The 55,421-nt window shown below is 68.0% G+C and carries 58 protein-coding genes and 1 pseudogene (2 of these 59 only partly in view); 29 read left to right on the top strand and 30 right to left on the bottom strand.

Features of this window, described 5'->3' with window-relative positions; all coding sequences use genetic code 11:
- On the top strand, nt 1–373 hold the 3' portion of the coding sequence (locus SBI67_RS06345) for an LON peptidase substrate-binding domain-containing protein (RefSeq protein ID WP_318979738.1). It extends 260 nt beyond the left edge of the window; the window shows 373 of its 633 coding nt (coding positions 261–633); the start codon falls outside the window, past its left edge; its stop codon occupies nt 371–373.
- A 485-nt stretch (nt 374–858) separates the two neighbouring features.
- Nucleotides 859–1,311 (top strand): nuclear transport factor 2 family protein, encoded by a 453-nt coding sequence (locus tag SBI67_RS06340; RefSeq protein WP_318979737.1) that lies wholly within the window; start codon nt 859–861, stop codon nt 1,309–1,311.
- 37 nt (nt 1,312–1,348) lie between these two features.
- Here the strand turns inward: SBI67_RS06340 and mnhG are convergent, their stop codons facing one another.
- From mnhG to SBI67_RS06305, 7 genes are all read right to left on the bottom strand, one after another.
- Nucleotides 1,349–1,666, bottom strand: coding sequence for a monovalent cation/H(+) antiporter subunit G (mnhG, locus tag SBI67_RS06335; RefSeq protein WP_413232415.1), 318 nt, complete (start codon nt 1,664–1,666; stop codon nt 1,349–1,351).
- Nucleotides 1,666–1,932, bottom strand: a complete 267-nt coding sequence (locus SBI67_RS06330) for a monovalent cation/H+ antiporter complex subunit F (protein ID WP_266045198.1) — start codon at nt 1,930–1,932, stop codon at nt 1,666–1,668. Before SBI67_RS06330 ends, mnhG begins: the two co-directional genes overlap by 1 nt.
- Nucleotides 1,926–2,453 carry a Na+/H+ antiporter subunit E gene (locus tag SBI67_RS06325; protein ID WP_318979736.1) on the bottom strand — a complete coding sequence of 176 codons (528 nt, stop codon included), beginning with the start codon at nt 2,451–2,453 and terminating at the stop codon, nt 1,926–1,928. Before SBI67_RS06325 ends, SBI67_RS06330 begins: the two co-directional genes overlap by 7 nt.
- A gap of 13 nt (nt 2,454–2,466) precedes the next feature.
- A complete protein-coding gene (locus tag SBI67_RS06320) occupies nt 2,467–4,053 on the bottom strand; it encodes a Na+/H+ antiporter subunit D (protein WP_318979735.1) in 1,587 nt (528 codons plus the stop codon).
- Nucleotides 4,050–4,508 carry a Na(+)/H(+) antiporter subunit C gene (locus SBI67_RS06315; protein ID WP_318979734.1) on the bottom strand — a complete coding sequence of 153 codons (459 nt, stop codon included), beginning with the start codon at nt 4,506–4,508 and terminating at the stop codon, nt 4,050–4,052. The genes SBI67_RS06320 and SBI67_RS06315 overlap by 4 nt, the downstream gene beginning before the upstream one ends.
- Nucleotides 4,505–7,372 carry a Na+/H+ antiporter subunit A gene (locus tag SBI67_RS06310; protein WP_318979733.1) on the bottom strand — a complete coding sequence of 956 codons (2,868 nt, stop codon included), beginning with the start codon at nt 7,370–7,372 and terminating at the stop codon, nt 4,505–4,507. Before SBI67_RS06310 ends, SBI67_RS06315 begins: the two co-directional genes overlap by 4 nt.
- A 186-nt stretch (nt 7,373–7,558) precedes the next feature.
- Entirely contained in the window at nt 7,559–7,972 is a 414-nt protein-coding gene (locus SBI67_RS06305; RefSeq protein WP_318979732.1) for a DUF1707 domain-containing protein, read from the bottom strand.
- 89 nt (nt 7,973–8,061) lie between these two features.
- Between SBI67_RS06305 and SBI67_RS06300 the strand changes: the two genes are divergently transcribed.
- From SBI67_RS06300 to SBI67_RS06290, 3 genes are all read left to right on the top strand, one after another.
- Nucleotides 8,062–8,508: an SRPBCC family protein gene (locus SBI67_RS06300; RefSeq protein WP_318980461.1), complete on the top strand. Its 447-nt coding sequence runs from the start codon at nt 8,062–8,064 to the stop codon at nt 8,506–8,508.
- A gap of 130 nt (nt 8,509–8,638) precedes the next feature.
- Entirely contained in the window at nt 8,639–9,199 is a 561-nt protein-coding gene (locus tag SBI67_RS06295) for a hypothetical protein (protein ID WP_318979731.1), read from the top strand.
- Nucleotides 9,200–9,218: 19 nt separating this feature from the next.
- The gene (locus SBI67_RS06290) at nt 9,219–10,205 is read left to right on the top strand and encodes an NAD(P)H-quinone oxidoreductase (protein ID WP_318979730.1); all 987 of its coding nucleotides are present in this window, start codon (nt 9,219–9,221) and stop codon (nt 10,203–10,205) included.
- A 3-nt stretch (nt 10,206–10,208) separates the two neighbouring features.
- On the opposite strand, the gene SBI67_RS06285 is transcribed toward SBI67_RS06290, so the two are convergent.
- The 5 genes from SBI67_RS06285 to SBI67_RS06265 are packed head-to-tail and all read right to left on the bottom strand — an operon-like array spanning nt 10,209 to nt 16,087.
- The gene (locus tag SBI67_RS06285) at nt 10,209–12,350 is read right to left on the bottom strand and encodes an AAA family ATPase (protein WP_318979729.1); all 2,142 of its coding nucleotides are present in this window, start codon (nt 12,348–12,350) and stop codon (nt 10,209–10,211) included.
- Between the two features lie 10 nt (nt 12,351–12,360).
- The gene (gene pssA / locus SBI67_RS06280; RefSeq protein WP_024451781.1) at nt 12,361–13,230 is read right to left on the bottom strand and encodes a CDP-diacylglycerol--serine O-phosphatidyltransferase; all 870 of its coding nucleotides are present in this window, start codon (nt 13,228–13,230) and stop codon (nt 12,361–12,363) included.
- A complete protein-coding gene (locus tag SBI67_RS06275) occupies nt 13,227–13,934 on the bottom strand; it encodes a phosphatidylserine decarboxylase (protein WP_318979728.1) in 708 nt (235 codons plus the stop codon). Before SBI67_RS06275 ends, pssA begins: the two co-directional genes overlap by 4 nt.
- A gap of 24 nt (nt 13,935–13,958) precedes the next feature.
- A complete protein-coding gene (gene moeA / locus SBI67_RS06270; RefSeq protein WP_318979727.1) occupies nt 13,959–15,161 on the bottom strand; it encodes a molybdopterin molybdotransferase MoeA in 1,203 nt (400 codons plus the stop codon).
- Entirely contained in the window at nt 15,161–16,087 is a 927-nt protein-coding gene (locus SBI67_RS06265; protein ID WP_318979726.1) for an SDR family NAD(P)-dependent oxidoreductase, read from the bottom strand. The genes moeA and SBI67_RS06265 overlap by 1 nt, the downstream gene beginning before the upstream one ends.
- Before the next feature lie 62 nt (nt 16,088–16,149).
- Here SBI67_RS06265 and SBI67_RS06260 point away from each other — a divergent pair, with 62 nt between their 5' ends.
- Complete coding sequence (locus SBI67_RS06260) at nt 16,150–16,965, top strand: HAD-IIA family hydrolase (protein ID WP_318979725.1); 816 nt, start codon at nt 16,150–16,152, stop codon at nt 16,963–16,965.
- Here the strand turns inward: SBI67_RS06260 and SBI67_RS06255 are convergent.
- Nucleotides 16,962–18,716 carry a DEAD/DEAH box helicase gene (locus SBI67_RS06255; RefSeq protein WP_413232414.1) on the bottom strand — a complete coding sequence of 585 codons (1,755 nt, stop codon included), beginning with the start codon at nt 18,714–18,716 and terminating at the stop codon, nt 16,962–16,964. The genes SBI67_RS06260 and SBI67_RS06255 overlap by 4 nt on opposite strands.
- A 153-nt stretch (nt 18,717–18,869) precedes the next feature.
- On the opposite strand from SBI67_RS06255, the gene SBI67_RS06250 reads away from it, so the two are divergent.
- A complete protein-coding gene (locus SBI67_RS06250) occupies nt 18,870–19,613 on the top strand; it encodes a polysaccharide deacetylase family protein (RefSeq protein WP_318979724.1) in 744 nt (247 codons plus the stop codon).
- Here the strand turns inward: SBI67_RS06250 and SBI67_RS06245 are convergent.
- Complete coding sequence (locus tag SBI67_RS06245) at nt 19,560–20,501, bottom strand: SDR family NAD(P)-dependent oxidoreductase (protein WP_318979723.1); 942 nt, start codon at nt 20,499–20,501, stop codon at nt 19,560–19,562. The two genes, SBI67_RS06250 and SBI67_RS06245, sit on opposite strands and share 54 nt — an antisense overlap.
- A gap of 100 nt (nt 20,502–20,601) precedes the next feature.
- On the opposite strand from SBI67_RS06245, the gene SBI67_RS06240 reads away from it, so the two are divergent.
- From SBI67_RS06240 to SBI67_RS06230, 3 genes are all read left to right on the top strand, one after another.
- On the top strand, nt 20,602–21,141 hold the full coding sequence (locus tag SBI67_RS06240) for a TetR/AcrR family transcriptional regulator (RefSeq protein ID WP_318979722.1): 540 nt from the start codon (nt 20,602–20,604) through the stop codon (nt 21,139–21,141).
- Nucleotides 21,142–21,331: 190 nt separating this feature from the next.
- Nucleotides 21,332–22,957, top strand: coding sequence for a chaperonin GroEL (gene groL / locus SBI67_RS06235; protein WP_024451790.1), 1,626 nt, complete (start codon nt 21,332–21,334; stop codon nt 22,955–22,957).
- 145 nt (nt 22,958–23,102) lie between these two features.
- Nucleotides 23,103–23,936, top strand: coding sequence for an endonuclease domain-containing protein (locus SBI67_RS06230; protein WP_318979721.1), 834 nt, complete (start codon nt 23,103–23,105; stop codon nt 23,934–23,936).
- A gap of 62 nt (nt 23,937–23,998) precedes the next feature.
- Here the strand turns inward: SBI67_RS06230 and SBI67_RS06225 are convergent, their stop codons facing one another.
- Genes SBI67_RS06225 through SBI67_RS06210 form a run of 4 tightly spaced genes read right to left on the bottom strand, consistent with a single transcriptional unit; the run spans nt 23,999 to nt 28,609 of the window.
- On the bottom strand, nt 23,999–25,318 hold the full coding sequence (locus SBI67_RS06225; protein ID WP_318979720.1) for an MFS transporter: 1,320 nt from the start codon (nt 25,316–25,318) through the stop codon (nt 23,999–24,001).
- A 41-nt stretch (nt 25,319–25,359) separates the two neighbouring features.
- Complete coding sequence (locus SBI67_RS06220) at nt 25,360–25,980, bottom strand: TetR/AcrR family transcriptional regulator (protein WP_318979719.1); 621 nt, start codon at nt 25,978–25,980, stop codon at nt 25,360–25,362.
- Nucleotides 25,977–26,828: an oxidoreductase gene (locus SBI67_RS06215; RefSeq protein WP_318979718.1), complete on the bottom strand. Its 852-nt coding sequence runs from the start codon at nt 26,826–26,828 to the stop codon at nt 25,977–25,979. Before SBI67_RS06215 ends, SBI67_RS06220 begins: the two co-directional genes overlap by 4 nt.
- A gap of 56 nt (nt 26,829–26,884) precedes the next feature.
- A complete protein-coding gene (locus SBI67_RS06210; protein WP_318979717.1) occupies nt 26,885–28,609 on the bottom strand; it encodes an N-acyl-D-amino-acid deacylase family protein in 1,725 nt (574 codons plus the stop codon).
- Nucleotides 28,610–28,631: 22 nt separating this feature from the next.
- Between SBI67_RS06210 and SBI67_RS06205 the strand changes: the two genes are divergently transcribed.
- From SBI67_RS06205 to SBI67_RS06180, 6 genes are read left to right on the top strand one after another with little or no spacing between them, the layout of a single operon-like run.
- Nucleotides 28,632–29,009 carry a VOC family protein gene (locus SBI67_RS06205; protein WP_318979716.1) on the top strand — a complete coding sequence of 126 codons (378 nt, stop codon included), beginning with the start codon at nt 28,632–28,634 and terminating at the stop codon, nt 29,007–29,009.
- Nucleotides 29,010–29,061: 52 nt separating this feature from the next.
- The gene (locus SBI67_RS06200; RefSeq protein WP_318979715.1) at nt 29,062–30,027 is read left to right on the top strand and encodes an SDR family NAD(P)-dependent oxidoreductase; all 966 of its coding nucleotides are present in this window, start codon (nt 29,062–29,064) and stop codon (nt 30,025–30,027) included.
- A gap of 34 nt (nt 30,028–30,061) precedes the next feature.
- Nucleotides 30,062–30,583 carry a mycothiol transferase gene (locus SBI67_RS06195; RefSeq protein WP_318979714.1) on the top strand — a complete coding sequence of 174 codons (522 nt, stop codon included), beginning with the start codon at nt 30,062–30,064 and terminating at the stop codon, nt 30,581–30,583.
- A 53-nt stretch (nt 30,584–30,636) separates the two neighbouring features.
- Nucleotides 30,637–32,148 carry an aldehyde dehydrogenase family protein gene (locus SBI67_RS06190; protein ID WP_318979713.1) on the top strand — a complete coding sequence of 504 codons (1,512 nt, stop codon included), beginning with the start codon at nt 30,637–30,639 and terminating at the stop codon, nt 32,146–32,148.
- Between the two features lie 60 nt (nt 32,149–32,208).
- Nucleotides 32,209–33,069, top strand: coding sequence for a polyphosphate kinase 2 (ppk2, locus tag SBI67_RS06185; protein WP_318979712.1), 861 nt, complete (start codon nt 32,209–32,211; stop codon nt 33,067–33,069).
- A gap of 28 nt (nt 33,070–33,097) precedes the next feature.
- A complete protein-coding gene (locus SBI67_RS06180; protein WP_318979711.1) occupies nt 33,098–33,949 on the top strand; it encodes a hypothetical protein in 852 nt (283 codons plus the stop codon).
- Here SBI67_RS06180 and SBI67_RS06175 read toward each other — a convergent pair.
- Both SBI67_RS06175 and SBI67_RS06170 read right to left on the bottom strand, forming a co-directional pair.
- The gene (locus SBI67_RS06175) at nt 33,929–34,189 is read right to left on the bottom strand and encodes a hypothetical protein (RefSeq protein ID WP_318979710.1); all 261 of its coding nucleotides are present in this window, start codon (nt 34,187–34,189) and stop codon (nt 33,929–33,931) included. The two genes, SBI67_RS06180 and SBI67_RS06175, sit on opposite strands and share 21 nt — an antisense overlap.
- Before the next feature lie 5 nt (nt 34,190–34,194).
- Complete coding sequence (locus SBI67_RS06170) at nt 34,195–36,180, bottom strand: prolyl oligopeptidase family serine peptidase (RefSeq protein WP_318979709.1); 1,986 nt, start codon at nt 36,178–36,180, stop codon at nt 34,195–34,197.
- A 33-nt stretch (nt 36,181–36,213) separates the two neighbouring features.
- On the opposite strand from SBI67_RS06170, the gene SBI67_RS06165 reads away from it, so the two are divergent.
- The gene (locus tag SBI67_RS06165; protein WP_318979708.1) at nt 36,214–36,705 is read left to right on the top strand and encodes a DUF779 domain-containing protein; all 492 of its coding nucleotides are present in this window, start codon (nt 36,214–36,216) and stop codon (nt 36,703–36,705) included.
- Here the strand turns inward: SBI67_RS06165 and SBI67_RS06160 are convergent.
- Nucleotides 36,689–37,552, bottom strand: a complete 864-nt coding sequence (locus SBI67_RS06160; RefSeq protein WP_318979707.1) for a cyclopropane mycolic acid synthase family methyltransferase — start codon at nt 37,550–37,552, stop codon at nt 36,689–36,691. The two genes, SBI67_RS06165 and SBI67_RS06160, sit on opposite strands and share 17 nt — an antisense overlap.
- A 200-nt stretch (nt 37,553–37,752) precedes the next feature.
- On the opposite strand from SBI67_RS06160, the gene lpdA reads away from it, so the two are divergent.
- Together lpdA and SBI67_RS06150 are read left to right on the top strand one after the other, a co-directional pair.
- On the top strand, nt 37,753–39,147 hold the full coding sequence (gene lpdA, locus SBI67_RS06155; protein ID WP_318979706.1) for a dihydrolipoyl dehydrogenase: 1,395 nt from the start codon (nt 37,753–37,755) through the stop codon (nt 39,145–39,147).
- A gap of 6 nt (nt 39,148–39,153) precedes the next feature.
- Nucleotides 39,154–39,423, top strand: coding sequence for a hypothetical protein (locus SBI67_RS06150; RefSeq protein WP_318979705.1), 270 nt, complete (start codon nt 39,154–39,156; stop codon nt 39,421–39,423).
- A 3-nt stretch (nt 39,424–39,426) separates the two neighbouring features.
- On the opposite strand, the gene SBI67_RS06145 is transcribed toward SBI67_RS06150, so the two are convergent.
- Both SBI67_RS06145 and ramB read right to left on the bottom strand, forming a co-directional pair.
- Entirely contained in the window at nt 39,427–39,978 is a 552-nt protein-coding gene (locus SBI67_RS06145; protein WP_318979704.1) for a carboxymuconolactone decarboxylase family protein, read from the bottom strand.
- Nucleotides 39,975–41,417: an acetate metabolism transcriptional regulator RamB gene (ramB, locus tag SBI67_RS06140; RefSeq protein ID WP_318980459.1), complete on the bottom strand. Its 1,443-nt coding sequence runs from the start codon at nt 41,415–41,417 to the stop codon at nt 39,975–39,977. The genes SBI67_RS06145 and ramB overlap by 4 nt, the downstream gene beginning before the upstream one ends.
- 56 nt (nt 41,418–41,473) lie before the next feature.
- On the opposite strand from ramB, the gene SBI67_RS06135 reads away from it, so the two are divergent.
- The 4 genes from SBI67_RS06135 to SBI67_RS06120 all read left to right on the top strand — a co-directional run bounded on the left by SBI67_RS06135 (nt 41,474) and on the right by SBI67_RS06120 (nt 45,777).
- Nucleotides 41,474–42,280 (top strand): acyl-ACP thioesterase domain-containing protein, encoded by an 807-nt coding sequence (locus SBI67_RS06135; RefSeq protein ID WP_413232413.1) that lies wholly within the window; start codon nt 41,474–41,476, stop codon nt 42,278–42,280.
- Nucleotides 42,281–42,552: 272 nt separating this feature from the next.
- Nucleotides 42,553–43,839, top strand: a complete 1,287-nt coding sequence (aceA, locus tag SBI67_RS06130; protein ID WP_266045161.1) for an isocitrate lyase — start codon at nt 42,553–42,555, stop codon at nt 43,837–43,839.
- Between the two features lie 94 nt (nt 43,840–43,933).
- On the top strand, nt 43,934–44,788 hold the full coding sequence (locus tag SBI67_RS06125; RefSeq protein ID WP_413232412.1) for a 3-hydroxybutyryl-CoA dehydrogenase: 855 nt from the start codon (nt 43,934–43,936) through the stop codon (nt 44,786–44,788).
- Between the two features lie 116 nt (nt 44,789–44,904).
- Nucleotides 44,905–45,777 (top strand): cyclopropane mycolic acid synthase family methyltransferase, encoded by an 873-nt coding sequence (locus SBI67_RS06120; protein WP_318979702.1) that lies wholly within the window; start codon nt 44,905–44,907, stop codon nt 45,775–45,777.
- 19 nt (nt 45,778–45,796) lie between these two features.
- On the opposite strand, the pseudogene SBI67_RS06115 reads toward SBI67_RS06120, so the two are convergent.
- The 3 genes and pseudogenes from SBI67_RS06115 to SBI67_RS06105 all read right to left on the bottom strand — a co-directional run bounded on the left by SBI67_RS06115 (nt 45,797) and on the right by SBI67_RS06105 (nt 48,356).
- Nucleotides 45,797–46,689 (bottom strand): annotated as a pseudogene (locus SBI67_RS06115) (endonuclease domain-containing protein).
- Nucleotides 46,690–46,801: 112 nt separating this feature from the next.
- A complete protein-coding gene (locus tag SBI67_RS06110; RefSeq protein WP_318979701.1) occupies nt 46,802–47,671 on the bottom strand; it encodes a polyphosphate kinase 2 family protein in 870 nt (289 codons plus the stop codon).
- A 16-nt stretch (nt 47,672–47,687) separates the two neighbouring features.
- Nucleotides 47,688–48,356 carry a TetR/AcrR family transcriptional regulator gene (locus SBI67_RS06105; protein WP_413232411.1) on the bottom strand — a complete coding sequence of 223 codons (669 nt, stop codon included), beginning with the start codon at nt 48,354–48,356 and terminating at the stop codon, nt 47,688–47,690.
- A gap of 161 nt (nt 48,357–48,517) precedes the next feature.
- Here SBI67_RS06105 and SBI67_RS06100 point away from each other — a divergent pair, with 161 nt between their 5' ends.
- The 5 genes from SBI67_RS06100 (at nt 48,518) to SBI67_RS06080 (ending at nt 51,754) form a co-directional block, all read left to right on the top strand.
- A complete protein-coding gene (locus tag SBI67_RS06100) occupies nt 48,518–49,804 on the top strand; it encodes a DUF445 domain-containing protein (RefSeq protein ID WP_318980457.1) in 1,287 nt (428 codons plus the stop codon).
- Between the two features lie 85 nt (nt 49,805–49,889).
- Entirely contained in the window at nt 49,890–50,381 is a 492-nt protein-coding gene (locus SBI67_RS06095; RefSeq protein ID WP_318979699.1) for a helix-turn-helix domain-containing protein, read from the top strand.
- Between the two features lie 11 nt (nt 50,382–50,392).
- Nucleotides 50,393–51,022, top strand: coding sequence for a heparin-binding hemagglutinin (locus tag SBI67_RS06090; RefSeq protein WP_318979698.1), 630 nt, complete (start codon nt 50,393–50,395; stop codon nt 51,020–51,022).
- Nucleotides 51,023–51,060: 38 nt separating this feature from the next.
- Nucleotides 51,061–51,345, top strand: a complete 285-nt coding sequence (locus SBI67_RS06085; RefSeq protein WP_318979697.1) for a DUF2516 family protein — start codon at nt 51,061–51,063, stop codon at nt 51,343–51,345.
- Between the two features lie 13 nt (nt 51,346–51,358).
- Nucleotides 51,359–51,754 (top strand): DUF2599 domain-containing protein, encoded by a 396-nt coding sequence (locus tag SBI67_RS06080; RefSeq protein ID WP_413232410.1) that lies wholly within the window; start codon nt 51,359–51,361, stop codon nt 51,752–51,754.
- Here the strand turns inward: SBI67_RS06080 and SBI67_RS06075 are convergent.
- The 4 genes from SBI67_RS06075 to SBI67_RS06060 form a co-directional block, all read right to left on the bottom strand.
- Nucleotides 51,751–52,605 (bottom strand): LmeA family phospholipid-binding protein, encoded by an 855-nt coding sequence (locus SBI67_RS06075; RefSeq protein ID WP_318979696.1) that lies wholly within the window; start codon nt 52,603–52,605, stop codon nt 51,751–51,753. The genes SBI67_RS06080 and SBI67_RS06075 overlap by 4 nt on opposite strands.
- Nucleotides 52,602–53,408, bottom strand: coding sequence for a carbon-nitrogen hydrolase family protein (locus tag SBI67_RS06070; protein ID WP_318979695.1), 807 nt, complete (start codon nt 53,406–53,408; stop codon nt 52,602–52,604). The genes SBI67_RS06075 and SBI67_RS06070 overlap by 4 nt, the downstream gene beginning before the upstream one ends.
- Nucleotides 53,409–53,418: 10 nt before the next feature.
- The gene (locus tag SBI67_RS06065) at nt 53,419–54,147 is read right to left on the bottom strand and encodes a class I SAM-dependent methyltransferase (RefSeq protein WP_318980455.1); all 729 of its coding nucleotides are present in this window, start codon (nt 54,145–54,147) and stop codon (nt 53,419–53,421) included.
- A 119-nt stretch (nt 54,148–54,266) separates the two neighbouring features.
- Nucleotides 54,267–54,797, bottom strand: coding sequence for a DUF2505 domain-containing protein (locus SBI67_RS06060; protein ID WP_318979694.1), 531 nt, complete (start codon nt 54,795–54,797; stop codon nt 54,267–54,269).
- Nucleotides 54,798–54,822: 25 nt separating this feature from the next.
- On the opposite strand from SBI67_RS06060, the gene SBI67_RS06055 reads away from it, so the two are divergent.
- Nucleotides 54,823–55,421, top strand: partial view of a UDP-N-acetylmuramate dehydrogenase gene (locus SBI67_RS06055; RefSeq protein ID WP_318979693.1) — the 5' portion only. It continues 457 nt past the right edge of the window; 599 of the gene's 1,056 nt are visible here — the first part of the coding sequence; its start codon is at nt 54,823–54,825; its stop codon lies beyond the right edge, outside the window.

Raw genomic sequence — 55,421 nt, 5'->3', positions numbered from 1 at the left:
ACGGCTGCGGGTGACAGAGTGGCTCAGCGATGAGCCATATCCCAGAGCCGACGTGGCGCCCTGGCCCGACGAGCCGGGCACCCCGGTCACTGGTTCGGCGATTGTCGACGTGGAAGACGCTGTGCTGGAAGTGTTTTCGCGGGTGGCCGAGGTCAAACAGCAGGAGTTGCCCTCGCGTGAGGAGCTGCTCGGCTCGGTCGAGCCGGGGCAGGACGCCGGTGAGCGGCTGTACGCGCTGGCAGCCCGGCTCCCGATCGGCCAGGCCGACCGGTACGCGGTACTGGCCGCGCCGTCGGCGTCGGCCCGGTTGGCCGTGCTGGCCGAGGCCGTCGAGACGCTGCGTGCGATGGTGGAGTTCCAGCTCGGGCAATGACTAATGCCTGGAGGCGGCACCCCAGCGGTGCATTGCCTCGGCAAGGTCGGACGTTCCCCGTCCCTGCTCGAAATCGCATGGCAGCATCCAGGCGGTCCCGGCAACGGTGTGGGGTACCAGCAGCGTCTGATGTGGTCGCGCAGCCTGCACCAGAGACCCTTTGCATAGTCGGCGCGGAATGGCGCATGCCGCCTTGTAGATACGTCCGGAGGTGTGCGGCCCCGTCCGGTACTCCTCATGGTCGGCGCAGAAGACCGGGTGGGCGGTGGCGACCCCCGCCCCCTGGAGGTCCAAACCCACTGTGAGGACGAGGGCGTGAAGTAGACGCCAGCGCCAGCGCATATTTAGGTGATACATCACTATTAGTTATACGGCTGATTCCTGCGATGTGTCCGCATCATGGTCGGTGCCAGGAATTCGATGCGGTAAACTACGTGATGTATCACCGAAATGTCGCGGCACTGCTGCGGGAGGGACACCAACAAATGACCGTCGATTATGTGGCAGCCGTTCGTCATGCGTATGACGTTGCCGAGCGGAAGGACCTGGATGGGTGGATCGCCTGCTTCACCCCTGACGGTGCGTTCACCGACAATTCGGTGGGCGTGACCTACCGCGGACATGATCTGGCCGAACCGGTCCGCAACTACGGCACCGCCTTCTCCGACATGCACCGCGAACTCGGCCGCATCTATACCGACGGCAACACGGTGATCGTCCAGCTCGCCCTGCAAGGGACGCACGACGGCCCGCTGCAACTGCCCTTCGGCCAGCTACCGGCGACCGGCCGACGTATGGACGCACCCTGCGCCGATGTCTTCGAACTCGACGACGCAGGCAAGATCATCCGCTTCGATTGCTACCCGGAAGGGTCGGTCATCTTCGCCCAACTCGGTGTGCTGACGAATCTCGAAGCCGCTCTGCAGAAGACATCCTGAGCGGCGGGCTGCCCACCCTCAACGTCGGAGCCGCCGGCTACTCCGCCAAATCATCTTTGGCCAGGGAGTCCTGCAGGTTCTGCTCCCGGTAGGCCAGCTGACCCACCCGGTTGGCCACCACCGGGGCGGTGATCAGGGTGAACAGCCCGGCCAGGATGACCATGCCGACATCGGCGTTGCCGCGCAACCGGATTGCCGCACCGCACAACACCAACAGCAGGCCGAGCACCTGCGGCTTGGAGGCGGCGTGCATGCGCGACAGGGTATCCGGGAAGCGCACCACGCCGATCGCCGCGGTCAGCGCCAGCGCCGAACCGCCCAGCACCAGGACGGCCGCGAGCACGTCCAGAATCATCAGCCGTCCTCCTTGTCACGCACGCGGAAGCGGGCCACACTCACCGAACCGACGAAACTGATCAGCGCCAGCGCGGTCAGGCTGTAGGTGACGGTGGTGTCCAGGCTGAACGCCGCCCAGGTGCCGATGGCGCACATCGACACGGCCACAAAGGTATCCAGTGCCACCAGCCGGTCCAGCGTGCTCGGGCCGGCCAGCAGGCGGTACATCGTCACTGCCGCGGCCGTGGACAACATCACCGCCGCGATCACCCACACGGTCAGCATGCGCGGGCCCCCTGCCAATCGGCGTCCCGTTCGAACGCGGCCACCATCAACCGCTCCACCGTGGCGGTCTGACGATAGAACTTGTCCACGGCGCGCTGCGTGCCGACATCGATCACGTGCACGTAGATGAGCCGCCGGGCCTGGTCGATCTCCAGCACGATCGTGCCCGGGATGAGGTTGATGATGTTGACCGCCAGCGCCAGCACCAGATCGGATTTGATGTTCAGATGCGCGCGCAGCACGGCGGTCGGCGGAATCCGCCCCGGCTTGATCGCCAGCCAGGCCACCTGCGTCGAGGACACCACCAGTGACCACGTGACATAGGCGACCAGCACCACGAAGGACAGTGGCCGCAGCCGGCCGTCCACGGGCACCGGCGGCAACGGCAGCAGCACCGTGATGATCAGCGCGACCACCAGACCGCCGACGATATTGGCCGCCGAGATGCTGCCCCACAACAGGATCCACACCAATGCCAGCCAGCACAGGGTCCAGATCCGCAGTGCCACCCGTCTCGTCATGTCAGCACCGTCCTCATCTCAGCACCGCGGAGATGTATTGCCCACGGTCGAGCACCTGCGCCGCTGCTCGCTCGCTGTAGGCGAAGATGGGCCCGGCCGCGACGGTGAGCACCAGGCCGACAGCAATCAGCGCCCCGGTGGGGATCAACATCCCGGCCGGCATCCGACCGACATCGTCGCGGTCGACGAACTCGATATCGTCGGAATCGTCGAGCAGCGCGCTGGGCGCCGCGGCCGACAGATTGCCCTCGGGCGCATCCGCGCGGGTCCGCCAGAACGCCTTGGTCCACACCCGCGCCACCGCGTACAGGGTGAGCAGGCTGGTCACCACGCTGCCGGTCACCAGCACCCAGGCCAGCGCCGAGCCCGCCTGACCACCGGCCTCCAGCAAGGCCACCTTGCCGATGAACCCCGAAAACGGCGGGATACCACCCAGATTCAATGCCGGGATGACGAACACGAACGCCAGCAGCGGGCTGGCCGCGGCCAGCCCGCCGAGGCGCTGCAGGGTCGACGCCCCGGCCTGGCGTTCGATGAGGCCGACGACGAGGAACAGTGTGGTCTGCACGACGATGTGATGCGCCACGTAGTAGATGGCGCCCGACATACCCAGCTGGTTGGACAGCGCGATACCGAAGACCATGTAGCCGATGTGGCTGACCAGGGTGAAGGACAGCAGCCGTTTGATGTCGTTCTGGGCCAGCGCACCGAGGATGCCGACCACCATGGTCAGTAGCGCGGCGACCAGCAGGACATTGTCCAGGTTGCCGCCGGGGAACAGCAGTGAATGCGCCCGGATGATCGCGTACACACCGACCTTGGTGAGCAAGCCGGCGAACACCGCGGTGACCGGGGCCGGCGCGGTGGGGTAGGACTCCGGCAGCCACGACGACAACGGGAAGACCGCGGCCTTGATGCCGAACGCCACCAGCAGCACCGCGAACAGTGCGGTGCGGGTGCCGGCGGGCACATCGTCCAGGCGCACCGCCAACTCGGCCATGTTCAGGGTGCCCGCCGCGGCGTACACCATCGCCAAGCCGATGAGGAACACCAGCGAGGACACCATCGACACCATCACGTAGGCGATGCCCGCGCGCACCCGGTCGGCGCTGGCACCGATGGTCAGCAGCACGAAACTCGCCGACAGCAGCACCTCGAATCCGACGAACAGGTTGAACAGGTCGCCGGCCAGGAACGCCGTGCACACCCCCGCCGACAGGATCAGATAGGTGGGCAGGAAGATCGAGACCGGCTGACGGTCGTTGCCGTCGCGGATACCCTGCCCGATGGCGTAGAACACCACCGCCAGCAACACGATTGCCGACACCACCAGCATCAGCGCCGACAATCGGTCGGCGACCAGGGTGATGCCCAGCGGTCCCATCCCCGGCTCGCTCTGCCCCCAGCCACCGACCTGGACGGCGGCCGTACCGTCGCGGTCGACGAGGTACAGCAGCGTCCCGCAGACGGCCACCACCGCAGTCAGCGCTCCCAACGCCACCAGTTGCTGCAGCCGCGGGGTGCGCCCGGCGAACAGGGTGACCGCCGCGGCGATGGTCGGGATCAACACCGGCAGCGGGGTGAGGATCTGGGCGATCATCGCGAACCCTCCGCACCGGGCAACGCGTCCAGTTCGTCGGGTGCGTCGGTATCGCGGGAGGGCACCACGTCGGGCGCGTCGTCGGTATCCAGTTCCGCGCCCTCGGCCACCCGCGCCGTCTCCGGATCGGTCTCCACCTCTTCGGCCGTGTTCAGCTGATACGACCGGTAGGCCAACGCCAGCACGAACGCCGCGATGCCCATGCTGATCACGATGGCCGTCAGGATCATGCCCTGCGCCAACGGATCGGCAGTGGTGGTCTGCCCGTCGCTGGTGCGTCCCCGGATCGGTGGGTTGCCGGCGCTGCCGCCGACGGTGAGGATGAGCAGATTGACCGCGTTGCCGATCAGCAACAGCCCCAACAACATCCGGGTCAGGTTGCGTTCCAGCAGCAAGTACACCCCGGCACTGGTGAGGCCGCCGATCATGATCAACGGAAGTAGATGAGCTGTCATGAGCGGGCCATCTCCACATCGACGCGGGCACCCAGACTGCGCAGGATGTCGAGAACCAGGCCCACCACGATGAGATAGACCCCGAGATCGAAGAACAGCGCCGTCACCAACTTGACCGGACCCAGCACCGGGATGTCGAAATGGATCACCGCCGACGACAACACCGGCGCGCCGAGGAACAGCGACGTGATCGCGGTGCCCGCCGACAACGCCAGACCGGTACCGAGCACCTTGCCGGCGTCCAACGGCAGCGTCTCGCCCAATTCGTAACGGCCACCGGCCAGATAACGCAAGACCAGCGCCAGCCCGGCGGTCAACCCGCCCGCAAAACCGCCACCGGGAGTGTTGTGCCCGGCGAAGAAGAAGTACGCCGAGAGCACCATGATGAGCGGGAAGATCAGCCGGGTGGCCACCTCGAGTACCAGCGAGCGGTGCCGCGGGTCGCGCAGATCGCTGCCCCGCAGCCAGGTGATATCCCCGACGGCCGGGCTGTAGGCGCTGACCGGTCCGATATCGGGTTGTCCCGCGGCACTTGTGCCCGCCTGCGGTACCCGGGGCGCCGCGCCGAAACGCCGATGCCGGAACACCATCGACGCAACACCGGTCGCGGCCACCAGCAGCACCGAGATCTCGCCCATGGTGTCCCACGCGCGGATGTCGACGAGCAGCACGTTGACCGTGTTCGCCCCGTGCCCGCGGTAGTACGCCGCATCGGGGAGCAGCGCCGCGATCGGGGTGGTGTTGCGCGCGGCCATCGCGAACACCGCCAACCCGGTGACCGACGCGCCGACGGCGAGCGCCAACGCCGCGCGCGGCAGCCGGTTGCGGTTGATGTTGGTGCGGTCAGCCTCGGCAGGCAGGGTGCGCAGCACCAGCACGAAGATGACCAGCACCAGCGTCTCGACCAGGAACTGGGTCAGCGCCAAGTCAGGTGCGCCGTGGAACGCGAAGATGACGCCGCAGCCGTACCCGGTGACCCCGACCAGCAGGACCGCGGCCAGCCGGTTGCGCATGACGGTCGCGCCGACGGCCGCGGCCAGCATCAGCAGGCCCACGATCACCTGCAGCGGGGAATCCCACAACCGCAGTTGCGGGTGGTCGCGGGCGCCGGACAGCAGCGCGCCCACCGGCAACACCACCAGCGTGCTGAGGATGACGGCCTGGGTCGCGGGAATGGACCCGCGCTGGGTTTGGCCGGTCAGCCGCACGGCGGCGATGTCGAGACCCCGGATCACCGCGTCGTAGAAGCGGTCGGCATTGCCCAGCGGCTGGTAGCCGCCGCGGGACCGTGGCAGCCGGCCCCGACCGAAGAACAGGGCCGTGCCCGCGGCCAGCACCAGCACCGACAGCACCAGCGGCAACCCCAGCCCGTGCCACAGCGCCAGGTGGTAATCCGATTCGCCGGGGACGGTGTCGGCGTAGTCGTCGAGCTTGTCGTCCATCGACGCGGGGAACAGTCCGAACAGCAGGCCGGCCGCGGCGAGGATGGCAGGCGCGGCCAGGAAGGACCGCGTGGGCCGGTGCATCTCGGCGACCCGCACACTCGGCTCCGGTGCCCCTTTGTCCGCGAACGCACCCCACAGGAAGCGCAGGCTGTAGACGGTGGTGAACACCGATCCGAGCACGATTCCGGCCAACACGTAGGGCGCGGCCGCGCCGAGTGACGCGCTGTGCAGGACCGTCTCCAGGTCGGCTTCCTTGGCGACGAAGCCGAAGAACGGTGGCAGTGCGGCCATGCTGGCGGTGGCGCCGACGGCGATCACCAGCAGCGGTTTGTGCTGTCGGCCCAGGCCGGCCAGCTTGCGGATGTCACGGGTGCCGGTCGCGTGGTCGATGATGCCGACGACCATGAACAGCGCCGCCTTGAACATGGCGTGTGCGCACAGCATGGCCAGCCCGGCCAGCATCATGTCCGGCCCACCGGACCCGACCATCACGGTGATCAGGCCGAGCTGGCTGACGGTGCCGAACGCCAGGATCAGCTTGAGGTCGTATTCGCGGACCGCGCGCCAGCCCGCCATCAGCATGGTCAGCAAGCCCAGCCCCACCACCATCGGGCGCCACAGCGGGTTGTCCGCGAAGCCCGGTGTCAGCCGGGCCACCAGGTAGACGCCGGCCTTCACCATCGCCGCGGCGTGCAGGTACGCGCTGACCGGGGTGGGGGCGGCCATCGCGCCGGGCAGCCAGAAGTGCAGCGGCACGATGGCGGATTTGGACAGCGCGCCGACAAGGATCAGCGCGATGCCCACCGAGGCCGCGGTGCCGGTGGGCGGGGCGGCGACGAGTTCGGAGAGCAGGTAGGTGCCGGCGAGCTGGCCCAGCACGATGATGCCCACCAGCATGGCCAGGCCGCCGAGCGTCGTCACCAGCAGTGCCTGGGTGGCGGCGCGTCGGCTGGTGGCGCGCTCGGCGTAATGGCCGACCAACAGGAACGACAGCACTGTGGTGGTTTCCCAGAAGATGTAGAGCACCAGCATGTTGTCGCTGACCACCAGCCCGAACATGGCACCGGAGAAGGCGACGAGTTCCGCGGCGAAACTGGGCAGTCGTTTCTCGGTATGGCCGTCGTGATGGTGGAAGTAGCCCGCGCAGTAGAACAACACCAGCGCGCCGATGGCCAGCACCAGCACGCTCATGATCGCGGCCAGCGAATCGAAACGCAGCGTGAAGTCCATCGACAGCTCGGGCACCCACGGGATGTGCACGGTGGGGGTGTGGTCGTCGCCCGGCCAGTTGCGCACCACCCACACCAGCGAACCCAGCGGAACGAGCGCCAGCGGGTAGAACGCCGTCCGGCCCCACCTGGCCACCATAAGCGGCGCCAGCGCGGCGGCGACCGCGTGGACGAGCAGGACGGCGAGCATGGCACTCCGATCGGGTTGGGTCGGGGTGTCAGCCGATTCGGCTATGGAACTTCAACTGACTGTGTCGTAAAGGCTATGTCGTAACAGTCATTCTACGTGGGCCGATGTGCCGACGATCAGCGTGCGCGACAAAGCCGCGAAAGCCGTTGGTGCCAAAGGGGTGCCAAAGGGGGGTTGGGCCGGAGCTCAGGGATGCGGGCAGCGGCCGAGGGCCGACACCGGCACGACATGCGAGGCGACGCCCAGACCCCAGCCGAGAATCGGCCACACCGGCCAGAAGTACCACTGCCCGGCCGTCAATCCGACGATCAACCAGATCGCCAGCATCAGGGCCGACCCAGCGAGGTAGGCGCCGAGGTGGATCCGCATGCCCAGCCGCGCGGCGCGGTACCGGGCGGCCCGGCGGCGCGGATCGGCCCCGCGGAGCCGGGCGGTCGGCAGGTCGGCGGTCAGTGCGCGCAGTTCGTCGGCGGTGTGCGCGGCGAACGCCAGCCGCAGCCGCTCTTCGTAATCGGTCATCGGCAGGTAGCCCTGCGTCAGGGCCAGGCCGAGATCGTCGGCTGTCCGCGTGCGGTCCTGATCGCCTACCAAGGTCGCCATGATGCCTCGAATCTAGTCAGTGACTAGTTCACTATCGCACTCGAACTTGCCAGCGTCAAGATCGGGGACCGAGTGACGCCGCCCGTAAGCTGTTGGCCGTGAACACGGTTGTTTCCGCAAGCCGGGATATCGCGGCTCCTGCCGCCACGATCTTCGAGTTGATTGCCGACCCGGCGCAGCAGCCCCGCTGGGACGGCAACGACAATCTCGCCGACGCGCCCGCGGGCCAGCGCGCGCACGCCGTCGGTGATGTGTTCCGGATGACCATCACGACGGGCGCCGTGCGGGTCAACCGGATCGTCGAGTTCGACGAGGGCAGGCGCATCGCCTGGCTGCCGTCCGAGGAGGGCAAGGAGCCTCCCGGTCACCTCTGGCGGTGGGAGCTCGAACCGATCGACGACACCACCACCCGGGTCACCCACACCTACGACTGGACCCGGCTGACCGACGAGAAGCGGATGGTCCGGGCGCGAGCGACCACCTCTGACAAACTCCTGGCATCGATCGACCGACTGGCCGCGATCAGCGCTGCGTAGCGGTGCCGCTGTTTGGTGGGGGCTAGCACTACCTGCGGTTGTCACGGTAGCGGCATGGCCGAGCAGGGCGCCGAGCCGACATGCTTGGACACGTCAACCGCAGGCGCACCATCGGCACAGGAGAACCACCATGACCACCACCGTTCGCGACGACCTGACCCTCTCGCACGCCGAGTTCACCGCCGAAGTGCAGGCGTCGTTCGACGATGTCGACATCGCCGAGTGGCTGAAGACGCTGCCGACCCACGAATATCAACGGTGTGCTCCTGGTGATCACAAGGCGGCGGGCTACACCGTCGACGACGACGGCACCCCGATGTCCATCAACATCGAGATGATCGGCACCGGACTGGTGGTCCAGCAATACCGGTTCGAGATCGCCGAGGCGCACTACTGCAAGATGGTCTCGATCTCGGACATCTTGACCCCCGCTGGCTGGACGACCACCCAGGTGATCTGGGAACTGCGGATGGAGCAGCTCGGCGCCGGGCGGTGCCGCTACACCAATACCGTCACCTCGCATCCGACGGTCGCCTTCTTGGAATTCATTGCCCAACAAGGACAGTCGTTCGACGAGGCGGCGCAGGCGCGGCAGGCCGCCTCCAGTAAGCACTGCCAAACCGAGACCCCGCTGTACGCGCACAGCATCGCCCGTCGTGCCGCAGCCCGGGCGACATCGGCAATCGCGTAGCGAGCAGGGAGATTACGTCATGCCGCACGCCGTCATCTTCGATCAACCCGGACCCGCAGAGGTCCTGCAGTGGCGAGAAGTCGCCGCGCTCACCGCGGCACCCCACGAGGTCGTGATCGGCGTCGACGCCGCCGGGATCAACAACGCCGACCTGATGAAGCGTGCCGGCCGATACCCCGGTGGCGTCACCGGGCCGCAGATCCTGGGGCTCGAATGCGCCGGCACGATAACCGAAGTGGGCGAGCAGGTTTCGGGCCTGAAAGTGGGGGACCGGGTCTGCGCCCTGCTCGACGGCGGCGGATACGCCGAGCAGGTGGCGGTGCCCGCATCGCAGGTGGTGCCCATTCCGGCGGGCCTGGACGCCGCTCGCGCCGCGATCATTCCCGAGTCGGCGTGCACGGTGTACTCGAACCTGGCCATGATCGCCGGGCTGCGTGCGGGGCAATCGGTCCTCATCCACGGCGCGACAGGCGGGATCGGTACGTTCGCCGTGCAATGGGCCCACGCCATCGGCGCAACGGTCATCACCACCGCAGGCACGGATGACGGCGCACAGATCGGTCGGCGACTCGGGGCCGATACGGCGATCAACTACAAGACGACCGATTTCGTGGCCGCCACCTTGCACGCAACGGGCGGAACGGGTGTCGACGCCATCCTCGACGTCGTCGGCGCCGATTACCTGGACCGCAACCTGCACTGCCTGGCACCCGACGGCCATCTCGTCACCATCAGCGGCCGGGGTGGCTCGGTGCCGTTGGATCTGAGTCTGTTGTTGGCGCGTCGGGCGAGCATCAGCGCCACCCTGCTCAACCCCCGTCCGGCGAGTCAGAAAGCAGCGATCATCGACGGTGTCCGCCGTGATGTGTGGCCGCTGCTCGAGTCCGGCGCCATCCAACCGTTGGTCCACGCCGCCGTCCCGATGCCCGATGCCGCCGCCGGGCACGCCATGCTGGAAGCGGGCGGGGTCGTCGGCAGGGTGGTGCTGACCAACCCCGGCGAGTGAGGCTCAGCGGTTCTCGCTGAACGCCCGCAGCGCGGCCACCTGCTCGGGATCCAGCGAGGGCCGTACGGTTTCGCGGGCTTTGGCGACATCGTCCATCGTGACGTCCGCCGCGTCGATCGAACGGCGCATCGCCGCCAACGCGGCTTCGCGCAGCAGGGCCACGCAGTCGGCGGCGCTGTAGCCGTCCAAGTCCTCGGCCAGTGCGTCCAGGTCGACATCGGGAGCCAAGGGGATGGATTTGCCCGCGGTGCGCAGAATATCCTTGCGCGCCTGCGCATCCGGCGGTTCGACGAACACCAGCTTCTCCAACCGGCCGGGCCGCAGCAGCGCCGGGTCGATCAGGTCGGGCCGGTTGGTCGCGCCGAGCACCACCACATCGCGCAGCGGGTCGATCCCGTCCAGTTCGGTCAGCAGCGCGGCCACCACCCGATCGGTGACACCGGAATCATGGCTCTGCCCACGCCGCGGTGCCAGCGCGTCGATCTCGTCGAGGAACACCAGCGACGGCGCGGAATCCTTTGCGCGCCGGAACAGTTCACGTACCGCCTTCTCCGAGGCGCCCACCCATTTGTCCATCAGTTCGGCACCCTTGACGGCGTGCACACTCAACCGTCCGGAACTGGCCAGCGCCCGCACCACGAACGTCTTGCCGCAGCCGGGCGGCCCGTACAGCAGCACGCCCCGCGGCGGCTGCACCCCCAGCCTGGCGAAGGTGTCGGGGTGCTGCAGCGGCCACAGCACGGCCTCCGTCAGCGCCTGCTTGGTCGCCACCATGTCACCGACGTCGTCGAGGGTGACCGAGCCGACGGCCACCTCCTCGGTCGCCGACCGGGACAGCGGGCGGATCACCGACAGCGCACCGGTCAGGTCATCCTGGGTCAGCGTCGGCGGCTGACCGTCAGCACTGGCCCGCGCCGCCGCCCGCAGGGCGGCCTCCCGAACCAGCGCGGCGAGGTCCGCCACGACGAAACCGGGTGTGCGTTCGGCGATGTCGCCCAGCGTGAGATCGGCGACCGGCACGTTGCGCAGCAGCACCTCCAGCAGCGCCACCCGGGTGGCGGCGTCCGGCAGGCTCACCCCGAGCTCGCGGTCGCAGAGGTCCGGTGCGCGCAGCCGGGCGTCGATGTTGTCCGGCACCGCCGAGGTGGCGATGAAGGCGACCCCCTTGGTGGCCACCGCGGTGCGTAGCTCGGCCAGGATCAGGGTCGCGACGGGTTCCGCGGTGGCCGGCAGCAGCGCGTCGATATCGGTGATCAGCAGCACCCCGCCGCCGTCGCGCACCTTGGCCACCGTCGCCGCCACCGTGGACAGCCGGTCCTCGGCGCGCAGTGCCCCGATCTCGGGGCCGTCGAGCTCGACGAGCCTGCGGTGGGCGCACACCGCGCGTACCAGGGTGGCCTTGCCTGCGCCGGCCGGGCCCGACACCAGGACCCCGAGATTGGCTGTGGCGCCCAGGGTTTCGAGTAACTGCGGCTCGTCGAGGGCCAGCTTGAGCCACTCGGTCAGCTTGCCGGCCTGGACGTGCGCGCCCTTGAGGTCGTCGAACGGGATCGCCGCCGTCGTTGCCGTGGTGCGCAGCGGAACCGGCTCGGAGACGCCGTCACCCCAGGACACCATCGAATTGGGCTGCACGCTGACCGGCCCGGCGGGGTCGACGCCGGTGACGGTGAGCAGCTCCGAGGTCCAGGTGATGCCCACCGAGGTGGCCAGCGCCGTCGTCGCCGCCGAGGTGGAGGTGCCGGGCCCCAGATCGCGTGGCAACAGCGACACGGTGTCCCCGACGGTCATCACCTTGCCCAGCAAGGCCATTCGCAACGTGGCCGGTGAAACGGACTGGGTGGCCAGCCGCGAACCGGTCAAGGTGACCGATTTCGCGCCGTACACCGTCACCGGCTCCACCACCACCGCGGCGTTCTCGCGCAGACCGGAGTTGGACAGCGTGACATCGTCGAGCAGGGCCACCCCGACGGGGGTGCCGTCCGGGGCCACCCCGACGACCGCGGCGGTGGATCGCGAACCGAGTAGCGACACCGCGTCCCACTCCCGGATGCCGAGCGCCGCAATGGCCTCGGGATGCAAGCGCACCACGCCGCGGCGCGAGTCCAGCGCCGAGGTGTTCAGGCGCACGGTCAGCGTCAGGGTCATCCGGTGTGGCTCACTGCCGCCCTGGCGGCTTACGCAAGCCGAGCCGGGAGACCGAGCGCCGGTGCGGCTGCTGGGTGCGCCGAATGGCCCGGCGCGCTGCGCGTTGCTGACGCGGTTTGTCGTTCCAGGATTCCGGGTGCGCGGCCACCCAGCGCTTGCTGCGCACCGCGAACGGTATGTGGATGACGTAGGCGACGATGATGACCATGATCACGATGTAGCCGTACAGCACCGAGGCGGCCACGCCGATCGCCAGCAGGGCCAGCAGCGGCGCCACCATGTTCGGCGGTACCGAGAAGGTGTGCACCTTGCGCATCGGGATGGCGCTTACCACCAGCAGCGAGACGCCGATCATCCAGGCGATCACCACCCATTCGGCCGCCGGGGTGTTCCACCAGTCGCCGGGGAACTGCATCTTGACCGCGATCGGGCCGATCGCGCCGATGGCCCCGGCCGGGGCCGGCATGCCCATGAAGTACTCCTTCTCGTACGCAGGCAGATCGGCGTCGAGCATGGCGTTGAACCGGGCCAGCCGCAGCACGATGCACACCGCGTAGAACAGCACCACGATCCAGCCGATCTGCGAATGCGACAGCAGCGTGGCGTAGACGATGAAGGCCGGGGCGACACCGAAATTCACCGCATCGGCCAGGGAGTCGATCTCCTCGCCCATCCGGGAGGTGGCCTTGAGCATGCGGGCGGTGCGGCCGTCGAGCGCATCCAGGATCGCGGCGACGGCCAGCAGCGCCATCGCCTCGGTGGGCCGGCCGTCCAGGGCGAACTTGACCGCCGAGAGGCCCAGGCAGATGGCCGCGACGGTCATCGCGCTGGGCAGGATCCGCAGGCTCACCGTCGGTGGCTTGATCCGGGCCTTGATCACAGCTGGGCCAACACGGTTTCGCCGCCGATCGCGCGCTGCCCGATCTCGACGGCCACCTTCGCGCCGGCGGGCAGGTAGGTGTCCAGCCGGGACCCGAAGCGGATCAGCCCGTAGGTTTCGCCGAGGGCCAGTTTGTCACCGGGGCGGGCGGTGCACACGATGCGCCGCGCCAGCAGGCCGGCGATCTGCACGGCGACCACCTCGACCCCGTCCGGGGTGCGGATCAGCAGGCTGTTGCGTTCGTTGGCCTCGCTGGCGGTGTCCTTGTCGGCGGACTGGAACTGGCCGGGGCGGTGCCGTACGGCGACCACCTCACCGGCCGCCGGGGCGCGCTGGACATGCGCGTCGAACAGCGACAGGAAGATGCTGATCCGTGTCATCGGGGTGTCCGGCAGGCCCAGCTCGGCCGGCGGCACCGCCTGGTCGATCAGGGTGATCCGGCCATCGGCGGGCGCCACCACGACACCCGGCCGGGTCGGCGGCACCCGCGGCGGGTGCCGGAAGAACAATGCGCAGAAGCTCGCGGCCGACAGGCCGGTGTTACGCAGCCAGCGCCGGTTGCGGCCGGCGAGCGCGACTCCCAGGCCACCGGCGATGAACGGCAGGCCGGCCGGGTGGATCGGAGGGACGGTCGAGCGGACGAGCTCGACGAAGCGCTCGGCTTCGGAGGAGGTGTCGCCGGAGGGGCGGGCAGGTCTGGCCATGGCGGCTCCCGATTCTACGTGGATTCAGCCGGCTGACAGGTCCCAGACCCGGACGGTGGATCCGGCCGCGATCTGCTCGACGCCCTCGTCGATGTCCAGCAGGCAGTTCGACGACGCCAGCCACCGCAGGTGGTGTGAGGCCGGCGGCCCGAAACTGGTCACCGTCGCACCGGCCAGCATGCCCCTGCGGAACTGTCGTTTGCCCTTCGGCGAGGTGAGGTCGTCGGTCAGCGTCACGGTGCGCCGCGGCCGGTCGGGGACCAGCCCCATCGCCGCGCGCAGCGGCGCCCGCACGAACACCTCGAAGGACACCAGTGAGCTCACCGGATTCCCCGGCAGTGTGACGATCGGTGTGCCTGCCACCGTGCCGCAGCCCTGCGGCATGCCGGGCTGCATGGCCACCTTGACGAACTCCACCTGACCGGACAAGGCGTCCTTGACCACCTCGTAGGCGCCCGCGCTGACCCCGCCGGTGGTGATGATCAGATCGGCGGCGCCGGCGTAGCGGCTCAGCGCGTCCCGGAAGGCGTCGACGTCGTCGCCGACCATCGGGCAGGCGACCACCTCACCGCCGGCGTCGCGGACGGCCGCGGCCAGCATCACGGCGTTGGACTCGTAGATCTGGCCGGGCAGCAGCGGCGTGCCCGGTGCCACCAGCTCCGAACCGGTCGACATCACCAGCACCCGCTGCCGCGGCAGCACCGTCAACTCACCGAAGCCCAGCGCGGCGGCCAGACCCAGCGCCGCCGGGCTGAGCACCTGGCCGGTGCGCAGCACCGTCGTCCCGGCCGCAACGTCCTCGCCGGCACGCCGCACGTGCTGACCGGCCCGGGCGGCGGTCCGGATCGCGACGGTCGGGGAGGGCTTCGCGAAGTCCGCGTCCGTGGCCTCCACCGGAACCACGGCGGTCGCTCCGGCCGGCAGCGGAGCGCCGGTCATGATGCGTTGCGCCGTACCGGTTTTCAGCGCGCCGGTGTCGGTGCGCCCGGCGGGGATGTCGTCGGCGACGGGCAAGGTGACCGGATGCTCGGCGCTGGCCTCGGCGATATCGTCGGCGTACACCGCGAAACCGTCCATCGCCGAGTTGTCGAAGCCGGGCAGCGCCAGCGGCGCCACCACATCGGCGGCCAGGGCCAGGCCCAGCGCGTCGGCCAGCGGCACCACGATGGGGTCGCGCGGCGTGATCAGGCCCGCGACGACGCGCTGATGTTCGTCGACCGTGCGCATCAGACCGGGAACGTCACGCCGGTGAGTTCCTCCGACACCGTCCACAGCCGGCGCGCCAGCTCCACGTCGTGGGACTGCTCGGTCGAGGTGACCAGTTCGGGATGGCCGATGAGTCCGAACGACGCGACCGGGAACGCCGGGCCGTAGTACTGGCCACCGCGCACGGCCGGATCGGTCGCCGCGCGCAGCGTCGCCAACGCACCCACCTGGGCGCTGTTGGTCACCAGCCCGGTGAGCGTGGCCACGCCGGGAAGGTCGGTGCCGGGGGTGTGCCGCATCAGTTCGGTGTTGGAGATGCCGGGATGGGCGGCCACCGCGATCGTCGCGTTGTGATGCGAGGAGAGCCGGCGCTGCAGTTCGTAGGTGAACAGCAGATTGGCCAGCTTGGACTGGCCGTACGCGGCCACCCGGTTGTAGCTGCGTTCCCACTGCAGATCGTCGAAATGGATGCCGGCCTGGATTCGGTGGGCGATGCTGGCCACCGCTACCACGCGCGAACCCGCAACGGGCAGAAGACGATCCAGCAGCAACCCGGTCAGCGCGAACGGGCCGAGGTGGTTGGTGCCGAACTGCAGCTCGAACCCGTCGGCGGTGGTTTGCTTGGGCGGGTACATCACCCCGGCGTTGTTGATCAGCAGATCGATCTTGTCGAATTCGTCGCGCAACTGGGCCGCCGCCTCGCGAATCGAGGCCAGCGATCCCAGGTCCAGCTTCTGCACCGTGACGTCGCCGGGGAGCTTGGCCACCGCGGCGGCCCCCTTGGCGGTGTCGCGCACCGCGATGACGACGCGGCCACCGCGGGCGGCCAGCACCCGCGCGGTCTCGAATCCCAGCCCGGTGTTGGCGCCGGTGACGATCGCGATCCTGCCGGTCTGGTCGGGCACGTCGGCCTCGGTCCAGCGGCGTCCGAAGAACAGGTTCCCCATGTTCGGCAACACTACTGGGCGGCCCGAGTTGCGCCAGGGGACCGGCCGTTTACTGTCGGCACATGGCGATCGGTGGCGTGCTGTTCGATATCGACGGTGTCCTGGTGACGTCGTGGCAACCGATTCCGGGCGCGGCCGAGGCGTTGGCCGCCCTGTCGGCGAACCAGATCGCCCGTAGCTACCTGACCAACACCACCACCCGCACCCGCAGGCAGATCGCCGACCTGCTCACCGCGGCCGGCATGGCCGTCACACCCGACGAGGTGGTGACCTCGGCGCTGCTCACCGCCGAGTACGTGCGTGACCGCTATCCCGGTGCCCGCTGCTTCCTGGTGAACAGCGGGGACATCGCCGAGGACATGGCCGGCGTGGACATCGTCTACTCGCATCAGTTCACCGGGCCGGCCGCGCCGGAAACGCCGGACGTCGTGCTGCTCGGCGGCGCGGGCCCGGAATACAGCCACCTGACCCTGAGCTGGGTGTACGACTGGATGGCCCAGGGCGTGCCGGTGGTGGCGATGCACCGCAGCACCGCGTGGACCACCACCGACGGACTGCGGGTGGACACCGGGATGTACCTGATCGGGATGGAGGAAACATCCGGGCGCAAGGCCACCGCCGTCGGTAAGCCGGCGCCGCAGGGTTTCCTGGCGGCCGCGAACCGGCTGGGCGTGGATCCCGAGGAGATGTACATGGTCGGCGACGACCTCAACAACGACGTGCTGGCGGCGCAGGTGGTCGGCATGACCGGCGTGCTGGTGCGCACCGGCAAGTTCCGGCAGGCCACCTTGGACCGTTGGGCCGCAGACGATTTCGCCATGCAACCCAACCGTGTCATCGATTCGGTTGCCGACCTGCCCGAACTGCTGGGACTCTAACCGCCCGGCAGTTCGCGCTGCATCTCGCGCACCGCGTCGATGCGTTCCTGCAACTGCTCGCGGGTGGCCGCCGCCACGGGCGGGCCGCCGCGGCGGCGGCGCAACTCGTTGTGGATCCAGCCGTGCGGCCGGCCGGTGCGGTGGTGCAATGCCGACACCAGCACGTTGAGTTCGCGGCGCAGGTCCCGCAACTGATTGTGGGTGGTCTGCGGGGGCGGTGCACCCGAAGCTGTGCGCTTCTGCAGCTGCTCGTCCTGGCGGCGGCGCAGCAGATCGCGCATCTGGTCGGTGTCCAGCAGGCCGGGGATGCCGAGGTAGTCGGCCTCCTCTTCGCTGCCTGCCGGGGTGGAGGTGCCGAACGAGGAGCCCTCGAAGATCACCTGGTCCAGTTCGGCTTCGGCGCCCAGGTATTCGAAACCCCGGTCCAGGTCCGACTTCTCGTCTTTGCGCTTCTCGGCGTCTTCGAGCAGTTCGTCGTCCAGGCCGTCCTTCTCGCGGTGCGGCTTGCCGAGCACGTGGTTGCGCTGCTCCTCCATCTCGGAGGCCAGCTGCAACAGGTTGGGCACCGAGGGCAGGAAGATGCTCGCCGTCTCACCGGGGCGGCGGCTGCGGACGAACCGGCCGATGGCCTGGGCGAAGAACAGCGGGGTGGAGGCGCTCGTCGCGTACACCCCGACGGCCAACCTCGGCACGTCGACACCTTCGGAGACCATCCGCACCGCGACCATCCACCGCGTGCTGGATTCGGAGAACTGCGAAATCTTGTTCGAGGCCGTCGGGTCGTCGGACAACACGACGGTGGGCTCTTCACCGGTGATCGTGGTGAGCAGCTTGGCGTAGGCGCGGGCGGCGGTCTGATCGGTGGCGATGATCATGCCGCCGGCATCGGGCACGTGCTGACGTTTCTGCTGCAGCCGGGTGTCGGCCGCGGCGATCACCGCGGGCATCCACTCCCCGGCGGGGTTCAGGGCGGTGCGCCAGGCCCGCGCGGTCTGTTCGGCGGTCAGCGGTTCCCCGAGCCGGGCCGCGTGTTCCTCGCCGGCGCTGTCCCGCCAGCGGGCCTCACCCGAGTAGGCCATGAACACGACGGGGCGGACCACACCGTCGGCCAGCGCGTCGGCGTAGCCGTACACGTGGTCGGCCTGTGAACGCTGGAAACCGGCGCCGTCGGTCTCGTAGGTGACGAACGGGATGGGGCTGTCGTCGCTGCGGAACGGGGTACCGGTCAGGGCCAGCCGGTGGGTGGCGTCGCTGTAGGCCTCCCGGATGCCGTCGCCCCAACTCTTGGCGTCACCGCCGTGGTGGATCTCGTCGAAGATGACCAACGTCCGGTGGTTCTCGGTGCGCACCCGGTGCCGGGTGGGGTGGCTGGCCACCTGGGCGTAGGTGACGGCGATGCCGTGGTAGTCGCTGGAGGTCTGGCCTGCCGAGTTGCTGAACTTCGGGTCGATCGCGATGCCGACCCGGCTCGCGGCCTGCGACCACTGGGTCTTGAGGTGTTCGGTGGGGACCACCACGACCACCTGGTCGACGGTGCGATCGCTGAGCAACTCCCCGGCGATGCGCAGGGCGAAGGTGGTCTTGCCGGCGCCGGGGGTCGCGACAGCCAGGAAATCCTTGGGCTTGGCGGACAGATACTTCACCAATGCCCGACGTTGCCAGCCCCGCAAAGCCTGGGTGCTGGGTGCCCCGGCGGTGCCGGGATTCGGCGTCCCGGCAGCGCCGGAAACCGGCGCTGTATGAGGCCGCACCCGAGACTCCTATCTGGTCGAAGGGCAGTCTAGGGCAAGGGCTTCCGGGTTCGCATACCCGCAGGACGTGTCGCGCGGGGCGCGCCGGGGGCCCAGCAAACCCACAGTTGTGGGACACAGTGTGTTCAGAGTCGGCGCCTAGCCTCCGGACAGGTGATCACCAGGCGGATGTTTCTGGCGGCCGGGTCCGCCGCGGTCGCGGCGGGCGTCTGCGCGCCGCGGGCACTGGCCGCCCGCGTGCCCGGTCCGTGGGGGATGGCGCTGCCCGGGATCGCGACCTCATTCGCGCCCGACGGGCGCCAACTGGCGCTGACCTTCGATGCCTGCCCGGGCAGCGGCTGCGACGACGCGCTGCTGGACACCTTGCGACGCAATCGGGTGCCGGCGGTGTTGTTCCTCAACGCCAGGTGGATCGACCGGCATCCCGATCGGGCCGCGGAACTGGCCGCCGATCCGTTGTTCGAGATCGGCAATCACGGCCTTCGGCATGTGCCGCTGTCGGTGACCGGCCGGTCGGCCTACGGCATCGCAGGCACCCGCTCGCCCGCCGAGGTGGTCGACGAGGTCTCGGCAGGCAGGCAGCGGATCATCGAGCTGACCGGCAAGCCGCCCACCTGGTTCCGGCCCGGCACCGCGCACTACGACGATGTCGCGGTGTCGATCGTGCACGACCTCGGTGAGCGGCCGCTGGGCTTCACGGTCAACGGCGATGCCGGGGCGACGCTGCCTGCGGCGAAGGTGCACGCCAACCTGCTCGGCGCCGCCCCGGGATCGATCGTCATCTCGCACATGAACCACCCGGAGGGCGGGACCGCCGCCGGGTACGCCGCGGCGATCCCGCAGTTACGCGCGGCCGGATGGGAGTTCGTCCCACTGCGTGACCGGGTCGTCCAGTGACGCGGGGTAGGTCACGCCGGTGAGCTCCTCGGACACCGCCCACAGCCGGCGCTGCTCCTCGACGTCATAGGAGTATTCGGTGGAGGTCACCACCTTGGGGTGGCCCTTCTGTTCGGCGAACCCGTCGGGTCCGTAGTACTGGCCACCCAGCGCGCCCGGGTCGGTGGCGGCCCGCAAGGTGGGCAGCGCCCCCATTGCGGCCTCCTGGAACAGCGCGCGTGCCACGGGGATGGCCAGCTGTAAGGCGCGCGGCAGATGGCGCGCCAGTTCGGTATCCGAGCCGCCCGGGTGCGCTGCCAGCGCCGTCGTGCGCTGTCCGGTGAGCCGGCGTTGCAGCTCGTAGGTGAACATCAGGTTGGCCAGCTTGGACTGGCCGTAGGCGACGATGCGGTTGTAGTCGCGCTCCCACTGCAGATCCTCGAACCGGATGGCGCGGGCAAAGCGGTGCCCGACGCTGCTGACTGTCACCACCCGGGAGTCCGGTACCGGCAGCAGCCGGTCCAGCAGCAGGCCGGTGAAGGCGAAGTGGCCGAGGTGGTTGGTGCCGAATTGCAGCTCGAACCCGTCGGCGGTGGTCTGCTTGGGCGGGGTCATCAGCCCGGCGTTGTTGATCAGCAGGTCGATGGTGCTGTACGTGTCCTTGAGCTCTTCGGTGGCCTCGCGCACCGAGGCCAGCGAGCCCAGGTCGAGCCGCTGCACGACGACGTCGCCGCCGATGCGTTCGGCCGCCGCGCGGCCCTTGTCGAGATCGCGGACGGCCAGCACGACGTGTGCGCCCTTGTCGGCGAGTGCCTTCGCGGTCTCGAAACCGAGGCCGGTGTTGGCGCCGGTGACGACGGCGGTGCGGCCCGTCTGAGCGGGAATGTTGGCAGTGCTCCAGTGGGACATGAGAAACTCCTAGGGCGGGTTAAGCGGAGTAGGTTCTCCGGTTAGTTGCAAATATACGGAACGCACGCCCCGCTTTGTTGATTCCATGAGGTGATGAGTCGTGCGCGCAGACGCGGCCCGCAATCGAGCCAAGGTGCTCGACGTCGCCTACCAGACGTTTGCCGCCGAGGGGCTGGGTGTCCCCATCGACGAGATCGCCCGCCGGGCCGGGGTGGGGGCGGGCACCGTCTACCGGCATTTCCCCACCAAGGAAGACCTGTTCCGAGCGGTGGTGGCAGACCGGATGCAGCAGATCATCGAGGGCGGCCGCGCCCTGTTGGCGGCCGATCCGGCCGGTGGGCTGTTCGCGCTGATCCGCGCGATGGTGCTGCAGTGGGGCGCCACCGACCGGGGTCTGGTCGACGCGCTGGCCGGTGCCGGGGTGGACGTCAACAGCGCCCTGCCCGAGGCCGAGGCGGAGTTCCTCGGCATGGTCGGGGATCTGCTGCTGGCGGCGCAACGAGCGGGTGTGGTCCGCCCGGATGTGACCGTGCCCGAAGTGAAGGCGCTTGTCGTCGGCCTGCAGGCGATGCAGGCCTACAACGCCGGGGTCGCCGAACGCGGCACCGAACTGGTGATCGACGGTCTGCGCCCGCGGTGAACCGGCCGTTGCCGACCTTGCACTCGCCCTGGTCGAGTGCTAAGAACGTACTTGGCACTCTCAACTGGTGAGTGCTAGGTCGGGACGGTGAGGCCGGGGCCGCACCTGCGGGAGCACACTCCAGCCGTCCGTCGCGGGCACTGCGCCCGGCCACAGACGTGCAATTCCCAACCGGAGGAATCACTTCGCAATGGCTAAGACAATTGCGTATGACGAAGAGGCCCGTCGCGGCCTCGAGCGGGGCCTGAACAGCCTCGCCGACGCGGTCAAGGTGACGCTGGGCCCCAAGGGCCGCAACGTCGTCCTGGAGAAGAAGTGGGGCGCCCCCACGATCACCAACGACGGTGTGTCCATCGCCAAGGAGATCGAGCTCGAGGACCCGTACGAGAAGATCGGCGCTGAGCTGGTCAAAGAGGTCGCCAAGAAGACCGACGACGTCGCCGGCGACGGCACCACCACCGCCACCGTGCTGGCCCAGGCCCTGGTTCGCGAAGGCCTGCGCAACGTCGCTGCCGGCGCCAACCCGCTCGGCCTGAAGCGCGGCATCGAGAAGGCTGTCGAGGCTGTCACCGCTCGCCTGCTCTCGACCGCCAAAGAGGTCGAGACCAAGGAGCAGATCGCTGCCACCGCCGGTATCTCGGCCGGTGACCAGTCGATCGGCGATCTGATCGCCGAGGCGCTGGACAAGGTCGGCAACGAGGGTGTCATCACCGTCGAGGAGTCCAACACCTTCGGCCTGCAGCTGGAGCTCACCGAGGGCATGCGCTTCGACAAGGGCTACATCTCGGGCTACTTCGTGACCGACGCCGAGCGTCAGGAAGCCGTCCTGGAGGATCCCTACATCCTGCTGGTCAGCTCGAAGGTCTCGACGGTCAAGGACCTGCTGCCGCTGCTGGAGAAGGTCATCCAGTCCGGCAAGCCGCTGCTGATCATCGCCGAGGACGTCGAGGGCGAAGCCCTGTCGACCCTGGTCGTGAACAAGATCCGTGGCACCTTCAAGTCGGTCGCCGTCAAGGCCCCCGGCTTCGGTGACCGCCGCAAGGCCATGCTGCAGGACATCGCCATCCTCACCGGTGGCCAGGTCATCAGCGAAGAGGTCGGCCTGTCGCTGGAGACCGCCGACCTGGCGCTGCTCGGCCAGGCCCGCAAGGTCGTCGTCACCAAGGACGAGACCACCATCGTCGAGGGTGCCGGTGATTCCGACGCCATCGCCGGTCGGGTGGCCCAGATCCGCGCCGAGATCGAGAACAGCGACTCCGACTACGACCGCGAGAAGCTGCAGGAGCGCCTGGCCAAGCTGGCCGGCGGTGTTGCGGTGATCAAGGCCGGTGCCGCCACCGAGGTGGAGCTCAAGGAGCGCAAGCACCGCATCGAGGACGCCGTCCGCAACGCGAAGGCCGCCGTCGAGGAGGGCATCGTCGCCGGTGGTGGCGTGGCCCTGCTGCAGTCGGCTCCGGCCCTGGACGAGCTCAAGCTCGAGGGTGACGAGGCGACCGGTGCCAACATCGTGCGCGTCGCGCTGTCGGCCCCGCTGAAGCAGATCGCCTTCAACGGTGGTCTGGAGCCGGGTGTCGTCGCCGAGAAGGTGTCGAACCTGCCCGCCGGTCACGGTCTGAACGCCGCGACCAACGTGTACGAGGACCTGCTGGCCGCCGGCGTTGCCGACCCGGTCAAGGTCACCCGCTCGGCGCTGCAGAACGCGGCGTCCATCGCGGCGCTGTTCCTCACCACCGAGGCCGTCGTCGCCGACAAGCCGGAGAAGGCCGCCGCACCTGCGGGCGACCCGACCGGTGGCATGGGCGGTATGGACTTCTAAGTCCCAGCACGAAAAATGCCCTGGTGCGCTCCGCGCGCCAGGGCATTTTCGTGTGTCATCCCCAATGTGGGTTCTATGCACACGGACGGGCCAGAAGGCGTACGCAGCGCCCACATTCGTCGGTGCCTGCCGCCAGTTTGCCCCCATGGAACCCTTCATCGGCAGTGCGGCCATCGGTCGTGGTGCATTCACCCGGCGCGGGTTGGCCCGCGATCACGTCGCCCTCTACCGTGACGTGTACGTCCGGCGCGACGTCGAGCTGACGGCTCGGATCAGAGCGCAGGCGGCCTGGTTGTCCTCGGGCGCGACGCTTGCCGGGGTGTCGGCCGCCGCGGTGCTCGGCACCGAATGGCTGAACCCCGAGGCGCCCGCCGAGGTCATCCGCGCAGACCGGCACTCGCAGGCCGGAATGGTCGTGCGCTCATGGAAAGTCGCGGACGGCGAGACGTGCCGGGTGCGCGGCATCGAATGCACGACACCCGCCCGGACCGCCTTCGACCTGGGACGGCGCCATCGGGACGACATGGCCGTCGTCGTGGTGGACGCCGTGTTGAACGCAACCGGTGTGACGGCCGAGGACGTGGCACGGATTGTCGCGGCGCATCCGGGCATGCGCGGTGTCGCGACGCTGCGGTCGGTGTTGGGCCTCGTCGACGGGGGAGCCGAATCACCCCAGGAGACCAGATTGCGCCTGGTCCTCGTGCGGGCGGGCCTACCGCGCCCGCAGACTCAGATCGCCTTCCCCCAACTGCGTATCCGCGCGGATATGGGATGGCGGGAATGGCAGGTGATCGTCGAATACGACGGCGTCCAGCACTGGACCGACGCCCGGCAACGCTCCTGGGATATCGACCGCATCGCGCTCCTCGAAGAGGCCGGCTGGGCCGTCGTTCGGGTCAGCGCCGACATGATGAGACGGCCGGACGTCATCGTGGCCCGGGTCCGCGCGAAATTGCGGGCGGCGGGCTGCCCCGTCTGACGAGTGTGGGCCCGGTGTACGCCGATTCCGGCTCGCGCGTGCACGGGACCCACACTCGGCGACTAAATGTCGCGCAGGGGACTGGGTTTGAGCGCCAGCGTCGCCGCGACGCTGATTACCGACGTCCCGGCCAGGTACGCGCACGCGATCCACGGCGACCCGCCGGCCGCGCCGATCAGCGCGGTGAGGATCAGCGGGGTCAGGCCCGAGGCGTACACGCCGGAGAGCTGATACACCGTGGACAGTCCGGTGTAGCGGATCCGGGCCGGGAACAGCGACGCGTACAACGTGCCCTGCGCCCCGTAGAACAATGCGTGGATGACACCGAACACCACCAGCATGGCCACCGCGTACAAGGCGATGCTCTTGGTGCCGAAGAGCGCGAATACCGGGAACACCACCAGTCCGTAGGCGGCGATACCGGTCGCGTAGATCCGCTGGGCGCCGAACCGATCGGTCAGCAGGCCCGAGATCGGCAGCAGGGCGGCCATCAGCAGCGCGGCCACCGTGACCGATACCAGCACCGGTACCTTCTCCAGCTTGAGTGTCCCGGTGGCGTAGGAGATCGCGAAGACGCCCCAGGTGTTGAACGCTGCGCCCTCGCCCCAGCGGGACAACATGCCCAGCACGGTGGAGCGCAGCACCGGCGGCTTGAACACCTCGCGCAGCGGCACCGCGGCGCGGTCGTCGGTATCGCGCACCTTCTCGAAAGCCGGTGTCTCACTTGCCTTCAGCCGCACCACCACACCGAACGCCACCAGTGCGATGCTCAGCAGGAAGGCGATGCGCCAGCCGTAGGCCAGGAGCGCGGCATCCGACAGGGTGGCCTGCAGCACCGCGAACACCCCGGTGCCCAGGGCCAGGCCGAGCGCCAAGCCGATCTGCGGGATGCTGCCGAACAGGCCGCGCCGGTGCCGTGGACTGTGCTCGACGGCCAACAGCACCGCGCCTGCCCATTCCCCGCCCAGCGCGAAACCCTGGACGATGCGCAGCAACAGCAACAGGATCGGCGCCAGCACACCGATCTGCGCCGCCGTCGGCAGCACGCCCATCAGCGCGGTGGCCCCGCCCATCAGGAGCATCGTCAGCGCGAGGGTCTTCTTGCGGCCGATGCGATCGCCGACGTGGCCGAACACGAAACCGCCGATGGGGCGGACCACGAAGCCGACCGCGAAGGTCGCGAATGACAACAGCGTCCCGACGAACGTGGTCTGGTCCGGGAAGAACGCGTGGTTGAAGACCAGGCTGGCCGCGGTGGCGTAGAGGAAGAAGTCGTACCACTCGATGGTGGTGCCGACCAGGCTGGCCCACAGCGCGGTGCGTGCTTGCGGGGAGATGGTCCGGTCCTGGTCACCGGGGGCCGGCGTGGCGGTCACAGTCACGGGGATCTATCACCGCACAGCCGGGGCGCCGCTGGCCAGTGTTATGCGCGCGGTGAGTGTAAAGGCGCTCCAGCGGCGAGCCGCAGCCAGATCTCCGTGCAGGTCTGGCGTGCCTTGGCCAGCCGGGCGGGCGATACCCGGGAGGCTTGATAGAAGTTTCGTTCGATCATCCAGCACAGCGCTTCGGCCAGCGCCGATGATTGGTCGGGCCGCTTACCGGCCGGCACGCCCATGTGTTCGAGGATCGCGGTGATGGCACCGATGAAGATATCGGCGGTCTCCTGCCACAGCGCATCGAGTTCGCCGACGGTGGTCGCGAGATCGATCGCCGTGCGCATGACGACGCCGTGTTCGCGCCACAGCTCCTCGGTCCGGCGCATCGCGGTATCGATCGCCGCCGCCCCGTCGGCGGCATCTTCGGCTGCGGCGCGCGACTTGTCGTGCAGCACCGCGACGGTGCGGGCGAACAGGGCCGTGATGACATCCTGCTTCGATCCGAAATAGAAATAGAGTGCGGCCCGGGTGATGCCGGCGCGTTCGGCGATATCGGCGATCGTGATCGCGTCATAACCGATGGAGCCCAAGAGTTCCTCGGTCGCGTCCAGGATCGCGGCCTCGCGCAGGTCACCCTTGCGCGGTTCGCCCGATCGTCGCCTGGTCAACTGGCCGCAATCTGCTGGCCGTCCGGGAAATCGGTGCTGCGCGACAAGGATTCCCAGGCCGCGATGTCGGCGTCGACGGCGTCGCGGCCGGCGCGGACCAACCGCAGCGCGTCGGATCCGAGCAGGAGGTGCCGGGGTGGCTCGGCGGCGTCGACGACGGTCAGGACGGCCGCGGCGGCCTTGACCGGATCCCCGAGCTGGTTGCCGTCGGCGTTGCGCCGGGCCTGCCGAATCGGCTCGAACACCGCGTCGTAGTCGTCGATGGCGCGGTCGGCGCGGACCATCGACCGGCCCGCCCAATCCGTCCGGAACGAGCCGGGTTCGATTGCGGTGACGTGGATCCCGAACGCCGCGACTTCCTTGCCGATGCTCTCCAGCAGGCCTTCGAGTGCGTACTTGCTGGCGCAGTACGCCGACAGGCCCGGCACCGTCATCAACCCGCCCATCGAGGTGACCGCCATGATGTGCCCGGCCCGTCGCTTGCGCATGGACGGCAGTACTGCCTGCACCGTGGCGGCCGCGCCGAACACGTTGGTCTCGAACTGCGCGCGCACCTCCGCAAGCGGCGTCTCCTCGAAGACGCCCTCCAATCCGTATCCGGCGTTGGCGATCAGGACGTCGATGGGCCCGATCGATGCCTCGACGTCGGCGACGGTGTCGACGACCGCCGCATGGTCGGTGACGTCGAGGATGCGGCCGTGCGCATTCGCCCCCAGCGCCTCGAAGGGGGCGAGATCGGCGGTCTTGCGCACCGTCCCGACGACGGTGTGACCGACTTGCAGTGCGCCGTGCGCGAAGGCACGGCCGAGTCCGGTGCTGACTCCGGTGATGAAGAACGTCTTGGGCATGGCCCCACGGTACGCATAAATCGACATGGTGTCGATTTTTATAGTCTGAACGTTGATTAGTGGGGCGCTGGTTGCCGGCCCCGGATCAGCTTGCCCGGCCGCGCCGCGGTCGGCACCCCGCGCTCGGCGATGATCTCGCCCGACACGATGGTGGCGACGTAACCGTCGGCGGTCTGGTCCAGCCGCCGGCCACCGGCGGGCAGGTCATGGGCCACCGTCGGCTTGTGCAGCCGCAGTGCCTGGTGGTCGATGACGTTGAGATCGGCCTTGTACCCGATCGCGATGCGGCCGCGATCGGCCAGACCCGCCACCCGCGCGGGCACCGTGGTCAACTCTCGGACCGCCTCGGCGACACCGAGCCGGCCGGTGGCCCGGTCCCGCACCCAGTGCGTGAGCATGTAGGTGGGAAAGCTTGCGTCGCAGATCATTCCGTAATGCGCCCCGCCGTCGCCGAGACCGAGCACCACGTCATCGCGGCGGATCAGGTCGGCGACGGTGTCCAGCGACCCGTCCCGGAAGTTGGCCAGCGTGACCAGCAACATGGCGTGCCCGTCGTCGTCGAGCAGTCGGTCGTAGGCCTCCTCCAACGCTGACACCCCGCGGGCCGCGGCGCGCGCGGCGATGCTGTCCGACGGATCCGGCTCGTAGTTCGGCGGGTCACCGAGCGGGAAGATGTAATCCCACGCCTGCACGGCGAACATCAGGGGATGCCCGTCGTCGGCCGGGGTGTCGTTCAGGATCCGTTCGCGCACCTCGGGTTTGCGCATCTCGGCCACCCGCTCGGCCAGCGGCAGCCCCTCGATCGCCCGGTAGCTGGGGTAGGTGATGAATGGGTTGCCCGACAACTGCAGGCCGATCACCAGGCCGATCGGACGCGGGAAGATCTGCGCGGTGATCTGCCCACCATCCGTGTTGGCCTTCTCCACCATCCGCAAGGCGTCCAGATGCAGAGCGGGACCGGCGTTGCCGATCGCCAGGGTGAACGTCACCGGCAGGCCCACGTCGGCCGCGACGTCGAACACCGCCTGCAGCGCGCCCTCATAGTCCGCGGCCAGCAGATCGGGCACGAACTGGATCAGTCCGCCGCCGGCGTCCTTGACCCCGAGCGCGATCGCCTCGATCTCGTCGTGACCGGCGTCGTAACTCGGGATGGGTTGGCCGCTCTCGGTTTTGTGGATGGTCAACCGGGACGACGCGAAGCCCAGGGCGCCCACCTGGATCGCCTCGGCGGCGAGCTTACGCATCTGCGACAGATCCTCGGGCGTGGCAGGTTCGCGATCCACCCCGCGACTGCCCATCACGTAGACCCGCAGGGGTGAATGGGGCAGGAAGGCAGCCACGTCGATATCGCGGCGGCGCGCATCCAGGGCGTCGAGGAATTCCGGGAACGTCTCCCAGGTCCAGGGCAGCCCGTCGACCATCACCACCCCGGGGATGTCCTCCACCCCGGCCATCACGTCCACCAGCGTCTCGTGGTCGGCCGGCCGGCAGGGGGCGAATCCGACACCGCAGTTGCCCATCACCGCCGTCGTCACGCCGTGCGCCGACGACGGGGTCATCCGGTCGCTCCAGATCGCCTGCCCGTCGTAATGGGTGTGCAGGTCCACGAAACCCGGGGTGACGAGCAGTCCGGTGGCGTCGATTTCCCTGCTGCCGACCCCGGACACGGTGCCGACCGCGGTGATCACCCCGGCCGTGACGGCCACGTCACCGACATACGGGTCCCCGCCCGACCCGTCGATGATGGTGCCGTTGCGGATCACGAGGTCGTGGTGTGTCATACCTCGAACCTACGATGACGCGATGATCGATCACCTGGGAATCAACTGTGCAGACTTCGCCAAATCGCAGGAGTTCTACGACACCGTGCTGGGCGTCCTGGGATTCACGCGGCAGATGGACATGGGCGTGGCCGTCGGTTACGGCCGTGACGGCAAGCCAGCCTTCTGGATCGCCGACGTCCGCGCCGGCGAGGCCACCGGCCCCAACCGGGAAGTGCATCTCGCCTTCCAGGCCGCCGACACCGACGCGGTGCAAAAGTTCTACGACGCAGCCGTCGGTCTGGGTGCGGAATCGCTGCACGCGCCCCGGTTGTGGCCCGAGTACCACCCCGGCTACTTCGGTGCCTTCGTGCGTGATCCGGACGGCAACAACGTGGAGGCGGTGTTCCACGGGGCGTGACGGGAATCGTCGTCACGGGAATCATTCAGCAGGGCAGCGGTTGGAACCCGTTATGAGCCTTTCGACTCTCGTGCCCGATGCTGCCCCCGTCAGGACGCCGTTCGGTTTCGAGTCGACCGCGGCCGAGGTCAGCGCCGGCGTCGATCTGTCCGGAAAGACCGCGATCGTCACCGGTGCATCGTCGGGTATCGGGGTGGAGACGGCCCGTGCACTGGCGCGTGCCGGCGCCGCGGTCACCCTCGCGGTGCGCGACGTGGACGCCACTGGGCCGATCGCGGCGGATATCCGCAGCGATACCGGCAACGACGCGGTGACGGTCGCCGCGCTGGATCTCAGCAGGCCCGACAGCGTCGTCGCGTTCGCCAGTGCCTGGACCGGCCCGCTGCACATCCTGGTGAACAACGCCGGCGTCATGGCCGTGCAGCAGCTGACGCTCACCGAGGCGGGCCATGAACTGCAGTTCGCGACCAATCACCTGGGGCACTTCGGGCTCGCCATCGGCCTCTACGACGCGCTGCGCCAAGCCGGCGGGGCGCGCATCGTGTCGGTGAGCTCGTCCGGTCATCTGCGTTCACCGGTGATCTTCGACGACATCGACTATGCGTTTCGCGAATACGACCCGTTCGGGGCGTACGGGCAGAGCAAGACCGCCAACGTGCTTTTCGCCGTCGAGGCCAGCCGGCGCTGGGCCGGTGACGGCATCACCGCCAACGCGCTGATGCCCGGCGGTATCGCCACCGCACTGCAGCGCCACCTGCCGTTGGGGTACAACGTGGAAGCGCGTGAGCGGTTCCACCGGGCGGGCAGCCGTTTCAAGAGCGTCGAACAGGGTGCGGCCACATCCGTGCTGCTGGCCGCCTCGCCGCTGGTGGAGGGGGTAGCCGGTAAGTACTTCGAGGACTGCAACGAGGCCGCCGTCGTCGACCGGCGCGACACCGGAATCGGCGGCGTCGCGCCGTATGCCCTTGACCTCGACAATGCCGAACGGCTGTGGGATCTTTCGCTTTCGATGCTGTGACCGTGGTACGCCGTCCGCGAGTACGTTGGCGACCATGACAGGTGACCTCGACGCCGCCCGCGAACTGCTCCGCGATTCGTTCACCCGCCTCATCGAGCATGTCGACGAATTGACCGACGGACTGACCGAGGAGCTGTCGTCGTGGCGGCCGACCCCGCAGGCCAACAGCATTGCCTGGCTGATCTGGCACAGCGCCCGGCAACAAGACGTCCAACTCGCCGATATTGCCGGGGCTGAGCAGGTGTGGATCCGCGACGGCTGGCGGGACCGCTTTGCACTCGACCTGCCCGGTAACGACATGGGCTATGGCCACACCGCCGAAGAGGTCGGGAAGGTCCGAGCCCCGGCCGACTTGCTGGCCGGCTATTACCGCGCGGTGCACAAGTTCAGCCTGGAGTACATCGCCTCGGTCACACCCGACGAGTTGGCGCGCGTCGTGGACGAGCGCTGGGACCCGCCGGTGACCGCCAGCGTGCGGTTGGTGAGCATCGTCGACGACGCCGCTCAGCACCTCGGACAGGCGGCGTACCTGCGGGGGATCGCGCCGCAGAGTTGACAGGTGTCAACCCCGCTGCGAGCTGCGTCACACATGCGGTTTAACATGGCCCTATGACTGCCACCGCAGACCGCTCTGACGTTGTCACCATTCACAACCCCGCCACCGGCGCCGTGGCCGGCGAGGTGCGGTGGACCGCTCCCGCCGACGTGCCGCGGATCGCGGCCGGTCTGCGTGAGGCGCAGCGCGAGTGGGAGGCCCGCGGCGCCAAGGGGCGCGCCAAGGTGCTGGCCCGCTATGCCGTCTGGCTGGGGGACCACCGCGACGAGATCGAGAAGCTGCTGATCGCCGAGACCGGCAAGTCCGCGACGGACGCCGCCCAAGAGGTGCCGTTGCTGCTGATCATCTTGTCCTACTACATCAAGGTCGTGGAGAAGGCGATGGCGCCGGAGACCCGCCCCGCCCCGCTGCCGTTCCTGTCGGTCAAGAAAATCGCCGTGCACTACCGGCCGCGTCCGGTGGTGGGCGTGATCGCGCCCTGGAACTATCCGGTGGCCAATGCGTTGATGGATGCCATCGGCGCTTTGGCGGCCGGCGCTGCGGTGCTGCTCAAGCCATCCGAGCGCACCCCGCTGACCGCCGAGCTGCTGGTACGCGGCTGGCTGGATTGCGGGGCCCCGGAAGTGCTGGCACTGGCCCAGGGTGCCCGCGAGGTGTCCGAGGCCGTCATCGACAACTCCGACTACATCCAGTTCACCGGTTCGTGTGCCACCGGCGTCAAGGTCATGGAACGGGCCGCGCGCCGGCTCACCCCGGTCAGCCTGGAACTCGGGGGCAAGGACCCGATGATCGTCCTGGAGGACGCCGATATCGACCTGGCCGCCAACGCCGCGGTCTGGGGCGCGATGTTCAACGCCGGCCAGACCTGCGTGTCGGTGGAGCGGGTGTACGTGCTCGAGCCGGTGTACGACCGGTTCGTCGCCGCCGTCGTCAAGGCCGTCGAGAACCTCAAGGTGGGCTCGGGCGAGGGCTACGACTTGGGCGCGCTGATCGACGAGTCCCAGGTCGCGGTGACCGCGCGGCACGTCGACGACGCGCTGGCCAAGGGTGCCAGGGCGCTCACCGGTGGCAAGCGCCCCGATGGCACCGGCAGCTTCTACCCGCCCACGGTGCTGGTGGACGTCGACCACTCGATGGCCTGTATGACCGAGGAGACCTTCGGCCCGACGTTGCCGATCATGAAGGTGTCGTCGGTGGGGGAGGCCGTCCGGCTGGCCAACGACAGCCCGTACGGGCTGAGCGCGGCGGTGTTCTCCAAGGATGTCGATCGAGCCAAAGACGTTGCACTGCAACTAGATTGCGGTGCCGTCAACGTCAACGACGTGATCTCGAACCTGATGTGCACCACCGCGCCGATGGGTGGGTGGAAGACCTCGGGTATCGGCGCGCGATTCGGCGGGGTGGACGGCGTGCGCAAGTTCTGCCGCCAGGAGACGGTGGTGGTGCCCCGGACCAGCGTCGGCGCCGGCGGCAACTACTACAACAACTCACTCAAGGCGCTGGCCAGGATGAACAAGATGATGACCAAGCTCGCGTTGTCGCGTCCCCGTCGCGAGGCCAAGTAGCGCACCGGCTGTTCACCTGGACGTCACCGATTGGTACGTCCGGGTGGATAGCGTCGTCGCGTGACGACTCTGGACACCACTGGCTACTCCGTCCGCGACGACGACGATGACGACCCCGAGTTGATCTTGCAGCCCAGCGGCGAGGTCGTCGACACCTGGCGTGAGGGCTACCCGTACGACGAGCGGATGAAGCGCAGCGAGTACGAGGAGCAGAAGCGGCTGCTGCAGATCGAGCTGCTGAAGCTGCAGAAGTGGAGCCAGGCCCACGGGCACCGGCACGTCATCGTGTTCGAGGGCCGCGACGCCGCAGGCAAGGGCGGCACCATCAAGCGGTTCATGGAACACCTCAACCCGCGTGGCGCGCGTGTGGTGGCACTGGAGAAGCCGACCGAGAAGGAACGCACCCAGTGGTACTTCCAGCGGTACGTCACCCACCTGCCCGGCGCGGGGGAAATCGTGCTGTTCGACCGGTCCTGGTACAACCGGGCCGGCGTCGAACGGGTGATGGGTTACTGCACCCCCAAGCAGCACGCCGAATTCATCCGCCAAACGCCGCTTTTCGAGCAGATGCTGGTCAACGACGGCATCAGCCTGACCAAGCTGTGGTTCTCGGTGACGCAGTCCGAACAGCGCACCCGGTTCACCATCCGCCAGGTCGACCCCGTTCGGCAGTGGAAGCTCTCGCCGACGGACCTGGCCTCGCTGGACAAGTGGGATGACTACACCGCGGCCAAGGAAGACATGTTCGCCTGGACCGACACCGAGATCGCGCCGTGGACCGTGGTGAAAAGCAATGACAAGAAACGCGCCAGGATCAACGCGATGCGCTACGTCCTGGGTAAGTTCGACTACGACAACAAGGACCATGAGGTGGTCGGCCAGGCCGACCCGCTGATCGTGGGGCGCGCACTGTCCGACTGACGCGGCCCCCTGAGCCGAGGAGGGCGCCGTGCGGTTTCTGCTGGCGGCGCTGCTCTGGCTGATCACCACCGCTCTGCTGGCCGTCACGGTGCCCGCGCTGTGGGCGCAGCACACCATCGTCTCCGAGAGTGGGTATGCCACGCTGGCTGCCTCGGCCGCCAAAGATCCGGCGCTGCAGCAGGCGATGGCATCCGAACTGAGTGGGCAGCTGATGACGGCCACCGGCGCCTCCGGTGTGCAGGGCACGGTGCTCGACGCCGCCGTGAGCGCGTACACGGCCAGTGAGGTGTTCCCCAGCCAGTTCGCGACCGTGAACCGCGTCGCCCATCGATGGCTGTTCACCGACACGGTGTCCCGCTCGGATGACTCGGGTCGGTGGGTCGTCGACCTGGCGCCGATGCTGGCCGACAGCTCGATCAAGCAGACGTTGGCCGGTTTCGGGGTGCAGCCGCCGGCCACGCTGGAGGTGCCGCTCACCGAGAAGGTGTCAGCCCATCTGCGACCGGGGCAGCTGCGATTGGTGGCGGTCTGGGGGCCGTGGGCCAGTGTCGCAGTGGCCGTGCTCACCGGCGTGTTTGCGCTGCTGACCTTGATCGCCGCCCGGGCGCGCGGCAAAGCTCTTGCCGCACTCGGCATTTCGGCGCTCTTGGTCGGGGCAGCCGGATGGGCCGGTATCGAGATCGGCCGACGCTACGTCGATGACGCGCTCAATCGCACCACCGGTGATGTGCACGCGATCGCCGACGTGATGGTCGATCACGCAGTGGGCAGCATGCACATGTGGCTGAACCTGACCCTGACCGTCGGCGGTGGGCTGGTGATCATCGGGGTGATCGTGGCGCTGCTGAGCGGGCTGGGTTCACGGCGCGATGACGTGTGACGGGTCGGGGCGGCGCTTATCCACAGCGGCGCGTTCGGCACGCACCCAGTTCTGGGTGAGCCCGAGCGCGATGAGAATGTCGGCGGCCGTGATCAGCAGCCCGATGAAGTACATCCACTTCATACCGGGATCGCGCGGCACGGTGAAGAAGATGACCAGGAAGATCGGCCCGACGATACCGAACACGAACGTCATGCCCTGGAACACCAGATAGCGGCAGAACACGGTCCAGGGCGTCATTGGCGTCAGCCTAATGTCCGCCACAGGTACGTGTAGATCAATGCCGCGCGGAATGCGGCCTGCGCATTGTCGGCCGCGCCGCCGTGTCCGCCCTCGATGTTTTCGTAGTAGTCCACCCGGTGGCCGGCCGCCTCCAGCGCGGCGGTCATCTTGCGGGCATGCCCGGGGTGCACCCGGTCATCGCGGGTCGAGGTGGTGATCAGGATCGGCGGATACTGCCGGTCGGCCGAAATATTCTGGTAGGGCGAATATTTCGAGATGAACTCCCAGTCCGCGGGATCATCCGGGTTACCGTATTCGGCCACCCACGACGCGCCGGCCAACAACAGATGGAAACGCTTCATGTCCAGCAGCGGCACGCTGCACACCAGCGCGCCGAACAGCTCCGGATAGCGGGTCAACATGATGCCCATCAGCAGCCCGCCATTGCTGCCACCCTGCGCACCCAGCTGCGGCACCGTCGTCACCCCGCGAGCGACCAGGTCGCGGGCCACCGCGGCGAAATCCTCGTCGACCAGATGCCGTCCGGCGCGCATCGCCTGGGTGTGCCAGCCGGGCCCGTACTCACCGCCGCCGCGGATATTGGCCAGCACGTAGGTGCCGCCGCGGGCCAACCACAACCGGCCGAGCACACCGTCGTAGGCGGGGGTGCGCGACACCTCGAATCCGCCGTAGCCGCCGAGCAGGGTCGGTCCGCTCACACCGGGTCGCCCGACCACGAAATAGGGGACCCGGGTCCCGTCGGCGGACACCGCGAAATGCTGGCTCACCTCCAGCCCGTCGGCATCGAAGAATGCGGGCGCGCGTTTGATCTCGGTGAACTCACCGGCGTCCGTTCCCCACAGCAACCGCGACGGGGTGACGAATCCGCTTGAGTCCAGGAAGATCTCGTCGCCGTGCGGATCGGCGGCCGCGATCACCGTGTTGGTGTTGGCGGGCAGCCCGGGCACGTCGGTGGCCGTCCACTGGCCGGGGGTCAGGATCTGCACCCGGCTGGCGACATCGGCCAGTGTCACCACCACCAGTTTGTCCTGGGTCCACGAGTGCTGATGCAGGCAGGTGTGCTCGTCCGGTTCGAATACCACCGTCACATCGGCTGAGCCGCTGACGAATTCGTGATAGTCGGCGGCCAGCAGCGAACCCGCGATATAGCCCTTCCAGTCGGTGCGCAGCTCGATCAGCAGCCAGTCCCGGTGCACCGACACCGTCGCATCGGTGGGCGCATCGATGCGGATCAACTCGTCGTCGCGCAACTCGTAGATCTCGTCGTTGAAGAAGTCCACCGCCCGGCTGATCAACGTCCGCTCGAATCCGGGGGTGCGGTCCACCAAGGCCGCGACGATGACATCGCTGCGTTCACCGGCGTACACCGTCGTCGCATCGGCGAGGTTCTGGCCGCGCTGCCAGCGCTTGACCAGCCGGGCGTAGCCGGAATCGGTCAGTGAGCCCGCACCGAAGTCGGTGCCGACCAGCACGGTGTCCGGGTCGGCCCAGGTGATCTGCGTCTTGGCTTCCGGCAGCTCGAACCCGCCGGCCACGAATTCCCGTGTGTTCATGTCGAATTCGCGTACCACCACGGCATCGGCACCGCCGCGGGACAGGCTGATCAGGGCACGGGAATGGTCGGGTTCGAGCACGTCGGCGCCGGCCCAGACCCAGTTCTCGCCATCGGCCTTCGCCAGCTGGTCGACGTCGATGACCACATCCCACACCGGGGACGCGCTGCGGTAGGACTCCAGCGTGGTGCGGCGCCACACGCCACGCGGGTTGGCCTCGTCGCGCCAGAAGTTGTAGAGATGCTCGCCGCGGCGGCGCACGTACGGGATCCGGGCATCGGTGTCGAGCACCTCCAGCGCCTGGGTCCGCATGGCCTCGAACTGCTCGCCGGCCAGCGCGGCCAGCGTCGGCTCGTTGTGGGCGCGCACCCACGCCAGCGCGTCGTCGCCGGTGACATCCTCTAGCCAAAGGTGGAGGTCTGGTCCAGAACTCATGTCACCTTTCTACCGTGGGCGTAGCGTGAGTTCATGACCAGCCGCGCCCTCATCACCCAGGCCGCCGCCGACCTGCTCGCGGTTCTGCAGAAACGCCACGGCGCGTTGATGTTTCACCAGTCCGGCGGCTGCTGTGACGGCTCCTCGCCGATGTGCTATCCGCAGGGCGACTTCATCGTGGGGGACCGCGACATCCTGTTGGGGGTGCTCGATGTCGGGGCTGACGGTGATGACAGCGGCGTGCCGGTCTGGATCTCCGGTCCGCAGTTCGAGGTGTGGCAGCACACCCAGCTGATCATCGACGTGGTGCCCGGCCGGGGCAGCGGATTCAGCCTGGAAGCCCCCGAGGGCATGCGCTTCCTGTCCCGCGGCCGGGTGTTCTCCGACGACGAGACCACCGAACTCGCGGGGCGGCCGCCGATCACCGGCGCGCAGTACGCCGCGGGCGCCCGCCCCGCCGACGATCAGACCAGGATCGTGGCCGAAGCGTCGCAGGCCTGCCCGTTACCTACTTCTCGCAGGTGAACTGCACGACATCGGTCTGCCGGTTGCGGAACAGGTTCGCGCACCCGGTCAGATATTTCATGTAGCGGTCGTAGACCTCTTCGGACTGGATGGCGATCGCCTCGTCCCGGTGGGCCTCCAGATTGGCCGCCCAGATGTCCAGCGTCTTGGCGTAGTGCGGTTGCAGCGACTGCTTGCGGCTCACCGTGAACCCGGCCGCTTCGGCGTGCTCCTCGACCATCGGGATCGACGGCAGCCGGCCGCCGGGGAAGATCTCGGTGAGGATGAATTTGATGAACCGGGCCAACTCGAAGGTCAGCGGGATGCCCTCTTCCCTGGCCAGGGCGGGATGCGGCGCGGTGATGGTGTGCAGCAGCATCACCCCGTCCGACGGCAGCACCTGATACGCCTTGGCGAAGAAATCGGTGTACCGGTCGTGACCGAAGTGCTCGAACGCTCCGATCGACACGATGCGGTCCACCGGTTCGTCGAACTGCTCCCAGCCCTGCAACAGCACCCGCCTGGTACGGGGGGTGTCCAACTCGTCGAACGCGGCCTGCACGTGAGTGGCCTGGTTCTTCGACAGCGTCAGACCCACCACGTTGACGTCGTACTTCTCGATCGCGCGCCGCATGGTCGCGCCCCAGCCGCACCCGACGTCGAGCAGGGTCATGCCCGGTTGGAGGCCAAGTTTGCCAAGGGAAAGATCGATTTTGGCGATCTGCGCCTCCTCGAGCGTCATATCGTCACGCTCGAAGTACGCGCAGCTGTAGGTCTGGGTGGGATCCTGGAAGAGCCGGAAAAAGTCGTCGGACAGGTCGTAGTGCGCCTGAACGTCCTCGAAGTGCGGTTTTAACTGCTTGGGCATGGCTAGAGGGCCTCTCGGTTTGACCTGACGGCGAGGTGTACCCCGCGGTTCACCTTTGAAACCACGAACTGTCGCCCGAACGGTTCAGACGTCCCCCTCGTCCTTCTGCATTCGTAGCTGACCGAGGAGAGGATGGGACGACTTTGGACAGACAGGTGCGTCGAAAACCGGCACGTGCGCCGCCCCGATAGGGTGATGGCGTGACCCACTATGACGTCGTCGTACTCGGAGCTGGCCCCGGCGGATATGTCGCGGCCATCCGCGCTGCCCAACTCGGCCTGAACACCGCCATCGTCGAACCGAAATACTGGGGCGGCGTCTGTCTCAACGTCGGGTGTATCCCGTCCAAGGCGCTGCTGCGCAATGCCGAACTGGCCCATATCTTCACCAAGGAAGCCAAGACCTTCGGCATCAGTGGTGAGGCGAGCTTCGACTACGGCGCCGCCTTCGACCGCAGCCGCAAGGTCGCCGACGGCCGTGTGGCCGGTGTGCACTTCCTGATGAAGAAGAACAAGATCACCGAGATCCACGGCTACGGGAAGTTCACCGGTCCCAACGGACTGACCGTCGACCTCAACGAGGGCGGAACCGAAGAGGTCACCTTCGACAACGCGATCATCGCCACCGGGTCCAGCACCCGTCTGGTGCCGGGCACCTCGCTGAGCGAGAACGTCGTCACCTACGAGAGCCAGATCCTGTCTCGCGAACTGCCCGGCTCGATCATCATCGCCGGCGCCGGTGCCATCGGCATGGAGTTCGCCTACGTGCTGAAGAACTACGGTGTCGACGTCACCATCGTCGAGTTCCTGCCCCGCGCGCTGCCCAACGAGGACGCCGAGGTGTCCAAGGAAATCGAGAAGCAGTACAAGAAACTCGGGGTCAAGATCCTCACCGGCACCAAGGTCGAGTCGATCGAGGATTCCGGTAGCGAGGTCACCGTCAAGGTGAGCAAGGACGGCAAGGCCGAGGAACTGAAGGCCGATAAGGTGTTGCAGGCCATCGGTTTCGGGCCGAACGTCGAGGGCTTCGGACTGGAGAACACCGGCGTCGCGCTGACCGAGCGCAAGGCCATCGCCATCGACGACTACATGCGCACCAACGTCGGCCACATCTACGCCATCGGCGACGTCACCGCCAAGCTGCAGCTGGCACACGTCGCCGAGGCGATGGGCGTGGTGGCCGCCGAGACCATCGCCGGGGCCGAGACCCTGGCACTGGGCGACTACCGGATGATGCCGCGTGCGACGTTCTGCCAACCGCAGGTGGCCAGCTTCGGGCTGACCGAGGAGCAGGCCCGCGCCGAGGGGTACGACGTCGTCGTCGCCAAGTTCCCGTTCACCGCCAACGGCAAGGCACACGGGCTGGCCGATCCCACCGGTTTCGTCAAGCTGGTCGCCGACAAGACGCACCTCGAGCTGCTCGGCGGGCACCTGATCGGCCCCGACGTCTCCGAGCTGCTGCCCGAGCTGACGCTGGCGCAGAAGTGGGACCTGACCGCCAATGAGCTGGCCCGCAACGTGCACACCCATCCGACCCTGTCCGAAGCGCTGCAGGAGTGCTTCCACGGCCTGGTCGGCCACATGATCAACTTCTGATCACCGGTGCGCGCGAAGGTTGTCGCCGCCATCGGCGGGCTGGCGATCGGCCACATCCTGTGGCTGCTCGCCATCACGCTGGCGATCAACACCAGTGACGTGAGCTTCTGGGTGTTGATCGTCTCCGCGGTGATCATCGCGCTGGCGATCGTGGTCGGGCTGCTCGGCCGGCGTGCCTACCAGCGCAAGGACCAGGTGTGGACGGCGTTCCTGTGGGCGCTGCCGATCTCGCCCGTGCTCATGACGGTCGCGGTGCTGGGCGTCACCTACCTGTAGCCGTCAGTCGGGAAAGTCCAGCGGGATCCGCAGCGTCGCCATGGTGGCCGCAAGCGCATCGTATTGCCCTGCGAGCGTGCAGAATTCGATGAGCTGGGCCCGGGTGTAGAGCTTGGCCAGCGCGGTCCAGGTCTCGCTGGACATCGACCGGGTGATGACGAACTCGTCGGTCGCGGTGACCAGGACCCGCTGTCGCGGGGTGAGGCCCTCGGCGTCGGGTCCCTCGAAGATGGCGGCCTGGGTGGCGGCGTCCAGGCCGCGGCTGCGGGCCAGCCGGCGATGCTGCTGCAACTCGTACTCGCAGCCGCGCAGATGTCCCACCCGCAGGATCACCGTCTCGGCGTCACCTCGGGACAACTTGCCCGCGTAGAGCAGATATCCGGAGAACGGCAACCAGGCCAGGAACAGCAGCCGGTGCTGGCCGAGCACGTTCATCAGATGGAATTTCGGGGCCCGGATGCCGCGGGCGCCCGCCTTGGCGATCGCCCAGTTGACCGGGCCCAGCTCACGGAGGCCGCCGGGTGGGATCCGGGCGGGTGTTTCAGATCCAGTCATGTCTGCTTCACCAGATACGGGGACACCGTGCTGCGGTGTTCGTCGAGGTCGAGGGCGCGGCCGAGTGCGGGGAACGCGCGCTGCGGGCAGTTGTCGCGCTCGCAGACGCGGCAACCGGCACCGATCGGTATCGCTGCGATCTTGGAATCACCGGTCAGCGCCAACCCTTCGGAGTAGACCAGCCGGTGCGCATGACGGAGTTCACAGCCCAGGCCGATCGCGAACGTCTTTCCAGGCTGACCATAGCGCGCGGCGCGGCGTTCTACGGTGCGCGCCACCCACATGTACTGGCGGCCGTCGGGCATCTGAGCGATCTGCACCAGGATCTTGCCCGGATTGGCGAACGTCTCGTAGACATTCCACAGCGGACAGGTACCGCCCGCAGACGAGAAGTGAAAACCGGTGGCGGACTGGCGTTTCGACATGTTGCCTGCGCGGTCGACACGCACGAACGACAGTGGCACACCGCGCATGGAGGGTCGCTGCAGGGTGGACAGCCGGTGCGCGATGGTCTCGTAGGACACCGAGTAGTACGCCGACAACCGTTCGACGTCGTAGCGGAACTCTTCGGCGACGGTGTGGAACTGGGTGTAGGGCAACACGGTGGCCGCCGCGAAGTAATTGGCCAGCCCGAGCCGGGCCAGGGTGCGGGATTCGTCGCTGGTGAACTTGCCCTCGTCGGTCAGTTTGTCGATGAGGTCGCCGAACTCCAGATAGGCCAGCTCGGCGGCGAGTTTGAAGACGTACTGGCCGCTGGCGAGGTGGCTGCCGATCTCCAGGGTCCGGGTCGCCGGGTCGAAGCGGTGCAGCACGGTGTCGCCCAGGTCTTGGCGTTTGACGATGTGCACCCCGTGCACGGCCGTCAGCCGGGCCGACAGTTCGCCGGCCAGGTCGGCACGGTGCATGCGCATCCGGATGGTCAGATCCTCGGCGGCGGTGTCGAGTTCGTGCAGGTAATTCTGCCGTTGGTAGAAGTAGTCGCGCACCTCCTCGTGCGGCATCGTGATGGTTCCCGAACCGCTGGCGCCGGCGGCGGGTGCGCCCATGCCGAACCGGTCTTCGGTGGCGGCGGCCAGCTGCGTGGTGGTCAGCCGGTAGCGCTGGTGCAGATTCACCATGGCGCGTGCGACCGACGGATGCGCGGCCACCAGCTCGGCGATCTCGGCGGCATCGACATCCAGGTCGAGGTCACGATCCATGGTGATCTCGCGCAGCTCGGCGACCAGTCGGGTGTCGTCCTGGGAGGCGAAGAAGGTGGCGTCCACCCCGAACACCTCGGTGATGCGCAGCAGCACCGCGACGGTCAGCGGCCGCACGTCGTGTTCGATCTGGTTGAGGTAGCTGGGGGAGATCTCCAGCATCTGCGCCAGGGATGCCTGGCTGAATCCGCGTTCGCTGCGCAGTTGGCGGACCCGCGATCCCACGAACGTCTTGGCCACCCGGTCCAGGGTAATGACCATTGCAAAGATTGGCTTTGCATTGTTCGCAGACCAATATGGAGCACATGACCGGTTTGGCGAAGACCCTGATGCCCGTGCCCGAGGGCCACCCCGATGTGTTCGACACCTCGTGGTCGCTGCGGATGGCCGATGTGGACCGGGGCGGCAGGCTGCGTTTCGACGGCGCCACCCGGCATATCCAGGACGTCGGCCAGGACCAACTGCGGCAGATGGGTTACGAGGAGGTCCACCCGGCCTGGATCGTCCGCCGGACGATGATCGACCTCGTCGAACCGATCGAGTTCCCCGACATCCTGAGGTTGCGGCGGTGGTGTTCGGGGACGTCGACGCGCTGGTGCGAGATGCGCGTCCGGATCGAAGGCAGGCGGTCGGGTCTCATCGAATCCGAAGCGTTCTGGATCTGCTTCAGCCGGGAGACGCAGAGCCCCGGCCGCATCGCCGACGACTTCCTCGCCGGGCTGCGCCGCACGACGGATGTGGACCGGCTGCGCTGGAAGGCCTATCTCAAGGCGGGCGCCCGCGACGATGCCGTCGCCATCCGCAAGTACCCGGTGCGGGTCACCGATATCGACCTGTTCGACCACATGAACAACTCGGTCTACTGGAGCGTCGTCGAGGACTACCTGGAGACCGTCCCGGAGCTTCTCAAGGCGCCGCTGCGGGTGACCATCGAGCACGACTCCGCCGTTGCTCTCGGCGACGACCTGGACATCATGGTGCACGTGTATCCGCCCGGATCGACCGACAAATTCGGTGCCGAGCTCACCGACCGCACTGTTACAACGCTCACATACGCCGTCGGCGACGAGACCAAAGCGGTCGCCAGCCTGTTCGCTCGCTGACCCCCGGCCGTTTAACAGTACGGGCGTACTGACCAGCGACAATTGGCTACCGCCAAGTAGCTTCTGAACCGGTACAGCAAGTTGCGTGCTTCGCAAACTTAGCAAGTTCGCGGAGTGCGTTAGCCAAAATTGGCAACTGAAACGGGTGGACCTGCGCATATGCCGTAGGGCATCCTCGGATTAGCACCCCCGCGAGATCGCGGTGGCATTAACAACACGCAGTGTTGAAACGCCGCAGCGACCCTCGCACCTGTTAACCCGTTAGGAGAGCCATGTCCACCGTTGGCACACCGAAGAGCCCGGAGCAGATCCAGCACGACTGGGACCACAACCCCCGCTGGAAGGGCATCACCCGCACCTACACCCCCGAGGACGTCGTCGCGCTGCAGGGCCACGTCGTCGAGGAGAACACCCTGGCCCGTCGCGGCGCCGAGGTGCTGTGGGACCAGCTGCACAACATGGACTACGTCAACGCGCTCGGCGCGCTGACCGGCAACCAGGCCGTGCAGCAGGTGCGCGCTGGCCTCAAGGCCATCTACCTGTCCGGGTGGCAGGTCGCCGGTGACGCGAACCTGTCCGGCCACACCTACCCTGACCAGAGCCTCTACCCGGCCAACTCGGTGCCGCAGGTGGTGCGCCGCATCAACAACGCGCTGCTGCGCGCCGACCAGATCGCCAAGGTCGAGGGCGACACCTCGGTCGAGAACTGGCTGGCCCCGATCGTCGCCGACGGTGAGGCCGGCTTCGGTGGCGCCCTGAACGTCTACGAGCTGCAGAAGGCCATGATCGCCGCCGGTGTCGCCGGTTCGCACTGGGAAGACCAGCTGGCCTCGGAGAAGAAGTGCGGCCACCTCGGTGGCAAGGTGCTGATCCCCACCCAGCAGCACATCCGCACCCTGACCTCGGCCCGCCTGGCTGCCGACGTCGCCGACGTGCCGACCCTGGTCATCGCCCGCACCGATGCCGAGGCCGCCACCCTGATCACCTCCGACGTCGACGAGCGCGACCGTCCGTTCATCACCGGTGAGCGCACCAGCGAAGGCTTCTACCGGGTGCAGAACGGCCTGGAGCCGTGCATCGCCCGTGCCAAGGCCTACGCGCCGTACGCCGACCTGATCTGGATGGAGACCGGCACCCCGGACCTGGAGCTGGCCAAGAAGTTCGCCGAGGGCGTCAAGGCCGAGTTCCCGGACCAGATGCTGTCCTACAACTGCTCGCCGTCGTTCAACTGGAAGCAGCACCTGGACGACGACACCATCGCCAAGTTCCAGCGCGAGCTGGGCGCGATGGGCTTCAAGTTCCAGTTCATCACCCTCGCCGGCTTCCACGCCCTCAACTACTCGATGTTCGACCTGGCCCACGGGTACGCCCGCGAGCAGATGAAGGCCTACGTCGAGCTGCAGGAGCGCGAGTTCGCCGCCGAGGAGCGCGGTTACACCGCCACCAAGCACCAGCGTGAGGTCGGTGCCGGCTACTTCGACCGGATCGCCACCACCGTGGACCCGAACAGCTCGACCACCGCGCTGGCCGGTTCCACCGAAGAGGGCCAGTTCCACTAGGCCCGTCCCGCCAGGGAACCGAACGCATGACAGCATGAGCCCCGCCCGGAGTTCTGGGCGGGGCTCATCGCTGCAGACAGTGAGGGAGATTCAGTTGAGCATCGAACGAGTCGGCGTGATCGGCGCCGGGCAGATGGGCGGCGGTATCGCCGAGGTGTGTGCCAAGGCCGGTGCGCAGGTTCTGGTCTACGAACCCGCCGCCGAACTGTTGGACGCCGGCAAGGCACGCATCACCGCGTCGCTGGACCGCGCGGCGGCCAAGGGCAAGCTCAGCCAGGACGACCACGACGGCGCACTGGGGCGGTTGACCTTCACGACGAACCTGGCGGATTTCGCCGACCGGCAGCTGGTGATCGAGGCCATCGTCGAGGATGACGCGGTCAAGGCGAAGGTGTTCGCCGAGCTCGACGCGATCGTCACCGATCCCGACGCCGTGCTGGCATCGAACACCTCCAGCATTCCGATCATGAAGATCGCAGCCGCGACGAAGAACCCGCAGCGGGTGCTCGGGCTGCACTTCTTCAACCCGGTGCCGGTGCTGCCGTTGGTGGAACTCATCTCGACGCTGGTCACCTCCAGCGGCGCGCTGGAGCGTGTCGAAGAATTCGCTGGCAACATCCTGGGAAAGCAGGTCGTGCGCTGCGGCGACCGATCCGGCTTCGTGGTGAACGCGCTGCTGGTGCCGTACCTGCTGGCCGCCATCCGGATGGTGGAGTCCGGCTTCGCGACGATCGAGGACGTCGACAAGGCCGTCGTCGCCGGGTTGTCGCACCCCATGGGCCCGTTGCGGCTGTCGGACCTGGTCGGCTTGGACACGCTCAAGCTGATTGCCGACAAAATGTACGAAGAGTTCAAGGAACCGCTCTACGGTCCGCCGCCGCTGCTGTTACGCATGGTGGAGGCGGGCCAACTGGGCAAGAAGTCGGGTAAGGGCTTCTACGACTACTGACGGTCCCTAATGTTTAGCCTAGCTAATATGGGGTACCATCGTCGGATGCGGCTCGAGTAGGCCTCTGAGGTCTTCGGGCGGCGGTCGCCAAATCAACAGACGAGGTTATTTTTCGAATGTCAAACGTCGAGTCCGATCTTGCGCCGTACTACGAGGAGTCGCAGTCGATCTACGACATCTCGAACGAGTTCTACGCCCTGTTCTTGGGCCCGACCATGGGCTACACCTGTGGTTACTACGAGCGCGAGGACATGACGCTCGATGAGTCGCAGAACGCGAAGTTCGACCTGGCGCTCGGCAAGCTGGGCCTGGAGCCCGGGATGACGTTGCTGGACATCGGCTGCGGCTGGGGCGGCGCGCTGGAGCGGGCGCTCGTCAAGTACGACGTCAACGTCATCGGCATCACGCTGAGCAAAGCGCAGTCCGACTACGCCCGCGAGCGGCTGGCCAAGATCGACACCAAGCGCAACGTCGAGATCCGGTTGCAGGGCTGGGAAGAGTTCAACGAGCCCGTCGACCGCATCGTGTCGATCGGCGCGTTCGAGGCCTTCAAGCAGGAGCGCTACCCCGTGTTCTTCGAGCGGGCCTACAGCATCCTGCCCGACGACGGCGTCATGCTGCTGCACACCATCCTGGCGCACACGCAGCAGTTCTTCCGCGAGAACAACATCAAGATCACGTTGAGCGATCTGAAGTTCATGAAGTTCATCGGCGAGGAGATCTTCCCCGGCGGGCAGCTGCCCGCCGTCGAGGACATCGAGAAGCTGGCCGCCGACACCGGCTTCGAGCTCAAGCGCACGCACCTGCTGCAGCCGCACTACGCCCGGACGCTGGACATGTGGGCCGCCAATCTGGAGGCCAAGAAGGACGAGGCCATCGCCCTGCAGGGGCAAGAGGTCTACGACCGGTTCATGAAGTACCTCACCGGCTGCGCCGACTTCTTCCGCCGCGGCATCACCAACATCGGCCAGTTCACCCTGGCCAAGTAGGGTCTAACCGGCGCCGAGACTACGGTTTCTGGCGAGATTCGCCTCGATTCTCGCCATTTTCCGTAGTCTCGGCGCTTTTTAGTGCGTGCTGGACGCGCGCGACGACGGTATCCGGCTCCTGGCGCAGGTGCCGTGCGCTGACGCGCACGATGGTCCAGCCCCTGGCTGCCAGGAATTCCAACCGGTCGATGTCCGAGCTGTGGCTGACCGGATCGCTCCAATGCTGCTCTCCGTCGTACTCGACACCCACCATCCGTTCCGGCCAACCCATGTCGATCCGGCGCACCACCCGGCCCCACTCGTTGCATACCGGCATCTGAGTGACCGGCCGCGGTAGCCCCGCGCGCACCAGGAGCATCCGGACGCGGGTCTCCTGTGGTGATTCCGCTCCCGGGTCGACGAGGTCGAGAACCCTACGCAGGCGGCGGATCCCCCGAGCACCTGGATAGCGGTCGGCGATGGCGGCCACGGCGGCCACGCCCACGGCGGTGTGGTTGAGCAGTGCATCGATGCGGATGACGCCGGTGTCCTCGGGTAGGCGTCGCCCGAGGTCGTAACAGGTGCGCGCGGCCGTCGTGCACCGGATCGCGCCCACCCTGTGAGCTCGTCGTCGGCGATCTCGCCGGAGTGCACCACGATGCCCTGCGGGCTGGGGGAGCGCAGACGAGCCAGTTCGGCCGGGGCATCGGCGGGCAGCCATCGACTACCCAGCATCGCCGCGGCGGAGAGGCCCACCAGCGTCGCGCGCCGACCCGACCACAACCAGGCCGCGATCGCCCGCGACCGAGCGTCCAGCTCGATATCGGCTGGGGCATAGACGTTGCGGTGGATCTTGCGGAACTTCGTCTGCAAACCGTGCCGGGTGACCGCGCTGGATCCCAATGCCTCCGTGCCCAAAAAGATCGGCCCCATACCGGTTATCGACGCAGGGCGACCGCGCCCGGTTCCACCCGCGCCGGCACTACGGTTGTTGCGGCGAAAACGCCGCCGGCGCGCCAGAAACCGTAGTCTCGGCGGAGTCGGGTCAGGCCTTGGCCAGTCGTTTCTTCTCGGCCTTGACGTCGAAGTCCGGCGGCGGCCACGCGAGGTTGAACCCCTTGAGCGCCTCGATGAGCAACTCCAGGATGGCCAGCCGGCTGTACCACTTGCGGTTGCACGGGATCACATGCCATGGCGCGTAGTCGGTCGACGTGCGGTCCAGCATCACCTGGTAAGCCTCCTGGTACCTGGGCCACAGGAGCCGCTCGTCGATATCGGCCGGGTTGTACTTCCAGTACTTGTCCGGCCGGTCCAGGCGCTCGGCCAGGCGCTTCTTCTGCTCGTCGAGGGAGACGAACATGGCCACCTTGACGATCTTGGTGCCGGCATCGACCAACTCCTTCTCGAAGGCGTTGATCTCGTCGTAGCGGGTGCCCCAGACCTCCGGCGGCACCAGATCGTGCACCCGCACGATCAGCACGTCCTCGTAGTGCGAGCGGTCGAACACCCCGATGTGCCCGGGCGCGGGCAGGGCCTTGCGGATCCGCCACAGATAGTGGTGTGCCAGCTCCTCCTCGGTCGGCTTGCCGAAGCTGGCATAGTCGATGCCTTGCGGATTGCCAGCTCCCACAACGTGTTTGACGATGCCGCCCTTACCGGCGGTGTCCATCCCCTGCAACACCAGCAGCAGCGAGCGGGTGTCACCGGCCCGGCTGTTGGCGTACAGCATCTCCTGTAGCTCGGCGAACCGGATATTGCGCTCGGCCTGCAGCACCGGCGCGTCGCGCTTGGAGCCGACGAACCCCGGGGTGGCGTCCGGGTCGATCGCCGCCACCAAGTCGCCCGGCGTGAATTCCAGATGGGTGTGTGGCTCGTGGGTCCACAGGGCGGGCAGGTCGGAGTCGGGTGAGGTCACGTGGCCAGTCAAGCAGCTATCGCGGCAACGAAGGCGACGGATGTGGCTGCGAGTTGAACTTTTCCAGCGAGCCGCCCACCTCGACGATGCCGCACAGCGCGCTCCAGGACAGCATCGTCAGGTAGTCGATCAGTTCGTCGGTGCTCATCCGGGGATTGGACATCCACGAGTGGGTGGCCAGCTGCACCCCGCCGACGATGTGGAAGGCCCACGGCTCCACGCCTTTGGTGTCCATGCCCACACTGGCCATCCGGCGGCGCAGCATGACGGCGAGCATGCGGGCGATGATCTGCTCGGAGTCGTTGATGGCCTTGGTCCGGCTGGCCGAGCTGTTGGACATCACGAACCGGTACGGCTCCGGTTCGGCGGCCACGGTGTCGACATAGACCCGGATGATCTCGCGCACCAGGGCGTAGCCGTCCAGATTTGAGGACAGTGCCGCGGCCATGTTCGGGATCAGGGTCGTCTGGGCGAACCGCATCATCACCGCGGTGGTGAGGTCGTTCTTGTCCACGAAGTAGCGGTACAGCACGGTTTTGGAGACGCCGATCTCGGCAGCGATCTCGTCCATGCTGACGCTGCTGCCGCGCTGGCGGATCGCCTCCAGCGTGCCGTCCACGAGCTCGTTTCGACGGTCCACCTTGTGCTGATGCCAGCGTCGTTTGCGGCCGTCGGTTTTTACCATCGCCGCTGCGCTCTGCTGTGCCACTGTCGGGAAAATCCGTTCACTAGGTCATCTCGATAATACGGTGGGGAGGCGCCGCTGGTCGATCGACTGCGCCGCCCCGTCGGCCGGTAGCGGATGATGGACGTGTGGCGCACAGACCAGCCCCCGGACCGCCCTCGTTGACCGCCGGTTTCGTCGCGTCGTTTGGCGGGACGGAGTCCGATGCCGACCGGGAACGCCGCCGGGCGTTGCGGCGGATGAAGGCCGTTGCGCTGGGATTCCTGATCGGTGCGACAGTGATCTTCCTCGCGTGCACCTGGGCGCAGTCCCGCGGCGTGACCGGCTGGGTCGGCTATGTCCGCGCCGCGGCTGAGGCCGGCATGGTCGGCGCCCTGGCCGACTGGTTCGCGGTGACGGCGCTGTTCAAACACCCACTGGGCATCCCGATCCCGCACACGGCGATCATCAAACGGAAGAAGGACCAGCTCGGCGAGGGTTTGGGCACCTTCGTCCGGGAGAACTTCATGTCCCCCGAGGTGGTCGCGACCAAGTTGCGCGATGCCGAGGTGGCCGGCCGGATGGGTAAGTGGCTGTGCGAGTACAGCCACGCCGAACGGGTGGCGGCCGAGGCGTCGACGGTGCTGCGGGTGCTCGTGGAGATGCTGCGCGACGAGGACGTGCAGCACGTGCTGGACCGGATGATCGTCAAGCGCATCGCCGAACCGCAGTGGGGACCGCCGGTGGGCCGGGTGCTGTCCGGCCTGCTCGCCGAGCAGCGCCAGGAGGCGCTGCTGCAGTTGCTGGCCGACCGGGCCTTCCAGTGGTCGCTGAACGCGGGCGAGGTGATCGAGCGGGTCATCGAACGCGATTCGCCGTCCTGGTCGCCCCGCTGGGTGGACCACCTGGTGGGCGACCGCATCCACCGCGAGCTGATGGACTTCACCGACAAGGTGCGCCGCGATCCGAACCACGAGCTGCGCCGGTCGGCGACCAAGTTCCTGTTCGAGTTCGCCGACGACCTGCAGCACGACGAGGCCACGATCGCGCGGGCCGAGCGGGTCAAAGAGCAGATCATGGCCCGCGACGAGGTGACCAAGGCTGCTGAGACGGCCTGGACCGCGGCCAAGCGCATCGTGCTGGAGTCGGTTGACGATCCGTCCTCGGCGCTGCGCACCCGGATCGCCGATTCGGTGGTCCGCATCGGGGAGTCGCTGCGCGACGATGTCGGCCTGCGCGACAAGGTGGACAACTGGATCGTGCGCGCCGCACAGCACCTGGTGGCCCAGTATGGGACGGAGATCACAGCGATCATCACCGAGACGATCGAGCGCTGGGACGCGGACGAGGCCAGCCGCCGGATCGAGCTGCACGTGGGCCGTGACCTGCAGTTCATCCGGATCAACGGCACGGTGGTGGGTGCGCTGGCCGGACTGGTGATCTATTCGGTGGCGCAGCTGCTTTTCTGAGCCCTGCTAGCTAGTGCTTGCAATAGTTAGCACTCGCTCGTACCGTGAGTTGTAGCAGTAGCAATTCACCGGATCGAGGCTCGACATGTCGCACGACGACGACGCCGCTTCGGCCAACGACAAGATCGTTGCCGTGGTGGGCAACGCCGCTTCCGACATCGGCAGCTTCATCCGTGCCCAGCGCGAGGCGGCGCAGGTGTCGGTGCGCCAACTCGCGGAGAAGGCCGGCGTCAGCAACCCCTACCTCAGCCAGATCGAACGGGGACTGCGCAAACCGTCGGCCGACGTGCTCAACCAGATTGCCAAGGCGCTGCGGGTCTCGGCCGAGGTCCTCTACGTACAGGCCGGGATGCTCGAACCGTCCGAGGGCAGTCGGGTCCGTGACGCGATCATCGGTGATAACGCGGTCACGGAGCGGCAGAAGCAGGTGCTGCTCGACATCTACACGTCGTTCTGTCAGCAGAACGAAGCCGAAGCGGCGGCCGGGTCCGACGCTGCGGGGGAAGCGGAAGGGGTGCCGCCCACGTCTGAATCTCAAGCCAGCACAACACAACATTCACCGAATACAGACCTCTGAAAGGAAAAGTCATGCCCGAGAAGACCACCCAGCCGTCCATCGAGGACCTCAAGGCCCCGCTGCTGGCCGCCGTCGGCGCCGCCGACCTGGCCCTGGCCACCGTCAACGAGATCGTCGCCAGCCTGCGCGAGCGCGCCGAGGATGCCCGCACCGACGCCCAGGGGCGCGTCGAAGAGGGCCGTGCCCGGCTGACCAAGCTGCAGGAAGAACTGCCCAGCCAGTTCGAGGAACTGCGCGACAAGCTGACCTCCGACGAGCTGCGCAAGGCCGCCGAGAAGTACACCGAAGAGGCGCAGGCCACCTACAACAAGCTCGTCGAGCGCGGCGAGGCCGCCCTGGAGCGGCTGCGTAACCAGCCTGCGCTGGAAGGTGCCGCGGCCCGCGTCGAGGGTGTCACCGATCAGGCCGTCGAGCTGACCCAGGATGCGCTGGGCACCGTGGCCTCGCAGACCCGCGCCGTGGGTGAGCGTGCCGCCAAGCTGGTCGGAGTCGAACTGCCGAAGAAGGCTGCCCCGGAGAAGGCCGCCCCGGCCAAGAAGGCGCCGGCCAAGAAGGCGCCGGCCAAGAAGGCCGCTCCGGCCGCCGCGACCACCACGGCCCCGGCCAAGAAGGCCCCGGCCAAGAAGGTCACCCAGAAGTAAGTTCGACGCCAGGGACGGCACCCGCCTAGGCTGCACGTGTGATGCTTGCAGACCTGGCGGGTGCCATTCTGTTTGTGCTGGTCGGGATCGTCGTCCTGGTCGGCGCGTATTCGTTCGTCCATGCGGCGATGCAGCGGCCCGACGCCTACACCGCCACCGGCAAGCTGACCAAGCCGGTGTGGCTGTTGATCCTCGGTGTCGGCGTGCTGTTGGCCCTGCTGATGCGCGATGCGTTCGGCGCCGCCATCTGTGCCTGCGCAGCGGGCGTTTATCTCGTCGACGTGCGACCGAAAATCCTTGAAATCCAAGGTAAGTCGCGCTGACGGGCAACCTGCGATGCGTCAGCTGATCGCCGGGCTGGGCATGGCGGCGGCGGCGTTGTGCGCGGCACCGGTGGCCCACGCCGACGGCCACTACGTCGACCACACCCAATGGGTGAAATGGGGCGACCTGTCCAGCTTGCGGGTCTATCCCACCCCGGCCGCCCGGGCCGAGTCCGCCCGGCCCGGCACGCTCGGGCAGGCCGATGCGGCCTGGGCCGAGGTGCTGGCCGACGCACCCGACGCCGACCTGCCGGGCATGCGCGCGCAGTTCCTGTGCCACTGGCAGTACGCCGAGATCGCCGAACCCGGCAAGGTCAGCTGGAATCTGGAGCCGTGGCGGCCCGAGGTCAGCGATGCCGCGATGTTCGCCGCCGGGTGCAACCCCGGCGGCACCGAGGAGCCGTTCTAGTCCAGCCCGGCGAAGCAGGGATCGCCGCCCTGACCGCTGCGGCCCGGGGGCATCGTCGCGTTGCGGGTGACGAACTTCGCGGTCACCCCGTTGTCGGTGACCTGCACGCTCTCGGCGTGGATGCCGAGCGGGATGTTCTTGGTGATCTGATCGAGGAACGCGTCCAGCGCCGGCTGCACGGTCTCGCGGGGCAGCATGAAGCCCAGGCCCGACAGGCTCCGCACGGTCAGCGTCAAATTGTTGTTCTGCACCTGCGGCTTGACGACGATGCTGCCCAGCGCCGCCTGCAGTTCGATGGTGCCGTCACTGGGGTGGGTGCTCACGCTGCTGACGAAGCTGCCCACCAGCGGAATCTGGTTCTGGATGGTGTTCTTGATGCCGTCGGCGGTCCAGGTGATGTTGGCGTCCAGGGCTCCGATGGTGCCGGGCGCGTTCTGGTTCCCGGTCAGCCGGACATCGTTGATGATGATCTGGGCCTTCATCCCGTCGGCCTCGCGGATCCGGTTGCCCGCGGTGGTGACAGTGATGTTGTTGTAGTGCTTGGCCAGGTGCTGCAGCAGGAACGGGGTCTTGCCGAACGACACGTCGACGTTGTCCTGGACCACACACGAGGTGATCTGGGTGACGGTCTTGTCGGCGATGTGCCGGGCGACCAGCTCCGAGCCGACCGCGCCGGCCACCGCCAGTGCCAGCACGATGACCACCACCAGCACGATCGACAGCGGATCGCGGAACAGGCCCGCGATCTTGCTGCCCAGCGACTTCGGCTGCTCAGGGTCCGAAGGCGGCGGCGGGGGCACGGCAGCCCCGGCGGGTGCTGCTTCGGTGGGTTGGGCCCAGGGATCGGTCACGCAGTCGATTGTGCCTTAGCGAACGGCGTGCGATTGCGCAGCACCGCGATCGTCTCCCTGGCGCGGGCGGCCGCGTCGAGGTCGATATCGGTCACCATCAGCTGCGGTTCGGCGCCCGCCGCCTGCACGATCTCGCCCAGCGCGGACGCCACCAGGCTGCCCCCGACCCCGGTCGGACCCAGCGCGGCGATCTCGTCGCCCGGGTAGGCCTGGTCCACCGCGGCCACCACCGCGGTGGTGTCGATGGCGCGGGCCCGGGCCAGCAGCGTCCATTGGTCCAGCTTGCCGGGGCCGGTGCCCCAGGACGCGTGCACGGTGATCAGCTGCGCGCCGCGGTCGGCCAGGTCGAGGTACAGCTCCGGGAACCGGACGTCGTAGCACAGCGTGAGTCCGACCTTGACACCGTTCACGCCGATCACGACGGGTTCGGTGCCCGGTGCCACCGTCTTGGACTCGGCGAAGCCGAACGCGTCGTAGAGGTGGATCTTGTCGTAGTGCGCGTCGGAGTCCGGGCCGGATGCGATGAGCGTGTTGGTGACCCGTCCGTCCCCCGACGGGCAGAACATGCCGGCGACGACGGTGATCCCGGTCTCCTGCGCGACGGCGCGCACCCCGTCGGCCCAGCGGCCGTCCAACGGTTCGGCCACCGGTGCCAGCGGCACGCCGAACCGGCACATGGTGGCCTCGGGGAACAACACCAGGGCGGCGCCGTCGGCGGCGGCTTCGCGGGTGTACCGGGTGACGAGCTCCAGGTTCGCGGCCGGATCGGTACCCGACCGGATCTGTGCCAGGGCAATCCGCATGGCACCCAGACTAATGCGGCGCGACGGCCTGCCAGGGCACCGTGAGCACCCCGTCACGCAGCCGACGGCGCGACGGCTGCACGGGTAGTCCCTGCCCGCGAAGCGCGTCGAGCATCGCCCGCCAGCGCACCCGCGGGCCGAACACGCCATGCCCGGCCGCCGCCGCCCAGGCGTGGTCCGCCGCGGTCAACAGGTCGTGGATCGGCTGGCCCGCGACGTTGTGGTGGATGAGCACCTTGGGCAGTCGCTCGGCCAGATCGGACGGCCGCTCGATGGCGAACGGATCGCAGGCCAGGGTGAGGCTGACCGGTCCCGACGCGTCGAGCAGCACCCAGCAGCAGCGTCGGCCCAGCTCGTCGCAGGTGCCGTCGACGATCAGCCCGCCGGGAGCCAGCCGGGTGCGCAGCTGTTCCCACGCGGCATCCACCTCGGTCACCGGGTACTGGCGCAGCACGTTGAAGGCGCGTACCAATACCGGGCGCAGACCGGCCAGTTCGAAACCCCCCAGTGCGAACTCGACATCGGTGTCCGCCGCGCGGGCGGTGGCCACCCGTTGCGGATCGATCTCCAGGCCGACCACCCGGACATCGGGCCGGACCGTGCGCAACCGGGCGGCCAGCTCCACGGTGGTGACCGGCAGGGCGCCGTAGCCGAGGTCGACGACGAGCGGCTCGGCAGCGGCGAGTAGCGCCGCGCGGACGGCGGGGGCGTGCACCAGCCAGCGGTCGCTGCGGCGCAGCCGGTTGTAGCCCGTGGTGCCACGCGTCGGCGAGCCGACGGGTTTGCCCTGTGGCGAGCCGACGGGTTTGCCCTGTGGCGAGCCGACCGGTTTACCCTGCGGCGAGCCGATGGGCTTACTCAGCCGTGTTCCCTGATCCACTCGCTGGTGAAGACCTGCTCCAACCGCAGCATCTCGACCAGGTGACCGCCGATGAAATTCTCCAGCTTCCCGCCCACCAGCGGGATCTTCACCTCGATGGTGACGCGCACATCGCCGCGCGCGCCGCGGGTTCCGTCGGTGACGTCGTAGAGGGTCGCGGTCGCCGCGACCCTGGCCGGGGTGCCGGGCAGCTCACCCTTGATGGTCGCGGTGGCGTGGCCGGCCCCGGATTCGGCGCCGCGCAGCGGAGTCCAGCGCTCCTCGCGGATCAGGGTCAGGTCGCCGCGGTGGAACTGCGTCACCAGCGCCGGCAACTTGGTGGGCCGGACGGTCTGGGTGGTCACCACCTCGATACCGCCGTCGGCGGGCGTCTGCAGCACATCGAGGGAGATCTCGTCGCAGCCGGACTTCTCTAACCGAGCCAGCCAGTACTGCTTCTCGGAGAACGCCGCGAGCACGTCGGCGGCGGTGTATTCGTAGGTGGCTGCCAGGTCGAATGAACGTGGCATGCCGTCCACGCTACCGTTACCCCCCGTGGTCAGTGAGTCTTTCGTCGGCGCGGCGGTTGCCCACGACGTCCCGCTGGCACCGCTGACGACACTGCGGGTGGGCCCCGTCGCCGACCGGTTGATCACCTGCGACACCACCGAGAAACTCGCAGGGGTATTGCGCGCCCTGCCCGTCGCCGACGACGTGCTGGTGCTGGCCGGCGGCTCGAACGTGCTGCTGGCCGACGATCTGAGCGGCCTGACCGTGGTCGCCGTCGCCAACACCGAGATCACCGTGACGGGGGCGACCGTCCGCGCGGAGGCCGGGGCGCTGTGGGACGACGTGGTGGTCACCGCCCTTGCGCACGGACTGGGCGGGTTGGAATGCCTGTCCGGTATCCCCGGCTCGGCGGGCGCGACGCCGGTGCAGAACGTCGGCGCCTACGGCGCCGAGGTGGCCGACACCATCTCCCGGATACGGCTGCTGGACCGCCGTACCGGCGACGACCGCTGGGTGGCCCCGGCCGAGCTGGGCTTCGGCTACCGGCACAGCATCCTGAAGAACTCGTCGCGGGCAGTGGTGCTTGAGGTCGAGTTCGCGCTCGATCCCGCAGGCCGCAGCGCGCCGCTGCGCTACGGAGAGCT

It is taken from the genome of Mycolicibacterium chengduense (genome assembly GCF_033741155.1).
Taxonomy (GTDB): Bacteria; Actinomycetota; Actinomycetes; order Mycobacteriales; family Mycobacteriaceae; genus Mycobacterium.
The sequence above is the reverse complement of the archived record's forward strand: the minus strand, read 5'-3'. Positions and strand labels throughout refer to the sequence as shown.

What these genes read in the sequence shown, in the direction of transcription:
- SBI67_RS06340 (WP_318979737.1), top strand. Translation starts at nt 859, where the DNA reads ATGACCGTCGATTATGTGGCAGCCGTTCGTCATGCGTATGACGTTGCC.
- mnhG (WP_413232415.1), bottom strand. Translation starts at nt 1,666, where the DNA reads ATGATTCTGGACGTGCTCGCGGCCGTCCTGGTGCTGGGCGGTTCGGCG.
- SBI67_RS06330 (WP_266045198.1), bottom strand. Translation starts at nt 1,932, where the DNA reads ATGCTGACCGTGTGGGTGATCGCGGCGGTGATGTTGTCCACGGCCGCG.
- SBI67_RS06325 (WP_318979736.1), bottom strand. Translation starts at nt 2,453, where the DNA reads ATGACGAGACGGGTGGCACTGCGGATCTGGACCCTGTGCTGGCTGGCA.
- SBI67_RS06320 (WP_318979735.1), bottom strand. Translation starts at nt 4,053, where the DNA reads ATGATCGCCCAGATCCTCACCCCGCTGCCGGTGTTGATCCCGACCATC.
- SBI67_RS06315 (WP_318979734.1), bottom strand. Translation starts at nt 4,508, where the DNA reads ATGACAGCTCATCTACTTCCGTTGATCATGATCGGCGGCCTCACCAGT.
- SBI67_RS06310 (WP_318979733.1), bottom strand. Translation starts at nt 7,372, where the DNA reads ATGCTCGCCGTCCTGCTCGTCCACGCGGTCGCCGCCGCGCTGGCGCCG.
- SBI67_RS06305 (WP_318979732.1), bottom strand. Translation starts at nt 7,972, where the DNA reads ATGGCGACCTTGGTAGGCGATCAGGACCGCACGCGGACAGCCGACGAT.
- SBI67_RS06295 (WP_318979731.1), top strand. Translation starts at nt 8,639, where the DNA reads ATGACCACCACCGTTCGCGACGACCTGACCCTCTCGCACGCCGAGTTC.
- SBI67_RS06290 (WP_318979730.1), top strand. Translation starts at nt 9,219, where the DNA reads ATGCCGCACGCCGTCATCTTCGATCAACCCGGACCCGCAGAGGTCCTG.
- SBI67_RS06285 (WP_318979729.1), bottom strand. Translation starts at nt 12,350, where the DNA reads ATGACCCTGACGCTGACCGTGCGCCTGAACACCTCGGCGCTGGACTCG.
- SBI67_RS06275 (WP_318979728.1), bottom strand. Translation starts at nt 13,934, where the DNA reads ATGGCCAGACCTGCCCGCCCCTCCGGCGACACCTCCTCCGAAGCCGAG.
- moeA (WP_318979727.1), bottom strand. Translation starts at nt 15,161, where the DNA reads ATGCGCACGGTCGACGAACATCAGCGCGTCGTCGCGGGCCTGATCACG.
- SBI67_RS06265 (WP_318979726.1), bottom strand. Translation starts at nt 16,087, where the DNA reads ATGGGGAACCTGTTCTTCGGACGCCGCTGGACCGAGGCCGACGTGCCC.
- SBI67_RS06260 (WP_318979725.1), top strand. Translation starts at nt 16,150, where the DNA reads ATGGCGATCGGTGGCGTGCTGTTCGATATCGACGGTGTCCTGGTGACG.
- SBI67_RS06245 (WP_318979723.1), bottom strand. Translation starts at nt 20,501, where the DNA reads ATGTCCCACTGGAGCACTGCCAACATTCCCGCTCAGACGGGCCGCACC.
- groL (WP_024451790.1), top strand. Translation starts at nt 21,332, where the DNA reads ATGGCTAAGACAATTGCGTATGACGAAGAGGCCCGTCGCGGCCTCGAG.
- SBI67_RS06230 (WP_318979721.1), top strand. Translation starts at nt 23,103, where the DNA reads ATGGAACCCTTCATCGGCAGTGCGGCCATCGGTCGTGGTGCATTCACC.
- SBI67_RS06215 (WP_318979718.1), bottom strand. Translation starts at nt 26,828, where the DNA reads ATGCCCAAGACGTTCTTCATCACCGGAGTCAGCACCGGACTCGGCCGT.
- SBI67_RS06210 (WP_318979717.1), bottom strand. Translation starts at nt 28,609, where the DNA reads ATGACACACCACGACCTCGTGATCCGCAACGGCACCATCATCGACGGG.
- SBI67_RS06205 (WP_318979716.1), top strand. Translation starts at nt 28,632, where the DNA reads ATGATCGATCACCTGGGAATCAACTGTGCAGACTTCGCCAAATCGCAG.
- SBI67_RS06200 (WP_318979715.1), top strand. Translation starts at nt 29,062, where the DNA reads ATGAGCCTTTCGACTCTCGTGCCCGATGCTGCCCCCGTCAGGACGCCG.
- SBI67_RS06195 (WP_318979714.1), top strand. Translation starts at nt 30,062, where the DNA reads ATGACAGGTGACCTCGACGCCGCCCGCGAACTGCTCCGCGATTCGTTC.
- SBI67_RS06190 (WP_318979713.1), top strand. Translation starts at nt 30,637, where the DNA reads ATGACTGCCACCGCAGACCGCTCTGACGTTGTCACCATTCACAACCCC.
- SBI67_RS06175 (WP_318979710.1), bottom strand. Translation starts at nt 34,189, where the DNA reads ATGACGCCCTGGACCGTGTTCTGCCGCTATCTGGTGTTCCAGGGCATG.
- SBI67_RS06170 (WP_318979709.1), bottom strand. Translation starts at nt 36,180, where the DNA reads ATGAGTTCTGGACCAGACCTCCACCTTTGGCTAGAGGATGTCACCGGC.
- SBI67_RS06165 (WP_318979708.1), top strand. Translation starts at nt 36,214, where the DNA reads ATGACCAGCCGCGCCCTCATCACCCAGGCCGCCGCCGACCTGCTCGCG.
- SBI67_RS06160 (WP_318979707.1), bottom strand. Translation starts at nt 37,552, where the DNA reads ATGCCCAAGCAGTTAAAACCGCACTTCGAGGACGTTCAGGCGCACTAC.
- SBI67_RS06145 (WP_318979704.1), bottom strand. Translation starts at nt 39,978, where the DNA reads ATGACTGGATCTGAAACACCCGCCCGGATCCCACCCGGCGGCCTCCGT.
- SBI67_RS06135 (WP_413232413.1), top strand. Translation starts at nt 41,474, where the DNA reads ATGGAGCACATGACCGGTTTGGCGAAGACCCTGATGCCCGTGCCCGAG.
- aceA (WP_266045161.1), top strand. Translation starts at nt 42,553, where the DNA reads ATGTCCACCGTTGGCACACCGAAGAGCCCGGAGCAGATCCAGCACGAC.
- SBI67_RS06120 (WP_318979702.1), top strand. Translation starts at nt 44,905, where the DNA reads ATGTCAAACGTCGAGTCCGATCTTGCGCCGTACTACGAGGAGTCGCAG.
- SBI67_RS06105 (WP_413232411.1), bottom strand. Translation starts at nt 48,356, where the DNA reads ATGGTAAAAACCGACGGCCGCAAACGACGCTGGCATCAGCACAAGGTG.
- SBI67_RS06095 (WP_318979699.1), top strand. Translation starts at nt 49,890, where the DNA reads ATGTCGCACGACGACGACGCCGCTTCGGCCAACGACAAGATCGTTGCC.
- SBI67_RS06090 (WP_318979698.1), top strand. Translation starts at nt 50,393, where the DNA reads ATGCCCGAGAAGACCACCCAGCCGTCCATCGAGGACCTCAAGGCCCCG.
- SBI67_RS06080 (WP_413232410.1), top strand. Translation starts at nt 51,359, where the DNA reads ATGCGTCAGCTGATCGCCGGGCTGGGCATGGCGGCGGCGGCGTTGTGC.
- SBI67_RS06070 (WP_318979695.1), bottom strand. Translation starts at nt 53,408, where the DNA reads ATGCGGATTGCCCTGGCACAGATCCGGTCGGGTACCGATCCGGCCGCG.
- SBI67_RS06060 (WP_318979694.1), bottom strand. Translation starts at nt 54,797, where the DNA reads ATGCCACGTTCATTCGACCTGGCAGCCACCTACGAATACACCGCCGCC.